The following is a 56,900-nucleotide window of genomic DNA, read 5'->3' on the forward strand; positions in this document are numbered from 1 at the left end:
TCGGGACTAAAGTCCCTCCCACAGTGCACCCAGCCGGTCGGCCGCAAGCCACTGTAGGAGCGGCTTCAGCCGCGACGGGCGGAGCCATCCAGCCTCCGGCTTCGGAAACAGTCGGGACTAAAGTCCCTCCCACAGTGCACCCAGCCGGTCGGCCGCAAGCCACTGTAGGAGCGGCTTCAGCCGCGACGGGCGGAGCCATCCAGCCTCCGGCTTCGGAAACAGTCGGGACTAAAGTCCCTCCCACAGTGCACCCAGCCGGTCGGCCGCAAGCCACTGTAGGAGCGGCTTCAGCCGCGACGAGCGGAGCCATCCAGCCTCCGGCTTCGGAAACAGTCGGGACTGAAGTCCCTCCCACAGTGCACCCAGCCGGTCGCCCGCAAGCCACTGTAGGAGCGGCTTCAGCCGCGACGAGCGAAGTCGGCGTCTGCCCGGTCGAGGAACCGATGGGCTGATGGGCCGAGGCATGCTGAGTCGCTCCCGCAACGGGGGCGACCAACCGCATGAAGACCGCTCAAGCGTCCATCAATTCGGCAATCCCGCACCGCCGCTCTCACAGCGGCCGCTATCCCGCCGATGCTGCGACCGTCAGGGAATCACCCGCTGCGCGCGCAGCCGCGCGAACAGCTCCAGGAACGACGCGCGGCTGTCGTAATAGCCCAGGAAGCCCAGGTCGCGGCTCTTGGTCATGTCGTTGACGCACTCGATCTCGCGGCCGAGGTCGGCATCGGTGTGCCACCACGACGCCAACTGGTCCACGTCCGCCTGCACCAGCCCATGGCGTTCGGCGATCTCGCGCCACTGCGCCGGTGCGGTGTGCTGCAGGCGCGGCTGCAGCGGCATCGGCGCATCCGGATACGGTGCCGCCTCCAGTCCGAAGAACGCGGCGATCTCGCCCCACATCCAGCGCCAGCGGAACACGTCGCCGTTGACCGTGTTGAACGCCTGGTTGCGCGCAGACGGACTGGTCGCGGCCCAGGCCAGTTGGCGGCCGAGCAGGCCGGCGTCGGTGAGATCGGTGAGGCTGTCCCATTGCGCGCGCGAACCGGGAAACACGAACGGTTGCCCGCTGTGCTTGCACAGCGTCGCGTACACCGCCAGGGTCACGCCCATGTTCATCGCATTGCTGCCGTTGGCCTGGCCGATCATGGTGTGCGAGCGGTGCACGCTCCAGCCGAAGCCATGGCGCGCGGCGGCGTCGAACAGCAGGTCCTCCAGCGTGTAGTAGAAATTCTCGCCGGGCTGGCGCGGCTCGCTCTCGCGGAACGGCGTCTCCGCCTTGCCGCTGCCGTAGTGCTCGAACGACCCCAGGTAGTGCTTGGTGCCGGTGACCAGCGCCATGTGCTGCAGCGCTGCGCTGTCCAGGCCCTCGCACAGATGGCGCAGCATCGCGCCGTTGGCGGCGACGTTTTCCTGCTCGGTGTCGCGCCGCGTCCAGGTGCAGAAGAACACGTGGGTGATCGGCAACCCGTGCAGCGCGGCGATGGTCGCGTCGCGGTCGAGCAGATCGGCCGCGACCGGAATCACGCCTTCCTGCGCGACCGGACGGCGCGCCAGCCCATAGACGGTCCAGCCTTCGGCAACGAGAACGTTCGCCAGGTTGTAGCCGGAGATGCCGGTGACCCCGACCACCAGTGCGGTGCCCTTGCGCATGCGCAGAATTCCTTCGCCATAAAAGGCACACGCTAGCCGCAGGCCGATGAACATGCGGCGAAGTCGTCGGTACTTGCGCGTCGCAGTCGCGAGAAGAGACGTGGGGTCTTGCTGCTCCGATGCGGTGCGGACTTCGGTTACGACGATGCGGGACGATACGCAGGCAGGAATGCCTCGATGGCGCTCAGCACGGCGGCATGGCGGCTCTCGGCATCGGGCGGCGGGTCCAGTCCCCACAGCTGCCGTTCCAGCATCCCCGCTTCGCACAGCGACTTGAAGTACAGGCCGGTCTGCCGCGGCGCGGCGCGGCGCAGCAGGCCGCGTTCCATCAGGCTTTCCAGTACGTCGCAGATCGTGAGCAGGGTCTGCTTGGGGCCGTTCTCGTAGAAGATGCGGCTCAGCTGCGGCTGGCGTCCGGCTTCGCCGATGATCAGCCGGTTGAGCGCGACGACATCCGGGCGCATCACCAGCTCCAGGTAGGCCGTGCCCAGATGCAGCAGGCTCTGCTGCAGATCGGTGTCCTGTTTCGACGCCTCGAGCGCGGCGAGGCCGCCGCGGCCGGCTTCCACCACGAACGCTTCGAACAACGCGTCCTTGCTCGCGAAGTAGCCATACAGCGTGACCTTGGAGGCGCCGGCTTCCGCCGCGATCGCCTCCATGGTCACCGCGCCGAAGCCGCGTTCGATGAACAGCTTGCCGGCGGCATTGGCGAAGCTCAGGCGGCGGACTTCGGTTTTCTTGCGCATCGTGCAGCGGGTCTCGTCGATATCCGGAAGGGAAGAAGGCCGTGGCGCGCTTGGCGGCCGGTGCACTCTTCGCCGATAACATAGCCGATAACTGAACGACATCGTAAAGAAATGTTGACGTGACCCTTTCCTGGGCGGATAACTGTACGAATTAGTTCAGTTAAGAAGTGCCCGTGGCCAATCCGATGCTCGTTTCGCGACAGATACCTGGCCTGGGCATGGATGGCCCGATGGCGTGGGCGTTGCGCACGACGCTTGCGGCGTTGCTGGCGCTCGCGATCGCCGCGGGCTTGGGCATCCAACATCCGTGGTGGGCGGCGATGACGGTCTGGCTGGTCGCCCAGCCCACCCGCGGGCTGTTGTTGGAACGCGGCGTGGCACGGTTCGTCGGAACGGCGCTTGGGGCCCTCGTCGGCGCCTTGATCCTGCGCACGCTCGGTGGCGTTCCGGCCCTGTTGCTTGCGGCGATCGCCGTGTGGCTGGCGCTGTGCGCGGGCGTCGGCAGCCTGTTTCGCCATTTCCGCAACTACGGTTTCGTGCTGGCCGGCTATACCGCGGCGATCGTGGCGCTGTTCGGCCTCGGCGATGGCGCGTTCGACGCGGGGCTGGCACTGGACCGCGTGGTCTGCACCGTGCTCGGGATCGTCTGCGTAAGCCTGGTATCGCTGCATGGGGCAGCAGCGGCGCGCGGCGAGCACGTGGCGGTGCGCCTGGAGGCGGTTCTGCAGCGTTGCCTGCGCAGGGTGGAGGCGCAGCTGCGCGGCGCCGCACCGGCGCCGGCCGGGGCCGCCATCGCGCAGATCCAGGCGCTCGATCGGGACATCGAGAGCGACGCGGCCGGTTCGCTGAGCGGGCGTTGCGTCGCGCTGCGGGTGCGGCGCATCGCCGGCCCGTTGCTGGAGCTGATCGCGCTGACGCTGCAGCCACCAGCCACCGTTTCCGAGCTGCCGGCGATGCCGCACAAGGCCGACGATCGGCTCGTCCTGCTTGCCGCGCACGCCGCATCGGCCGGACAGCCGGCGCTGGCCGCGACGCTCGACGAACTGCGACAGGCGCTGCGCGGACCCGCGGCCTCGCTTCCATCTGGCCTGGCATGGGACATCGATGTCGCCGCGATGTCGCGCGCGGCCTTGCGCCCGGTGGTCGCGCTGGCCATCGCCGCCGCGCTGTGGTGGGGCACGGGCTGGCAAATGGGCGCGACGATGGCGATGACCGCCGCGCTGTTCGCCTCGCTTTTTTCCAGCAGCGACCAGGGCAACCAGGCGCTGCTGCAGGTGCTGCTCGGTTCGCTGTCGGGCGCGCTCCTCGGTGCCGGCGCGCGCCTGCTGGCGCTGCCGCATGCCGAGGGCCTGCTGCCGGTGCTGCTGTGCATCGCGCCGTTCCTGCTGCTGGGCGCCTGGCTGATGCAGCGACCGCGCACGGCCAGGATGGCGATCGATCTGACCCTGACCTTCCTGCTCGTGGCCCAGCCCGGCTCGCCGCCGGTGCCGGCCGCGGTGGCGCTGCACCAGGCGGCGGCGATCGTCGCCGGCGTGCTGCTGGCGGTCGCGACCTACTGGCTGATCCTGCCGGCCACGCCGGCGGCACGGCGCCGCCTGCTGCTGCGGCGGATCGCGCGCCTGGCCTCACGCCTGGAGCGGGCGCCCGATGCGGCGGCGGCACTGCGTGCGCATCGCCGCTTGCGCGCCGCGCAGGTCCGGTTGCTGGCCTGCAGCGATCCGCGGCAAGCGACCGCCGACACGCTGCCGTGCCTGGCGTGGGCGCGCCGGCGGATGACCAGCGGGTCGCTCGCCGAAGCCGCCATGCCGCCTTCCACAACCGGCCGCGCCGCAACCGCCGCGCATGCCGAACGCGTGCCCACCTCCACCAAGGACAACCACCGTGAGCGATAGCCGATACCCGAACGACTTCACCGGGCAGTACATCGCCGGCCAGTGGCGCCCCGGCAGCGCCGGCACGCTGCTGCAGGACCGCAATCCCTACGACCAGTCGCTGCTGACCGAGATCGCCAATGCGTCGCGGGCCGACCTGGACGCGGCCTACCGTTCCGCCGCGGCGGTGCAACGCGACTGGGCCCGCGCCCTGCCGCGCGAACGTGCCGCGGTGTTCCTGCGCGCCGCCGAGGTCATCGAGCGCCGCCATGCCGAGATCGTCGATTGGCTCATCGCCGAATCCGGCAGCACCCGGCTGAAGGCCGAGATGGAATGGGGCGCGCTGCGCGCCGACGCGCTGGCCGCCGCGACCATGCCCAGCCGCGTGGCCGGCCGCATCCTGCCGGTGGACATCGCCGGCAAGGAGAGCCGCGTGTACCGCAGCCCGCTCGGCGTGGTCGGCGTGATCAGCCCGTGGAACTGGCCGCTCCACCTGTCCAGCCGTTCCGTCGCCCCGGCGCTGGCGCTGGGCAATGGCGTGGTGCTCAAGCCGGCCGAGGACACGCCGGTGACCGGTGGCCTGCTGCTGGCGCGCATCTACGAGGAGGCAGGGGTGCCGCCGGGCCTGTTCAACGTCGTCGTCGGCCAGGTCGCCGAGATCGGGGATGCCTTCACCCTGCATCCCATCCCGAAATTCATCTCCTTCACCGGCTCCACCCGGGTCGGGCGGCGCATCGGCGAGCTCGCCGTCAGCGGGCCGCGGCTCAAGCGCGTCGGCCTGGAGCTGGGCGGCAACGCGCCGTGCGTGGTGCTGGACGATGCCGACCTGGAGCGGGCGGTGACCGGCGCGATCGTCGGCCGTTTCCTGCACCAGGGCCAGATCTGCATGAGCAGCAACCGCATCATCGTGCAGGCGCCGCTGTACGACCGTTTCGTGGAGGCCTTCGTCGAGCGCGCGCGCGGGCTGAAGGTGGGCGATCCCAATCTGGCGGACACGGTGATCGGCCCGCTGATCAACGCCCGCCAGCTGCAGGCGGCGACCCAGCGCCTGGCCGCCGCGCAGGCCGAGGGGCAGCGCCAGGTGCTGGGCGGCGCGCCGATCGGGCAGGTGCTGCCGCCGCAGGTGTTCGTCGATGTCGCCAACGACTCGGCGCTGGCGCAGACCGAGCAGTTCTGCCCGATCGCGCCGCTGATCCGCGCCGCCGACGAGGAGGACGCGCTGCGCATGGCCAACGCCACCGAGTTCGGCCTGTCCAGCGCGGTGTTCACCGGCGACGCGGCGCGCGGTCTGCGCTTCGCGCAGCGGATCGAGGCCGGCATGACCCACATCAACGACATCAGCCCGAACGACGACGCGTCGGCGATGTTCGGCGGCGAGAAGAACAGCGGCATCGGCCGCTTCAACAGCGACTGGATCATCGACGAGTTCACCACCGACCACTGGATCAGCGTGCAGCACCAAGCGTACGCCGCTCCGTTCTGACCCATCCGCCGGCACTCCCGCTGGCTCACCCCGCGCCAGGCCCTACCCAGCAAAAGGACAACACCATGAGCATGCTGTTTCCGCAAATCCCCGAATTCACCGGGCTGTACAAGCCCAGCCGCGTCGAAGCCGATGTGGTCGACCTGCAGATCGAAGGCGAGGTGCCGGCCGCGATCGACGGCGTCTTCTTCCAGGTCTCGCCCGATTCGCAGTACCCGCCGATGCTGGGCAAGGACATCTTCTTCAACGGCGACGGCCTGGTCAGCGCGTTCCGTTTCGACGCTGGCCGGGTCAGCCTGCGCCGCCGCTATGTGCAGACCGACCGCCTGCTGGCGCAGCGCCGCGAAGGGCGTTCGCTCAACGGCGTCTATCGCAACGTGCACACCAACGATGCGCTGGCCGCCGCCAACAACACCACCGCCAATACCACCGTGCTGTTCCATGGCGGCGTGCTGCTGGCGATGAAGGAAGACGCGCTGCCTTACGCGCTCGATCCGCACACGCTGCAGACGCGCGGGGTCTGGGACTTCGGCGGGCAGATCACCTCGGCCACCTTCACCGCCCATCCCAAGGTCGATCCCGACAACGGCGACCTGCTGTGCTTCGCCTATGAAGCCAAGGGCGACGGCACGCCGGACATCGCCTATTTCGAGCTCGACGCCCAGGGCAAGCTGAAGCAGGAAGTCTGGTTCGAGGCGCCGTACGCGGCGATGATCCACGACTTCGCGGTCACCGAGCACCATGTCGTGTTTCCGCTCATTCCGCTGACCGTGGATGTGCAGCGTATGCGCCAGGGCGGGCAGCATTTCCAGTGGCAACCGGATCTGCCGCAATTGTTCGGCGTGCTGCCGCGCGGCGGCGGTGCCGAGGATGTGCGCTGGTTCACCGGCCCCAAGGACGGTTTCCAGGGCCATACCCTCAACGCCTATGAAGAGGGCGACAAGCTCTATCTGGACATGCCGGTGACGTCGGGCAACGTCTTCTACTTCTTCCCGCAGGCCGATGGGTCGGTGCCGTCGCCGGAGACGCTGCGCTCGCAGCTGATGCGCTGGACGTTCGACCTCAGCGCCCAGGGCGGCGCGATCGAGCCGGTGGCGCTGACCGAATTCCCGTGCGAGTTCCCGCGCTGCGACGAACGCTACAGCGGCAAGCCGTATCGGCATGGTTTCGTGCTGGCGTTCGATCCGACGCTGCCGTTCGATGCCTCGCTCGGCGCGCCGCCGTTCCAGTTCTTCAACCAGCTGGCGCATGTCGATGTGGTGGCCGGCACCAGCGAGGCCTGGTATCCGGGCGATGCGCAATGCTTCCAGGAGCCGGTCTTCGTGCCGCGTTCGGCCGACGCGGCGGAAGGCGACGGCTATGTGCTCGCGCTGCTGAACCACCTGCACGGCGAGGATACCGAGTTGCTGGTGTTCAATTCGCTGCGCATGGCCGATGGCCCGGTGGCGCGCATCAAGGTGCCGTTGCGGATGCGCATGTCGTTGCACGGCAACTGGACGCCGGCCAGGGCGTTGGCGCCAGCGCCGGTCTGATCGCACTGCCGGGCCGGGCGCGGCAGGCGTCGACGCAGGCCGCGTCGACGGGCGTGCCGGGTCCGGGCGAGATTGCGTGCGTGCCCCTGGCACGGTTGCCGTAGCTGCGCTCGCCTGGCGCTGCTGCGTGCCGCCGCAACGACGATCGGGACGCTGGCGCAGATGCGTAGCGACGGCACTGCGGCCATTTGGCGGGGATGTCGAGCGTTCCGGCCTGCCTCGCCGCGGTAGCGATGTCGGTGCGCCTCGCCCACCGCGTTGCGGTCGGGCAGGGGATGCGGCCCAGCCACCGACCGATGCGGCGGCTGAGGCGAATTCCTACGCACTGCCCTGGACTTGGCCGATAGCGGTCGGTCGATCGGCGCGCGACGCTGGCGATGCGGTTTCCGTCGTGCTGGTCGCCACCGGTCGCGAACCGGGCCGTCGCATTTCCATCCGCACGTTAGTGCCCCGCCAAGGAGTGGCGATCGTATGCAGCAATGCCGCATATCCGCGAGTGGCCATGAGCGCGTGGCGCCGGCGTCCGCGCCGACGTCTGCGCCGTGGCACGGCATTGCGGTCGCCCCGTTCGGCATTGCCGTCGCCGCCAGCCTCGCCGCCGGCGTGCTGGCCGCCTTGTGGCTGCCGCGGTTGGCGCCGTGGCCGTTGTCGCTGGCGCTGCTGCTCGGCGGCATCGCGGTCTGCGTCGGCATGCCGCGCTGGCGATGGCTGGGCGCCTTCGCCGTGGGCTGCGGCTGGTTGGGGCTGATCGCCGGCATGGTGCTGGCGCGGCAACTGCCCGCCGACTGGGAGAAGCGCGTGGCGACGTTGCAGGGGCAGGTGGTGGAGCTGCCGCAGGCCGAGGTGCGGCGCACGCGGTTCATGTTCCGGGTGGACGCCGATCCGGCGCAGCCGGCGCCGTTGCGCGGGCGTTTGTTGCAACTGGCCTGGTACGACGACTTCGGTGCGCACGCGCCTGGGCCGCGCACGGCGCTGCATGCCGGCGCGCGCTGGCGTCTGAGCGTGCGCCTGCGCGCGCCGCGCGGGCTCAGCAATCCCGGCGGTTTCGATGCCGAGGCGTATGCGCTGGCGCAGCGGATCAGCGCCAGCGGCTATGTGACCGCGCCGCACGCGGCCGTCGAACTGGCGCCGGGACACGGCATCGATGCCTGGCGCGAGCGCCTGGCGGCGCGGATCGCGGCAGCGGTGCCGAATGCGTCCGCGCGCTATGTGCAGGCACTGGCGCTCGGCGACACGCGCATGCTGGACGACCGCGACTGGCGCATCCTGCGCGCCGCCGGCCTGACCCACTTGATTGCCATCTCGGGCTTCCATGTCGGCCTGGTCGCCGGCGCGTTCGCGTTGCTCGGCGGCGGCCTGTGGCGGCTGTGGCCGCGGCTTGGGCGGCATTGGCCGCGCCGCCAGGCCGCTGCGCTGCTGGCGGTGCTCGGTGCCGGCGGCTACACCGTGCTGTCGGGGATGGCGCTGCCCACCGTGCGCACCGCGTTGATGATCGCGGTGGTCGTGGCGGCGCGGCTGTGGCGGCGCCCGGTACGCGTGGTCGATGCGCTGGCGCTGGCGGCGATCGTCATGCTCGCGTTCGACCCGCTGGCGGTGCTGTCCGCCGGCTTCTGGCTGAGCTTCCTCGGCGTGGCCTGGCTGGCATGGTGCATGCCGGTCGCGGGCAGCGGCTGGCGCGACAAACTGCGCGAATTCCTGTCGGCGCAGGGCGTGGCCACGCTGGGTCTGCTGCCGCTGAGCACGATGCTGTTCGGCCAGGCCTCGGCGGCCGGGCCACTCGCCAACCTGCTGGCGATCCCGTGGTGGAGCCTGGTGGTGGTGCCGCTGGCGCTGCTCGGCAGCGCGTTGGAGGCGGTGCACGCCGGCGCCGGGGTGTGGGCATGGCGCGCGGCGGCGGCGTGCTTCGACCTGAGCTGGCCGCTGTTCACCGCGCTGGGCGAAAGCCGCTTCGCGCTGTGGTGGCTGCCGGAGGCGCGCGACTGGGCGCTGCCGCTGGCGTTGTTCGGTGCGTTCTGGCTGCTGTTGCCGCGCGCGGTGCCGGGCAAGCCGCTGGCGGCGCTGCTGTGGTTGCCGCTGTTCTGGCCGCCGCTGGAGCGGCCGGCGGCGGGCGAAGTGGAACTGGTGATGATCGACGTCGGCCAGGGCCTGTCGGTGCTGGTGCGTACCGCACGGCATCAGGTGCTGTACGACGCCGGCCCGGCGATCAAGGACGGCTACGACGCCGGCGAGCGCGCGGTGGTGCCGACGCTGCACGCGCTCGGCGTGGCGCGCCTGGACCGGGCCGTGATCAGCCATGGCGACAACGACCACGCCGGCGGCTTCGAGGCGGTGCGCGCGGCGCTGCCGGTCGGCCTGGCCGAGGCGCCGGCCGGCGCGCCGGTACGGGTCGACCGGCCGTGCCTGGCCGGAGCGGCGTGGGAATGGGACGGGGTGCGTTTCCGCTTCCTGCATCCGGCGCCCGGCTTTCCCTATCTCGACAACGAGTCCAGCTGCGTGCTGCGGGTGGAAACCGCGCATGGCGCGATGCTGCTGACCGGCGACATCGGCGATGTGATCGAGCGCCGGCTGCTGCGCCAGGCGCCGCAGGACCTGCGCGCCGACGTGGTGCTGGCGCCGCATCACGGCAGCGCGCATTCCTCGCAGGCGGCCTTCGTCGCCGCCACCGGCGCGCGGCTGGTGCTGATCTCGGCCGGCGAGGGCAACCGCTTCGGCCATCCGCGGGCGGCGGTGGTGGCGCGCTGGCAGGCGTCCGGCGCCGAGGTCGCCACCACCCCGCACGGCGGCGCGCTGCGCGTGTGGCTGGGACGCGCCGGCCTGCAGCTGCGCGAACGGCGGCCGTGGCGGGCGCGGCTGTGGGATGCCGCGGAGCGGGCGCGGGCGGCTGCTATCCTATCGGCCAGTGAACGAACGGCCGAACGTGCCGGAGGGTTGCAACGTGTGGGAACTGGTCAAGGCCGGTGGCTGGCCGATGGTGCCGTTGCTGCTGTTGGGCGTGGTCGCGCTGGCGATCGTCCTGGAGCGGTTCTGGAGCCTGCGCCGTAGCGAAGTGCTGCCGCCGGGGCTGGGCCAGGAAGTGCGCAACTGGGCCACGCGCGGCAAGCTCGACCCGACCCACATCGAGTCGCTGCGGCGCAATTCGCCGCTGGGCGAACTGCTCGCCGCCGGGCTGGACGTGCGCAGCCGGCCGCGCGAGATCGTCCGCGAACGCATCGAGGACACCGGCCGCCACGTCGTGCATCGCATGGAGCGGTTCCTGAACGCGTTGGGCACGGTGGCCTCGGCCGGGCCGCTGCTCGGCCTGCTCGGCACCGTGGTCGGCATGATCCAGATGTTCCTGGGCATCCTCGACCACGGCGTCGGCGACGTGAACCAGCTCGCCGGCGGGATCGGCAAGGCGCTGGTGTGCACCGCTACCGGCATGATCATCGCGGTGCCGGCGTTGGTCTTCCACCGCTATTTCAAGAGCCGCATCGCCGGCTACATCATCGAGATGGAGCGCGAAGCCACCGCCCTGAGCGACGTCCTCGACGGCCACGGCCGTGCGGGTGCGGCGACGCCGGCCGCGCCGCGTCCGGCTGCGCGCGGCGGCGCCGCTGCGCCGGCCAAGGGCTGAGCCGGTGCGGATCCGCGACGACCGCGGCCAGGACGAGCCGCATATCGACCTGGTGCCCCTGATCGACGTCATCCTTGTCCTGATCATCTTCTTCGTAGTGACCACCACCTTCGACGCCCGTTCCACGCTGCAACTGCAACTGCCCAACGCCAGCGACCAGCACAACCCGGCGCCGCCGCGTGCGCTGAGCGTGCTGGTCAACGCCGACGGGCACTATTTCATCAACGACCAGGAAGTGCTGCGCACCGACGTGGAGTCGGTCAAGCGCAGCATCGCCCAGGTCGCCGGCGACGACCGCGAGCAGCCGGTGCTGCTGCGCGCCGATGCGCGCACTCCCTACCAGGCCGTGGTCACCGCGCAGGACGCGCTGGGCCAGCTCGGCTTCCGCCGCATCGCCATCGCCACCGCGCCGGAAGTCAAACAGTGAGCGGCAAGATGGCACCGGTCTGGCCGATCTACCGTCGGCTGCTCGGATATACCCGCGCCTATTGGGTGATGCTGGCCGCCGCGCTGGTGGCGATGGTGGTGGAAGCCACCGCCGGCTACTTCTTCACCCGGCTGATGGACCCGTTGGTCAATCGCGGCTTCGTCAATCCGGAGCCGCGCATGGCGGTGCTGCTGCCGCTGGCGATCCTGGGCCTGTTCGTGATGCGCAGCTTCGCCACCTTCGTCGGCGACTACTGCATGGCGCGCACCGGGCGCAGCGTGGTGCGCGACCTGCGCGAGCAGGTGCTGGCCAAGTACCTGCACCTGCCGTCCTCGCACTTCGACGTGGAGGCCACGCCGGTGATGGTCAGCCGGCTGAACTTCGATACCGAGCAGGTCACCCAGGCCGCCGCCGACGCGTTGAAGACCATCGTCGCCGACACCCTGACCATCTTCTACATGCTGGTGGTGATGCTGCAGATGAGCGTCAAGGTCACCCTGGCGCTGCTGGTGGTGGCGCCGTTGATCGGGGTCATCGTCTCCTACGTCGGCAAGCGCTACCGCAAGATCAGCCGCGGCATCCAGGACGGCATGGGCTCGATGGCGCAGAGTGCCGAGCAATCGCTGAGCGCGCAGCAGGAAGTGAAGGTGCACGGCACCCAGTCGCTGGAGATCTCGCGTTACGCGGTGCTGGCCAACCGCATGCTGGGCCTGAACATGAAGGTCGAGACCACCCGCGCGCTGGCCTCGAGCATGGTCCAGTTCCTGGCCGCGGTGGCGCTGGCGGCGATCGTCTGGGTCTCCACCCGCGAGGCGCTGGCCGGGCGCCTGAACCCGGGCCAGTTCATCGCGCTGATGACCTCGATGATGGCGATCATCCCGTCGCTGCGCCGGCTGACCAGCGTGCAGACCTCGATCTCGCGCGGCGTGGCCGCGGCCGAACGTCTGTTCTCGATCCTGGACACGCCGGAGGAACGCGACAGCGGCAGCGTGTCGGTGCAGCGCGTGCGCGGCGAACTGGCGTTCGACAAGGTGATGCTGCGCTACCGCCAGGACAGCGGACTGGCGCTGGACGACATCAGCTTCACCGCCAGGCCGGGCACGGTCACCGCCATCGTCGGCCGCTCCGGCAGCGGCAAGACCAGCCTGGTGCGGCTGGTGCCGCGCTTCTACGAACCCAGCGGCGGCAGCATCACCCTGGACGGGGTGCCGCTGCACGACTACCGCCTGCACGACCTGCGCCGGCAGATCGCCCTGGTCGGGCAGCGGGTGATGCTGTTCGACGACACCATCGCCGCCAACATCGCCTACGGCACGCAGGCCAGCGACGCGCAGATCCGCGCCGCGGCCGAGGCCGCCAATGCCTGGGAGTTCATCGAGCGGCTGCCGCTGCAGCTGCGCACCCCGGTCGGCGAGAACGGCGCGCTGCTGTCCGGCGGCCAGCGCCAGCGCCTGGCGATCGCCCGCGCGATCCTGCGCGACGCGCCGATCCTGATCCTGGACGAAGCCACCGCCGCGCTGGACAACGAATCCGAGCGCCTGGTGCAGGACGCGCTGCACCGGCTGATGCCCGAGCGCACCACGCTGGTCATCGCGCACCGCCTGTCCACCATCGAGCATGCCGACCAGGTGCTGGTGATGGACCACGGCCGCATCGTCGAGCGCGGCACCCACCACGCGCTGCTCGCCCAGGGCGGCCTGTACGCCCACCTGCACAGCATGCAGTTCCGCGAAAGGCAGCCCTGATGAGCGGTCGCGGGCCACACACGCCTGGCTACTGGTATGGCCAGGGCACCCCGCCGCTGTACGCGCAGTTGCTGACACCGCTGTACGCGGCGGCGATCGGCCTGCGCCGCGCGCTGTACCGGCGCGGCTGGCGCAAGCGCTACAGCATCGCGGTGCCGGTGGTCGTGGTCGGCAACCTCACCGCCGGCGGCACCGGCAAGACCCCGCTGACCATCGCCCTGGTGCGCAAGCTGCAGGACGCCGGCTGGACGCCGGGCGTGGCCACCCGCGGCTACGGCCGCAGCCAGGACCAGGTCGCGCGCTGGATCGAACCCGGAACCACGCCGGAACTGGGCGGCGACGAGCCGGTGCTGATCGCGCACAAGACCGGCGCGCCGGTGCGGGTGGACCGCGACCGCGTCGCCGCGGCGCGCGCGCTGCTGCAGGCCGGCTGCGACATCGTGGTCTGCGACGACGGCCTGCAGCACTACCGGCTGCAGCGCGACATCGAGATCGAAGTGGTCGACGGCCACCGCCGCTACGGCAACGGCCGCCTGTTGCCGGCCGGGCCGCTGCGCGAGCCGGTGGCGCGCGGCCGCGAATGCGATTTCCGGGTCATCAACCTGGGCCAGGCCAGCGATGTCGGCGAAGTCCAGGCCGGTTTCGGCGAATGGGCGATGCGCCTGCGCATCGACAGCGCGCAACCGCTGCAGGGCGGCCGCGCGCGCGCCTTGCGCAGCTTCGCCGGGCAGCGCGTGCACGCCGTCGCCGGCATCGCCCATCCGCAGCGCTTCTTCGACATGCTGCGCGCGCACGGCATCGGCGTGGTGCCGCATGCGTTTCCCGACCATCACCGCTACCGCGCCGCCGACCTGTCGTTCGGCAGCGAGTTGCCGGTGCTGATGACCGAGAAGGACGCGGTCAAGTGCGCGGCGCTGGTCAACGACTGGTGCTTCAGCGTGCCGCTGGTGGCAGAGTTGCCGGCCGCGTTCTGGATCGGCCTGCTCGACCGGCTGGACAAGCTGCGCGGGCGCAGCGGCGACACCATCGAATAGCGGCGCTGGCTGCGCTCAGGCGCAGTCAGCGGAGACTGAGAGTGGCGGTGCAGGGCGCCGAGACCCTGTTGCATGCGGCCAGCCCGACGGCCTCGGCTGTCGGGGGGGGGCGCCTGGTTCGGTCGCGAGCACACCTCGATTGGGACCACAGCTCGCTGTGTCGCGGTGCGTCGCAAGGGCTGTCCCGATCGCGCGCAGTAACGGACTGTCCGCAGGTGTGCACGCAGCTAGATCCTTGTCATATTCGCGATCGCTGCCACGCGCAGGCCGCTGACGTGGCGGCCGTGCGCAACTGCTGCCGCATGTTCCGCCTGTAGGCAGGCCTGCTGTTCGTTTCCAGGCCGTGGCCGACTTGATGGCCGCCGACCTCGAACACGCCTCCGCCGCTGAAGCGCCAGCGCTTGGTCGCGTGCCGAGGAGCGGCTTGCAGCGCTCGCCGGCGCCGTTCGGCAAGGCGGACATCGCCGCATCGCGATGTCCGCCGCGCACCCCCGCTCAGAACTTGTAGTTCAGCGACAGCGAGGTATTGCGCGGTGCGCCGTAATAGCCCTGCGCCCAGTACAGGCTGTTGATGTACTTGCGGTCGGTGACGTTGTAGACGTTGAGCGTGGCGCTGAACTGCGGGGTGAAGTCGTAGTGCGCCATCAGCCCGAGCAGCGCATAGCTGTCCTGGCGGGTGAAGATCTCGTTGCCGCTGGTGTCCAGCGCCTGTTGATCGCGGTAGATGTCGCCCTGCCAGGTCAGCGTCGCGCCCAGTTTCAGCGCTTCCCACTGCGGAACCGTGTAGGTGGTGGCGAGCTTGAAGGTACGGCGCGGCACGTAGGTGCGCACGTTGCGGCCCGCGTCGTCCTTGAGGCTCAGCTGGGTATAGCCGGCGTTGAGCTGCCAGTGGTCGCCGAGCCGGCCGGCGAGGTCGAACTCGTAGCCGGTGGAGGTCGCGTCCACCGCCTTGTAGGTCTGCACGTTGCCGATGTACAGGTCGGTTTCGGCGGTGTTGTCCTGCTTGGCGCGGAACAGCGCGAACGAGGCGTTGACCCGCTGCTGCAGCCACTGGCCCTTGATGCCCAGTTCGGCATTGCTGCCGGTGATCGGATCCAGCACCTGCAGGTTGCGGTCCAGTTCGGTCTGCGGATTGAAGATCTCCGCATAGCTGGCGTACAGCGCGTAGTTCGGATCGAAGTTGTACACCGCACCGACGAAGGGGGTGGTCTTGCTGTCGTCGTAGACGTGCTGCACGCCGTAGTTCTGGCCGCGGCTCTCGATCTGCGTGTGGTTGACGCCGGTGATCAGCTTCAGCGCGTCGCTCAGATTCCAGCGCGCGGTGGCGTAGGCGCTGCGGCGGATCATGTCGAATTCGGCGCCGGTCGGCGCGGTGGTGAACGCCGGCAGCGCGATGGCGCCGGTCCAGTCCTCCAGGCTGGGCAGCGCGAACCAGGCGCTGCTGTCGCTGGAATCGGGATAGGTCGAGATCTGCGAGACGTCGATGCCGGCCCATTTCACGCCCACCACCAGTTCGTGTTCGCGTCCGCCCAGAGCGAACGGACCGCTGGCGTAGAGGTCGGCGTACTTCTGGGTCTCGTGGCTGACGTAGCGCGAGGGATAGGAGTACAGCCCCAGCCCGGTGTCGCGGTCGGGCGTGCCGTAGACATAGAACAGGTTGCCGTCCGACTCCAGCTTGCGGTAGTTCAGTGCGGCCTTGAGCTGCCAGCCGCCGCCCAGCGCCTGCTGCAGTTCCACGAACGCGCGCTTGTCGGTGCTGTTCCAGTACGACCAGTCGGCCGAGGTGCTGGTCGAGCGCGCGTAGTGGGTGGCGCTGCCGTCGCTGTAGTACAGCGGCAAGGCGCCCCACATGCCGCCGTGCGGCTCGTTCTTCTGGTAACTGGCGCCGACGCTGAGCAAGGTACTGTCGCTGAGATCGGCCTCGACGATGCCGTAGACGCTGCGCTTCTTCAGCGAGTAGCGGTCCAGATAGCTGTCGCCGTCCTGGCCGGCGGCGACGATGCGCCCGCGCACGCGGCCGCTGCGGTCGAGCTTGCCGGACAGGTCGGCGTCCACGCGCCGCGTGTCCCAGCTGCCGGCGGTGACGCCGACGCTGCCCTGCAGTTCCTCGGTCGGGCGCTTGCGCACGAAGTTGACCGTCGCCGACGGGTTGCCGGTCGAGGACAGCAGGCCGTTGGCGCCGCGCAGCACCTCCACTCGCTCGTACATCGCGGTGTCCAGGTCGCCCTCGGCGCCGCCGTTGGTGAACGGCAGGCCCAGCCCGTCGACCTGGAAATTGATGATGTCGAAGCCGCGCGCGGTGTAGTAGGTGCGGTCGGTCTCGATCTTCTCGACGTTGACGCCGGTGGCCAGCGCCAGCACCGCATTGGCGCTGTCCAGGCCGAAATCGTCCATCTGCTCGCGGCTGATCGTGCTCACCGACTGCGGCGTCTGCAGCGGACTCAACACCAGGCCGGTGCCGGTGGCGCTGGCCGGCGGGGTATAGCCGTCGCTGCGCTGCGCCACCACCTGCAGCTTGTCCAGCAGCTTCGGTGCCGTGTCGCCGGCCGTGGCCGCATCGGCCGTGGCCGCTTCCGTATCGGCCGCGCTGGCGGCCAGCGGCGCGAGCAGGGCGGCAAGCGCCAGGCACAGGGCCTGGCGGCGGACGGGGAGGCGGGCCGGCGCGGCGGCAGACCAGGCGGAACGGGCAGGAAGGTTCATCGGGCGGGATCTATAGAATGGTGGGGGAGGGCGAAATGTCACGCGGCCGGCAGCGGACTGGAAACGGCGTGCAATGGACGCCATCTGGTAGCCGCAGGTCGTCGCCGTTCTGGCGAATACGAACTATTCTCAATAAACGACAGGGAAAGAGCAACGCATGTTTCGGTTTGGTGAATTCCAGCGTTCAGCTATCGCCTCCGGCGCGAGCGCCCCATGAGCGCACCGCACGCGGCGCCGCCGCCCTTCGTCGTCGCCATTCCGGCGCGCTACGCCGCCTCGCGTCTGCCCGGCAAACCGCTGCGCCTGCTCGGCGGCGAGCCGCTGGTGCGGCATGTGGCGCGGCGTGCGCTTGGCGCCGGCGCGCAGCAGGTCTGGGTGGCCGCGGACGACCCGCGCATCGCCGCGGCGGTGGCCGATCTGGAAGGGGTGCACGTCGCGCTGACGTCCGCGGCGCATGCCTCCGGCACCGACCGCCTGGCCGAATGCGCCGACATCGCCGGCTGGGACGACGCCACCCTGGTGGTCAATCTGCAGGGCGACGAACCGTTCGCGCCTGCCGCCGGCATCGTCGCGGTGGCGCAGGCGCTGGCCGACAGCGGCGCGGAGATGGCCACGCTGGGCACGCCGGTCGCCTCGGCCGACAGCCTGTTCGACCCGAACGTGGTCAAGCTGGTGCGCAGCGCGCGGGGCGATGCGCTGTATTTCAGCCGCGCGCCGATCCCGTGGCACCGCGACGCGTTCGCCGCCTCGCGCGAACGGTTGCCGCCGGGTCCGTGGCTGCGCCACATCGGCATTTATGCCTACCGCGCCGGGTTCCTGCGCCGTTTCGCGGCCATGCCGCCGGGCGGGCTGGAACAAGTGGAGGCGCTGGAGCAACTGCGGGTGCTGGAGGCCGGCTTCCGCATCGCGGTGGCGCTGTCGCCTGAGCCGTTCCCGCCCGGGGTGGACACGCCCGAGGACCTGGCCCGCGCCGAGGCGCACCTGCAGGCCCTGGCATGAAGCTGCTGCTGGTGTGCCTTGGCAATATCTGCCGCTCGCCGATGGCCGAAGGCGCGCTGCGCCACCATCTCGAGCGCTCGCCGCTGGCCGGCCAGGTGCAGGTGGATTCGGCCGGGACCGGCGACTGGCACAGCGGCGAGCCGCCGGACCGGCGCGCGATCGCCTGCGCCCGCGGCCATGGCGTGGACATCGCCGGGCTGCGCGCGCGGCAGCTGCGGGCGGCCGACTTCGCCGCCTTCGACTGGATCCTGTGCGCCGACGCGGCCAACCTGCGCGACGTGCGCCAGCGCGCGCCGGCCGCCGCGTTGGAACGGGTGGCGCTGTGGCTGCCGTGGGCCGGGATGGACGGTCGCAGCGAGATCCCCGACCCGTACACCGGCGGCAGCGACCACTTCGAGGACGTCTGGCGCCTGGTGGACGAAGCGGCGGCGCGCAGCGTGGCGCGACTGTCCGCCGACGGCGGCTCCGGCATAATCGGCCGATGAACTCGATCGCCGCCCTGGAACTGCCGCAGCCCGGCACCTGGCTCAATGCCGCGCCGACCACGCTGCGCGAGCAGCAGGGCCGCGCGCTGGTGCTGGCCTTCGTCAACGCCGCCTCGGTGTGGTGCGCGCAGCGCCTGGCCGAACTCAGCCAGTGGCAGGCGCGCAATCCAGGGCGCCTGCAGCTGATCGTGGTGCAGGTGCCGCGCTTCGACAGCGAGCGCGAACCGCAGCGGGCGTTGAAGCTGCTGCGCAGCCAGGGCGTGTCGGCGCCGATCCTGCTCGACGCCGACTGGGCCGCCTGGCAGCGTTTCGACGTGCAGGCCTGGCCGACCCTGGTGCTGCTCGACGCCGGCGGTTACGAGCGCGAGCGCCTGGTCGGGATCGGCGGCGCCGATCTGGAAAAGGCGCTCAACGCGCTGTGCGCCGGGCAGTCGCTGCCGCTGGACGAGGAACTGCGCGATGCGCGCGAGACCCAGCCCGAGCCGCGCCTGCCGCTGCGTTTCCCGGTCGGCCTGGCGGTCGCCGAGGATCGCCTGTACATCGCCGACAGCGGCCACCACCGCATTCTCGAATGCACCACCGGCGGCCGCGTGCTGCGCCAGTTCGGGCTGGGCACCGCCGATTTCATCGACGGCGGCATCGGCGAGGCGGCGTTCCACCGGCCGCGCGGACTGGCGCTGGAACGCGGCGTGCTGTACGTCGCCGATACCGGCAACCACGCGCTGCGCCGGATCAACCTGCTCAGCGGCCACGTCGATACCCTGTGCGGCAACGGTCGCGCCGGCGAACCGGTCGAAGGGCCGGTGCAGCACGCGCAGCAGGCGCCGCTGAACCACCCGCAGGACGTGGTGGTGGCCGACAACCAGGTGCACATCGCGATGGCCGGCGACAACCGCATCTGGAGCTACGAGCTCGGCAACCGCACCCTGCGCTGGCGTGCCGGCGCAGGCGCGCTGGAACTGCGCGACGGCAGCGGCCACCTGGCCGCGTTCGCGCAGCCGTGCAGCCTGGCCGCGGTGCAGCAGGCGCTGTACGTGTGCGATGCGCTGGGCTCGGCGGTGCGTTCGCTGCAGCTGCGCGGCGACCTGGTGCAGACCCTGCTCGGCGGCCAGGGGCCGTGGGATTTCGGCAACGAGGACGGCCCGCGCAGCCGCGCGCGGCTGCAGTTCCCGCAGGCGATCGCGCTGAGTCCGGAATCGCCGCTGCTGTGGATCGCCGACAGCGGCAACGGCAGCCTGCGCAGCCTGCGCCTGGGCGGCGGCGAGCTGTCGACCACCGCCCTGCCGCGGCGCCTGCACGGCCCGGCCGGGCTGGCGGTGAGCGCCGGCACGGTGTGGATCGCCGAGACCGACGCCCACGCCGTGTTGCGCTACGACATCGCCAGCGGCGAACTGAGCGACGTGCCGATCAGCGAATGACCGCATCCGCACTGCCCCCGTTCGACGGCAAGGCCTTCGCCGCCAACCTCAGTACCGCGCCCGGCGTCTACCGCATGTACGCGGCCGACGACACCTTGCTCTACGTCGGCAAGGCCGGCGCGCTGCGCAAGCGCGTGTCCAGCTATTTCAGCGCCTCGCCGAAGAACGCGCGGACCATGGCGATGCTGGCCCAGGTCGCGCGCATGGACGTCACCGTGACCCGCAGCGAAGGCGAGGCGCTGCTGCTGGAAAACCAGCTGATCAAGTCGCTGGCGCCGCGCTACAACGTGTCGTTGCGCGACGACAAGAGCTATCCCTACGTGCTGCTGACCCGCGAGGAATGGCCGCGGATCGCGCTGCACCGCGGCCCGCGCGCGCTGCCCGGACGCTACTTCGGCCCGTATCCCGGCGTCACCGCGGTGCGCGAGACGCTGAACCTGATGCACAAGCTGTTCAAGCTGCGCAGCTGCGAGGACAGCGTGTTCCGCAACCGCTCGCGGCCATGCCTGCAGTACCAGATCGGCCGCTGCAGCGCGCCGTGCGTGGCGCTGGTGCCGGCCGACGAGTACGCCGAATCGGTGCGCCGCGCGACGATGTTCCTGGACGGCCGCAGCGACCAGCTCGGCGAGGAACTTGTGCAGGCGATGCAGGCCGCCAGCGAGCAGCTGGAATTCGAGCGCGCCGCGCGCCTGCGCGACCTGCTCGGCTCGCTGCGCAGCATGCAGAGCCGGCAGTACGTGGACGGCCGCGCCGCCGACCTGGACGTGCTCGCCTGCGCGATGCAGGGCGCCAACGCCTGCGTGCTGCTGCTGGCGTTCCGCGACGGGCGCAATCTCGGCACCCGCGCGTTCTTCCCCAAAACCAACGGCGAGGACAGCGCCGCCGAGGTGCTGTCCGCGTTCGTGTCGCAGTACTACGCCGAGCACGCGCCGCCGCGCGAAGTGTTGCTGGATCGCGAGATCGCCGATGCCGAGCTGATCGAAGCGGCGCTGAGTTCGGCCGCCGAGCGCAAAGTGCAATTGCGCTGGAACGTGCGCGGCGAGCGCGCCGGCTACCTGGAACTGGCCAGCCGCAACGCGCAGGCCACGCTGGCCACCGAACTGACCAGCCGCAACGCGCAGCACGCACGCAGCGAGGCCTTGCGCGAGATGCTGGGGCTGGCCGAGCCGGTCCGGCGCGCGGAGTGCTTCGACATCAGCCACACCATGGGCGAGGCCACCGTGGCCTCGTGCGTGGTGTTCGACGCCAGCGGCCCGGTGCGCAGCCAGTACCGGCGCTACAACATCAGCGGCATCGAGCCGGGCGACGACTACGCGGCGATGCGCCAGGCGATCGAGCGCCGCTTCCGCCGCGCCGCGGAAGGCGAGGGCAAGGGCGATGCGGTGCTGCCCGACGTGCTGTTGATCGACGGCGGCGCCGGCCAGCTGGCGCAGGCCAACGCCGCACTCGCCGACCTGGGCGTGGACGGCATCCTGGTGATCGGCGTGGCCAAGGGCGCCGAGCGCCGCGCCGGCCACGAGACGCTGGTGATGCCGGACGGGCGCGAACTGCGCCCCGGTGCGGCCTCGCCGGCATTGCAGTTCATTCAGCAGGTGCGTGACGAGGCGCACCGTTTCGCGATCACCGGCCACCGCGGGCGGCGCCAGAAAGCGCGCATGACCAGCAAGCTGGAGGACATCCCCGGCATCGGTCCGCGCCGCCGCGCCAGCCTGTTGAAGCATTTCGGCGGACTGGCCGGACTCAAGGCCGCCGGCGAAGCGGAGATCGCGCGCGTGGAAGGCATCAACGACGCGCTCGCTGCACGAATCTACGCTAACCTGCACGGGCTGCCGGTGCCCGATCCGGCAGGCGAGTAGAGCAGCGCAATGAAGTTGACCATCCCCACCTGGCTGACGCTGCTGCGGATCGTGATGATTCCGGTGCTGGTGCTGGTGTTCTACCTTCCCTACACGTGGACGAACTTCGCCTCGGCGGCGATCTTCGGCCTGGCCGCGTTCACCGATTGGCTGGACGGCTGGGTGGCGCGGCGCTACCACCAGTATTCCGCGTTCGGCGCGTTCCTGGATCCGGTGGCCGACAAGCTGATGGTCGCGGTGGCGCTGTTCCTGATCGTGCAGGGCCACCCGACGCCGTGGATGGCGTTCTGGGCGGCGGTGATCGTCGGCCGCGAAATCGCGGTGTCGGCGCTGCGCGAATGGATGGCCGAGATCGGCCAGCGCGCCAAGGTGCGGGTGGCGATGATCGGCAAGGTCAAGACCACCGCGCAGATGGTCGCGCTGCTGTGCCTGCTGTATTCGGTGATGCCCGACGGCTCGCCGCCGGAGAGCGTGTGGATGGGCCTGTTCATCTTCCACATCGGCGACTGGACCCTGGCGATCGCCTCGATCCTGACCCTGCTGTCCGGCATCCAGTACCTGCATGCGGCCTGGCCGAGCCTGCGCGCCGACGAGCGTGCCGCGGTCGCGGACAAGAATGCGAAAAAAATCGAAGGCAATGGTTGACAGCCTGCCGGTTCCCGGTAAAATTCGCGGCCTCAAGCGGGAATAGCTCAGTTGGTAGAGCGCAACCTTGCCAAGGTTGAGGTCGCGAGTTCGAGTCTCGTTTCCCGCTCCAGACGGTTTTGCAGGCATCCAGCGGATACCGGCGAAACGATGAAATCAGGACCTTCGGGTCCTTTTTTCGTTTCTGGCCGATGGCAGCGCAATGCGCTTGCGCGACGATGCTCCGCCCATCGGCACGGTGCTGCGCCTGGCGGGCGCCATCGCGCGAGCGGACGCGCCGTCCGCTACGGCGTCGATGCGGTCGTCGCGTCGATACGCCGCACCGGCAGCGCTTCGCGCAATTGCCGGAAATAGTCCAGGCCACCCCATTGCTGCACATCGCCCAGCACATACAGGCGGCACTTGGCGCGCGTGATCGCCACGTTCAACAGGTTGGGCTTGCCTGCGGCCCAGGCACGCGCGCCTGCACCCTCCGCGCCCGGCGCGGTGCCGAGGACGAAGAACACGATATCCGCTTCCTTTCCCTGGAACGTATGCACGGTGCCGCATTCGATGCCGCTGAAGCCGGCCTGCTTGATGTGGCTCCTGCAGGCCTGGGCGATCTTGCGGAAGGGCGAAATGACGAACACCTTGGCCTGCGTGTCCGGCTCATCCGGCGATCCCGACAGCACGCGTGCCGGCGTCTGCCGCAATTGCTCCAGGCATGCGAGCAGGTGAGCGATTTCGTCGCTGCAGACCGGGTGCTGGATCTGGCTGGATCGCACGTCCAGCCAGGCACTCGCGCCCAGCACGCAGGAGAACGCGATGGGCTGGGGTTGCCCGTGCTTGTCCACCCGGCCTTGCACCATCTGTCCTGCATAGGCGATGTCGTTGGCAACGGAAAACATCGGGTCGTCGCAGCGGCGATGCGTGCGCAACGGCATACCGGTCCACAGGCGTTCCGGCGCATCGGCTGCGGCCGGATCGGATGCCATCGCGACCCATGAGCCGAAGGGCGTGATGCGATCGGCCAGCGTCTGCACGGATTCGTCGACCGGCGACCAGGTGCGGTCGACGCCGTGCCGCTGGCGCAGGTCTTCGGCGAGGCTGAGCGGCACGGTGAAGACGGGTTCGATCTGCAGCGGGTCGCCCACGATCACGGCGCGGCGGCTGCGCCACAGGGCGCCTGCCGCCGACTGCGGCGTGGCCTGGCCGGCTTCGTCCAGCAGCAACCAGCCCAGGCTGTCCTGGCCCATGCCCAGGAACAGGCGGTCGAAGGAGGCGAGGGTGGTGGACACCACCGGCACGGCGAAGAAGAACGCGTCCCACAGTGCGGGGCGTTGTTCGACGGGGAGCTTGTCCCGCAGCGTGCCCATCAACATGCCGTTGACCGCGCGCAGATTGGCGATGAATTTGCCGGCGTTGGCCAGGATGCTCAGCCTGTGCAACTCCATCGCTTGCAGGAAGACCCGCGCACGCAGCTGGTCCAGCTCCGAATAGACCGCCACGCTGGCGCGTTGCAGGTCGGCGGGCTGCAGTTCCCACAGCTTGCGGTCCGGGAAGTGGCGGGCGCCCAGCGCGTAGCCGGCGTCCAGCGCCTGTCTGTGCCGTTGCAGGTCCTGGTCCAACCTGGCGCGCTCGGAGGACAACAACTTCAGGCGCTCGTGCCGATGATCCAGCTCTGCCTGGCGTTGGGCGACCTCCTTGGCTTGCTGCGCAAAGGTCTCGGCGGACTCGGCCAGACGCCTGGCGGGCTCTTCCAGGGCTTGGCGCAATGCCGCCATCCGCTGCGTCTGGCGGCCGAACAAGCCCGATAGGCGATCCTGCAGGTTGGGCGTCGCTGCCGCTTGCCGCTGCGCGAGCAGGGCTTTGTGGGCATCCAGCATCGCGCGTTGATCCGACAGCGCTGCCTGCTGTCGGGAGAGGATCAGTGCGCTCTCGGCGATGTCGCCGGTCACGCGATCGATGTCGGCCTGGAGCGCAGCCAGGTGGCCATGCTCGGCATCCAGCACCTGGGCCGCTCGCTCTGCGCGCAGCAACGCCTCGCGGTGTTGCTCGAACTCGGACAGCAGTTGCAGGAAACCGCGTTTGGCGGTTTGCCATTCTTCCTGATGGCGTCGGTAGTCGGCATCGGCGGCGACCTCGAGCAGCTGCTTCATCGACGGCGGCAGTGCTGCGGCCGGAGTGGCGCCAGCTGATTCCTCGGCTTGCTCTGCGTCGGTTCCGCATCCTCGCCGGGCGCCTCGGCGGTCTCGACCCGCGGCACATAGTCCTCGCGGAAGAACCCCTGGGCGAACGAGCGCCGATTGCCGGCGTTGCCCAGCGCCGCGGCGATCACGCCCCAGCCTTGCAGCGGCCGATCGTTGTCGTCCACGACCTTCTGCGCCTTGAATATCTCTGCCATGACCCCGGCGAAATAATCGACAGGGCCATACTCGTCCGCGATTTTCTTGCGTGCCGGCAACTCCTGGGTGATGTTCTTGACCGCGTTGTTGTTGGTGCTGGCGACCACGATGGAGGTGCCTGCGACCACCGAGGCCTTGAGCGGAAAGAAGCTCTTGCCGGCCACGCCGATCTTGTCCTCGAACAGGGCCGCAGGCCGGTCGAGCGCGGCGATCCGACGGGCGCGTTCGGTGATGATGTCGGCGACCACATCGCACAGCAGGGTGGTCTTGCCGGTGCCGGGAGGTCCATTGACGCCGATGACGCCATCGGCCGTTCCGAGCGTATGCAGCACCTGCGCGACTGCGGCTTGCTGCGCCAGTACCAAGGGGTGCCGCGACGACGCGGGCCAACGTGCGCTGGGCAGATGCGCCGCGCTCACCAGCTTGGCCATTGCGGCATGCTGTACCAGGATGTCGGTACGCTGGCGCTGCTCGAGCGCTGGTCCCAGGTAGGCGCTCAGCGCCGCGCCGAAGGGGCGGCCGTTCTGTGCCTGGGCAATCAGGCGATCGAGGTCGTCCAGGTAGAACGAATTCAGGAAATCGGTGGCGGCCTGCAGGCTGTCGCTCAGGTAGCGGCGTTTGACCCGGCTGCTGCGCACAACCACCCGCCAGTCCAGGGCTGGCTCGTCGGTGTCGTTGCCGAGCAACTGGCGCACCAGCTGCAACTCGGTCTCCAACTCGTCCCAGGTCAGCGACAAGGCCGTCGCGCTCTCGCTCGCCGTGCGCGGAGCGGAGGCATCGTCGATCTCTTCGAGGCGGTGGCAGCGCTGGGCGAACTCGTCGCGCGCACGGCCCAGGCGCGCATTGACGTTCTCCAGCGTGTTGCTTTGCCGCAATGCCTGCACGCCGTGGGCGAAGCTGGCAGCCAGGTAGCTGTCAGGCTTGGGACGACCGTCCTCGTCGACGACGAAGGCGGCCAGCCAACCGTTGCCGGTGACGCGTTGACGCTCGCGCTCGCTCAGGTCGCGACCGGGGAAGAGCGCGCGCAACAGCAGGCGAGAAAGAGCATCGGTATCGGCGACGCCGAGATAGACCACATGGACGTAGCCGTGTTCTGCCGTGGGCCTGAAATCGTGGCGATGCCAGGGCAGCGACTGGCCGTGGCGAAGGGTGGTGATCTTGGTCTGGCCGGTGGCATCCCGGGCCGAAGGCGCGGTGGGGATGTTGAAGACTTCCAGGTCGCGCCAAAAGCCGAGGACGCGAAGGGGTTCGCTGGCCGAATTACTCAAGGTCTCACTCCATTCAAGACACATCGGCGCGTTTCCTGCGCCTGCACGGGTCCTTGCCGGTCCCGCCGATGACAAAAGCAATGCGCTTCGAGCATAGCGCTTCCGAATTCGCCCCACCATGCAGTGGTCCGCAGGATGCCGTGCGCAGCATCGCAGTCTGGAGCGGTGCGGCGCCGGATTGTGGCGTCTATCACGCCGGCTATCGGCATGTGGTGCCGCGTGGGGCGCCGGTCGCATGGATGGTTCGATCCAGACGCGGTGAGTTTCTCCATCGGCGGCGCCTCGGGCGCGGCCTGGCGCCAGCTGCGCGCGAGGCCCGCCGTGTCTACTGGACGCCAGTTGCGCGGGCCGAATCGCCTGTCGCGCGTGCGGCGGCCGGGTGTGCTTGAATCGGAATGCCCGTGCGCGATCGCAGTGTGGTCGGCGTGTGTCCTTCGTTCTTTCTTCGTTCGCATGGCATGGGAACGGTGGCGGTCCGAAGGCGGCGGCCTGTACCGCCATGTGTGGCTGCTCGAGCGCGCGCCGTAGTGATGGCGTGCACGCCGATCCGCGCCTGGGCGAGGGCGGCAAGGGCGTATCCCGGCCAACGTCGCGCTGAACAGCATCGGCGATGCCGCGGCGCAGGCGCAGCTGGTGACCTTGGCTACTGAGGCTGGCGGCGCCGGCCCGCATGCGCGCCGGCTTCGCGACTGGGATGCCTGTTCCGAAGCCGCGCAGTGTCGACCGCGCGTGCCGCGATCTGCGCTAGGTTCGGCCAGGCGGCATTGCATCGCGTGCAGGCGGGTGGAGGAGGCGGCGGCGTTGCAGCCGCAGCGACCGGGCACGAGCAAGACACGACAGACGTTTGCATCGGGACCGGAACGGTCGCGGCGGCAAGCGCATGCGCGGATGCCGGTCGCCCGGCGCACATCCATCTCACCGCTGCAGGAGCCACCATGAACTTCGAGATCGCGACCTGGTACGACACCTGGAACGGCACCGGTGCCGACAATCTTGCGCAGGGCAAGGTGCCGCTCGGCTATGCCAGCCGCTACAACCTGGCCTTCGGCATATTCGTCGAGACCGGCAACGGCTATACCCTGGACCTCAACGCGCAATTCGCCGCGCAGAACCTCGCTCAGATCAAGACGCAGGCGCCCGGCGCGCTGATCTATGCCGGCGTCGGCGACACCGGGTTGGTGGCGACGGTGGCGGACAATCGCGACAACGCCAACCGTTCCACCGCCAACATCGTGGCCTATCTGCAACAGCAGGGCCTCAACGGCATCAGCATCGATTCCGAAGGCGACGGCATGTCCTCGGTGGTGGAGCTGGTGACGCAGCTCAGCCCGAGCTTCAAGGCGGCCGGGCTCGGCATCGCGGTGTCGGTGCCGTGGCCTGCCGGTGGGCCGGTCGCGCTGTACGGCGACGGCGCGGTGGCGGCGTTCAATCAATACGTGGATGCCGCCGAATTGCAGGACTATTCGTCCTCCGGCACGCCGCAGGATGCGCAGGTGTGGATCCAGGCCGGGGTGCGCGCCGACATCCTGATGGGCGGGGTGGCCACCGAGAACGGCAACGTGCAGACCTCGCTCGAAGACACCGCGGCCTGGACCAGCTACGCGTTGCAGAACGGCTTGCGCGGCATGTTCAGCTGGAGGCTCGACAACGACCATGGCCAGGACGGCCAGGAAGAGGACGTGGACCCGACCTTCACCGGCGCCAAGACGATCTACGACACCGTCCATGCGCAGCGCGGCGCCGCGGACCCGGTGCGCTAGCGCGCTTCGGCACGGCGGCAGTGCGCCGCCAGGCCTGGGTGCATGCGTGGCACGCTGCACGCCGCTTGCATCGTCGCGCGCACGATCGGGGCGTCATGCGTCGCTGGATATACTCCAGCGGCGCAGACGAGAGAGAAGACCGAGGACGTGAGTGCCAGCCATGACGCCTACGCGGATCAGATTCGCTACCTGACCGAGCTAGGGCCGCGTGCGTCCGGTACGCCGGCCCACAATGCGCTGATCGACCATGTGGCGACCGCGTTGGCCGAGCTCGGCCTCGACGTGCAGCGCGATCCGCACACATTCGAACGCTGGGAGGTCGACCGGGACGCGCTGGCGCTGCAGGTGGGGGAATGCCGCATCGCGATCGCCTCGGCGTGGCCTTATTCCGGCGAAACTCCGCGCGAAGGCACGACCGCGCCGCTGGCCCTGCTGCGCGGGCGACGCAAGCACTGGCGAGCGGCCGCCGGCAAGATCGCGGTGATCGAAGTGCCGCACATCGCGGTGCCGACGACGCTGTTGGTCGAGGCCTGGGACGGGCCGCTGCCGTTCGACAGGGTCTCCAACCCGATCATCAGTTCCGAACTCGCCGGCACCGATCTGGCCAAGGCGAAGCGCGCGGGGGTGCTCGGCGTGGTCGCGGTCTGGCGCGGCCTGCCCGATGCGGCCGCTGCGGGTCAGTATCTGCCTTTCACCCGCGGCTATCAGGGCCTGCCGGCCGTTTGGGTTGCCGAGAGCCAGCGCGCGCAGCTGCTCGCCGCCGCCGAACGCGGCGCTGTGGCCACGCTGACCGTGAGCGCGAGCAAGACCGCGAACGCGCGCATGGACACGCTCTGGGCCGTGTCGCCGGGAACCGGTCCGCGGGCCAGCGAGTCGGTGCTGGTCGTCACCCACAGCGATGGCGGCAACGCGGTCGAAGAGAACGGCCACATCGGCTTGCTCGCGCTGGCGCGCGACGCGGTCGCCGCGCCCCACCAACGCAGCATCGTGTTCGTCTATACCGCAGGCCATCTGCGCATGCCTGCGGTCACCGCGCATGGCCAAGCCACCACGGCCTGGCTGGATGCCCACCGCGAGCTGTGGGCCGGAACCCCCGGCGGTTACGCCGCGGCCGCCGGCCTGGTCATCGAACACCTCGGCGCAAGGCATTTGCGCATCGATTCGGACACAGGGCGCTACGCGTCCGACGGCTCGCTCGAGCCCGAATTGCTGTACGCCACCACGCCCGAACTCGCCCGACTCACGCGCAGGCTATGGAGTGGCGCCGTCGTCGACGCGGCGACCCCGGTCAAGCCCGGCGCGTTGCTGCACTTCGGCGAAGGGGAACCGCTGTTCGAGCGCAGAATTCCTGCGGTCGCGCTGGTTACCGGTCCGGAGTATCTGCTCGCCGAGTGCGAAGGCGACCTGGTCGATATCGACGCGCTCGCGCGGCAGGTCGACAGCTTCCGCCGCCTGCAGCAGCACCTGGCCGGCAGCGCCGAGCGGGCGTCCTTCGGCAAGGTCGCACTGCCCGGCAAATTGAACAAGGCGCTTGCCGCCATCCGCGTCGCTCTGTTCCTGCTCCGGCGCCGTTGAACGCGCGCCGGCGGCGGAGATACGGAGCGTTCGCGGCGGATGCGGCCTGTCGATGCACGTGACCCTGTAGGAGCGGCTTCAGCCGCGACGGGCGTTACCGGTACGCCCGTCGCAATCGCAGTACCCGACCGCTGCGTCAGGGCAGCGTCGCAGCCTCGCGGAAGCCCGCCCGTCCGCAGGCGGCATCGTAGGCGTAGTCCGTCGCAGCGAGTACGTGGCGGCCGCTGTTGATGTGCGCCGGCGGTGCGTCGAGCGGTCCGCGCCATTGCACACTGTCCGGTGTCGCCGGTGCGGTGCCCCCGACCTTGAAGCCGTAGCTGAAGACCGGATGCCCGGCCGGACCGATGGCGAGCGTCATCTGCGTTCCTTCCGGTACCACCAGCGAGGTGGCCGCAGTGGCGTCGGAGGCGCGGCCGGACGTTGCGCTTGCAGGCTTTGCGGGTGTGGTCAGCTTCTGCTGCAATTTCGCCGGGGCAGGCGGTTGTTTGGTTGGGGTCAGCATCATGTAAGCGATGCCGGTATCCGGCAGCAGCTTGCCGCAGACCTGGTAATCGCTGCCGCTGGCCGGAAAACCGGCGCATGCGTTGGGCGCCTGCCAGTCGGCGCCACCGGCGGCACTCGCCGCGGCGCGCTGCAGCGGAATCAGCGAGAAGCCGCGCAGCGCCTGCGCGCTGACGCCCAGGGTGATACCGGACGCGCTGACGATGTAGCCCGGACTCATGCTGCCGGCACGCATCTGCGTGAGGTTGAGGAACGGATTGCGCGCCGCATCGACGCCGCGGTCGTAGCCCACGCCCATCATGCCGAAGTCGGGAGAGATCGTTTTGCAGTTCTTCAACGTCTGCGTGCCGCCGCTGCTCAGGGCGAGGGTGTTGTTGTAGGCCGCGCAGTTGTCCGGCGCCTGGCTCAGCGTCTTCGCCGACCCGGGCGGCGTTCCCTTCGGAATCGTGGCGACGTCGCAGGTGCATTGCGCCGCCAGGACCTCGATCGCGTCGATGCGTGCCGCGGCGCTTTTGCCGTCGGCCGATACGCCGAGCCGCATCGGCACCTGCACGTATTTGCCGGGGTGGTACTGGCTGTTGCTGGAATAGAAGATGTAGCCGAGCTTGGTCGAGGCGTCCCAGGCCTGCTGGATCGCCGCGCTGAGCGGCACCACCACGCCGGTGGAGCCGGTGTCCACTTCCAGGACCTGGCTGGCGGCAGCGGCGGAGGTCGCCGAGGCCGGCGGCGTGCCGACCTGCACCCGCACCTGGTAGGCGTATTTCGGCATGTTCTGCGAGACCAGCGGCAAGCGCAGGGTCTGCGTCTGCAGCCGGCAGGATTGCGCCTGCGCGGCGCCGGCCGCGGCCAGGCAAACCACTGCGGCGCTGCAGCGTGTCCATCGGTTCATGGCGATCCCTCGTATGGATGTCGCTGCGATGCTAGGGGCATGGCCGGCGCAGGGCGCAGCGACGCATGTTCGTCCAGGCACTTGTCTACCTCGATGGGCGAGGCGCTGTGGTGGAGATTCCAGTCCGCACTCGCGCCGGCGCCGCCGCCGATGCGGCAGCGGTCTTCGCCCGGACAGGCGTCGCCGCGCGCGGCGGATCCGGTGCGGATGGCCCGTCGCGCCGTGGGCCATGCCACGCGAACGCCACCGTCGTATTTTTTTGTCGGAAGACTGGCGCAATGCCCAGGAGGGCTGTAGAATGGCTGGCTCCCAAGCGGGAATAGCTCAGTTGGTAGAGCGCAACCTTGCCAAGGTTGAGGTCGCGAGTTCGAGTCTCGTTTCCCGCTCCAGATTCAGACAGAGCCCCGTCAGCGGGGCTTTGTTTTGTCGGACACCGCTGTTGGCGGTTTCGGCTAGAATTCAGTCCACCGGCCTGGTGGCAGAGTGGTTATGCAGCGGACTGCAAATCCGCGTACGCCGGTTCAATTCCGACCCAGGCCTCCATCTGCACTTCGACGCCCGGTAGATCCACGATCTACCGGGCGTTTGCGTTCGTGGCTGCCCGATCTGGCGGGCGCTCGCCGCGGTGGATCGCCGCCGCGCTTGCCCGGCCCTTTTGCTGCGCGCCTGGAATGCCTGTCGTTCCCGTCGCCGACGGCGTGCCGGTCAGGCAGCCGCGAACAACGCCGCCAGCAACGCGGCCAGCAGCAGGGCGGCGCCGGTCAGCAGCCGCGGCCGCAGCCTGCGTGGCGGCTGGCGCTCGATCGCGTTGGCGCTGGCCCAGCGCAACAGGCCGTGGGCGAAGCCGTGGCTGTCCATGCTGCGGTCGCAGGCGTCCACGCAGGCGCCGCAGGCGGTGCAGGCGTAGTGCGGGCCGTTGCGCAGGTCGATGCGCGCGGGGCAGGCGTCCACGCAGGCGCTGCAGTCCACGCAGTCGCCGAGGTGCGCGTCGGTGAACTTGGGCAGGGTGCCGGCGTAGGTGGCCAGCGCGTCGCCGCGGTGGCCGCCCTGGCCGGCGAGCCGGGCGATGCTGGCGCGCAGCGCATAGTCGCGCGCGGTGCCGGCGTCGAGCAGGCGCCGCCCGCGCTGGGCGACGCTGCCCTGGCCGCAGGCGCGCCCGCCGCGCGGCTCGCCGCGCATCGCGTCGTAGCCGATCAGGGGCGTGTCGCGATCGCACAGCAGCGGCTGCAGCCGCGCGTAGGGGCACAGGTAGCGGCACACCTGGCTGCGCAGGAAGCCGGCATTGCCCCAGGTGGCCAGGGCGTAGAACAGCACCCAGAAGCTTTCCCAGCCGCTCCAGGCGAATGGCCGCAGCCGCGCGACCAGGTCGGCGATCGGTGCGAAGTAGCCCACGAAACTGATCCCGGTCCACAGCGCCAGCGCCGCCCAGACCACATGCCGCGCGGCCGCCGGCCACGCGGCGAAGCGCCGTTCCAGCCAGGCGAATGCATGGCTCCAGACCGATTGCGGGCAGGCGAAGCCGCACCACACCCGTCCGGCCAGGGTGGTCGTCACCATCAATGCGGCGGCCGCGGCGAACAGCGCCAGCAGCAGCCAGCCGACATCGTGCGGCCACAGGGTCAGGCCGAACAGGTCCAGGCGCCGCGCGGGAAGGTCGAAGCGCAGCGCCTGGCGGCCGTCCCAGCGCAGCCACGGCAGCAGGTAGAACGCGGCGAACAGCAGCCACAGGCTGCAGCGGCGCAGGCGCGCGTAGCGGCCGCGCGGCGGTGCCGCGGCATCGGCGGCGCCGTGTGCGGCACTGGCGTCGTGCATGCGCAGGGGAATGCCGCGGGGCATCGGCGTTCCGCTCACGACAGCGACTCGTCGTCGTCTGCAGCGGCATGCGACGCCGGCCGCAGCAGGAACCCGGTCAGCACGCTCGAGCTCAGCGTGGCCAACCAGAACATGAAGAAGCCCAGCGTGTAGCCGAGTTCGCGGCTCAACGGGCGGCCGGGGAAGGTGATGTCGCGCAGCGCCAGCGGATCGACCAGGGCGAAGAACAGCACGCTCATCGCGCCGGCGACCAGGAAGCTGGGCCACAGGATCACGCCCAGCCGCTGCACCAGCGGGCGCGGCGCGGCGGCATCGAGCGGATCGAGCAGGGGGTCGTCGCTGGGCGTCATGACGGGCGGGCTCCATCGCGGAAGGGGAGGTGCGGCATGCGCCTGGGTGGTGCCACGCATGGGCTGGCGCCGCCCGCACGCGGTCGCGCCGCCGCTCCCCGTCGGCGTCGGCGCAGGCGCATGCCGCCCATGCAGACTAGGCAGTGCAGCGCGTGGCGACATTGATCCTGATCAAGGCCGGGCCGCGGCGGCTGCGGATACTGGCGCCATCGAGCAGGAGCACCGACATGCATGACCACATCGCCGCGTTGCCGTTGCCCGGGCCGGACCTGTGCAGCGAAGAGGAAGTGAGCGCGCTGGTGGACGCGTTCTACCGCCGCGTGCGCGCCGACGCCGACCTGGCCGCGGTGTTCGCCGCGCATATCGAGGACTGGGACGCGCACCTGCTGCAGTTGACCGATTTCTGGTCGGCGATGCTGCGCGGCACCCGCCGCTTCCGTGGCGCGCCGATGCCCAAGCACATGGCCATGCGCGAACTCAGCGACGTCCTGTTCCAGCGCTGGCTGGGCCTGTTCCGCGCCACCACCGCCGAACTGGACAATGCGCCGATGCGCCTGTTGGCCGACGACATCGCCGCGCGCATCGCCGACACCTTCTGGCGCCGCCACCAGATGAGCTGGCGGCCGTTCGAGCCGGCGACGCCGTTGTCGCCTGTCGAGTGACGCAGCGGATCGATCCAGCGGATTGATCCAGGTCAAAGCGGCCTGCCGCCGCGCCGCGCATGCTGGCCGCCATGGACATCCTGACCGCCTCCGATCCCGCCGCCACCTGGACCTTCGACGCCGAGCTGCTGCGCCGCTACGACCGTCCCGGCCCGCGCTACACCTCGTATCCGACCGCGCCGCATTTCCAGGCGGGCTTCGGCCCGGCGCAGCTGTTCGCGGCGGTGCAGGCCAGCGATCCGACGCGGCCGCTGTCGCTGTACGTGCACGTGCCGTTCTGCCGCAACCCGTGCTTCTACTGCGGCTGCAACCGGGTCATCACCCGCGACACCGGCAAGGGCCGCGCCTACGTGCAGCGGGTGTTGCGCGAGGCGGCGATGATGGCCGCCTGCCTGGACACCGAGCGCGAGGTGGTGCAGTTGCACCTGGGCGGCGGCACGCCGAATTTCCTGGCGCCGGACCTGCTCGGCGAACTGCTGCAGGGCCTGCGCGGGCTGTTCCGCTTCAGCCAGGCGCCGGACCGCGACATCTCCATCGAACTGGATCCGCGCACGGTGACGCCGCAGGACATCGCCGCGCTGGCGGCGCTGGGGTTCAACCGCGCCAGCCTGGGCATCCAGGATTTCGATCCGCTGGTGCAGCAGGCGATCAATCGCCGCCAGGGCGTGGCCGAGACGCTGGACATCCTGCGCGCCTGTCGCGTGCAGGGCATGCGCTCGGTCAACGTGGACCTGATCTACGGCCTGCCGCGGCAGACCCTGGCCGGCTTCGAGCGCACCCTGGACACGGTGATCGCGGCGCGCCCGGACCGCCTGGCGGTGTACGGCTATGCGCACATGCCGCACCTGTTCAAGGCGCAGCGGCGCATCGCCGATGCGGACCTGCCCGACGCCGAGCACAAGCTCGCGCTGCTCGGATTGGCGGTGCGCAAGCTGTCTGCGGCCGGCTACCAGTACATCGGCATGGACCATTTCGCGTTGCCGCACGAAGACCTGGCGCGCGCGCAGCGCCAGGGCGGGCTGCACCGCAATTTCATGGGCTACACCACGCATGCCGACACCGACCTGCTCGGCCTGGGCGTCAGCGCGATCAGCCGCATCGGCGACAGCTACAGCCAGAACCAGCGCGAGCTGCCGGCCTGGGAAGCGGCGGTGGATGCCGGCGACAGTCCGGTGCTGCGCGGCCTGCGGCTCAGCGCCGACGACGCGCTGCGCGCGGAGCTGATCCAGCAGTTGATGTGCCAGGGCCGCGCCGATGTCGCGGCGCTGGCGCAGCGCCATGGCATCGACTTCGCCAGCTATTTCGACGAGGAGCTGCAGGCGCTGGCGCCGCTGTGCGCCGATGGCCTGGCCGACTACCGCGACGGCACGATCCAGGCCACCGCGCGCGGGCGCCCGCTGCTGCGCCTGATCGCGATGTGCTTCGACCGCTATCTGCGCCAGCCGGCGCAACCGGCGCGCTATTCGCGGGCGATCTGAGCGCCGCGCGGAGTCACCAGGTTCACCGTTGCCGAATGGCATCCCCGGCGCCGTCGTGGCGGCGACGCCGGGGTTCTTTTCGGTTGCCGCGCAGGAGCCTGCTGCCTGCGCCGCGGTTCACAAGCGGGCTGCAATCAGGCACGCTAGCGGCACCAGGCCCGGATGGCGAAACTGGTAGACGCATCGGACTTAAAATCCGCCGGGGGCGACCCCATGCCGGTTCGATTCCGGCTCCGGGCACCAGTGGCGTCGTTGACGCCGGGAATGGGGAATGGAGAGTAGGGAATGGGGAAAGGCGGGTCGGCTTCCGCGCATTTCCCAGACTGCACGCTCGTGATGCCGCAGCTGTAGCGTGCGCCGACATGGCGCATCTTTGCGGGCTGCGCCGATCTGCATGAAGTACAACGTCATTGGGCCGGCGCCGGCTCGGCATCGCCGGAGCGGTCGCTCGTTGCGCCGACGGCAAGCTCCTTATCCAGCCAGCGCGCCACCTGCTGCAGCAGATTGCGTTGCAGATCGCGTTCTTCCGGCCAGTGCGTGCTGCGCGGGTAGGTCACCATCTGCACCGGCGTGCCGTTGGTTTTCAGCGCCTGGTACAGCATCTGCCCTTGCGCCAGCGGCACGCGCTGGTCCTGTTCGCCGTGCAGGATCAGCACCGGCATGCGCACGCGTTCGGCGTAGCGCAGCGGCGAGCGCTCGTCCAGCATGGCGCGTGCGGCCAGGGCGTCGCGTCCGAAATAGCCGGGCAGGAAATCGTGCACGTCGGTGGTCAGCGCCATGCTGTACAGGTCGGTGACGCCGGCGCCGACGATGGCGGTGCGGAAGCGCCGCTGCGGGTCGTGGGTCGCGGCCCACGCCGCCAGGTAGCCGCCGTAGCTCCAGCCGCCGATGGCCACGCGCGCGGGATCGGCGATGCGCTGGGCCACGATCGCGTCCAGGCCGTCGAGCACGTCCTGGTAGTCACCGCCGCCCCAGTCGTTGTTGGCCGCTTCGGTGAAGGCGGCACCCTGGCCTTCGGAACCGCGCGGATTCGGCAGCAGCACGGCGTACCCGTGCGAGGCCAGCAGCTGCGCCCAATCGTGCCAGGAGCCGAGCCAGCCGGACCACCACGCCCATGCCGGCCCGCCGTGGATCTGCAGCAGCGTCGGCAACGGCGTGCCGGCTTTCCATCCTGGCGGCAGCACCAGCACGCCGTCGATGCGGCGTCCGTCGCGCGAGCTGCGCCAGCTCAGTTCGCGCAATGTGCCCAGCGCCCATTGCCGTACCTGCGGATTGCTGTCGGTGAGCGCGTGCGTGCGGCCGTCGCGCAGCAGCCAGATTTCCGCCGGGGCCGTCGGCGTTTCGCCGAGGAAGGCGACACGGCCGTCGCGGGCGAGGGTGAACGCGGCCCAGGCCGCATGCGTGGCGGCCAGCGTGCGCGCCTTGCCGCTATCGGCGTCGACCTGCAGGAATTCGGCGCGCAGCCCGCGCTGGCCTTCGACCACGATGTGCGCATCGTCGCGCCATTGCGCATGCCACAGCGTGCCGTCCCAGTCCGGCGCCAGGCGCACCCGGCGATCGTCGGCCAGGCGGTGCGCGAGCAGGGTCGAGGTCATCTTGCCCCGGCTCAGCGCCGCGTACAGCAGCTGGCTGCCGTCGGGCGACCAGCGCGGCGGCTGCGCGCCCACGTCGGTGGCGACCACGTGCAGCAGGTGGCCGTCGGCGGCATCCACCAGCAGCAGCCGCGAGCGGTTCCAGTAGCCGTTGAAACCGGGGGCGTCGGCCACGCGCAAGGCCAGCTTGGTGCCGTCCGGCGACCAGGCCAGTTGCGAGACCTGCAGGCCGGGCGCGGTCAGCGCGCGCGGCGCGCCGTCGGGCAGGTCGCGGACCCAGACCCGGTCGAATGCGGCGTCGTGGTCCACCTGCTGCGCATCGTCCTTGCGCTGCAGGTGTGCCTTGCGCTCGGCGGACGGCGGATCGGTAGCGATCCAGGCCAGGCGCTTTCCGTCCGCCGACCAGGCGAAGGCGCTGACCGCGCCTGCGGCGGCGGTCAGTTGCTGCGGCGCGCCGCCGCCGCGGGCGATGCGCCAGACCTGCATGCTCGGCGCGTCGGCGTCCGCCGCCGCGTCGCCGGGAGCGCAGGCGGGGCGCGGGTCCTGGGTCTTGCCGCGATCGGACAGGAAGCCGATCCAGGCGCCATCGGGCGACCAGCGCGGAGACGTTTCGCCGGCCGCGGAGCTTCCCGCATCGGTCAAGGCATGCGCCGACGCCGCGCCGGCGGCGGTGTCCACCAGCCACAGCCGCGACAGCGGCGGCTTGCCGTTGTCGCGCGGGGTCTTCAGCACGTAGGCGACCTGGCCGCCATCGGCGGAAATCTGCGGATCGTCCAGATGGCGCAGGTCGACGATGTCGTCGGCGCTGATCGGACGCAAGCCCGCCGCCGGCGTGGCGACGCTCCATGCCGACACCAGCAATGCGGCGCACAACCGCCATGGCAACAACGTTCGGGTCATAGCGGGGAATCTCTTCGAAGAATGCCGCCGTGGGACGCACGGCGGCAGGTGCGCGGCCGGTGGCGGCCGCGCAGGATGGCAAACGCAGGCTGCGGATGCCGGCTCAGAAATCGATCTTGACGTTGGCGGCGTAGGTGCGCGGCGCGCCGATCGCGAACTCGTAATAGCCCCCTTGCCAGTAGTCGCGGTCGAACAGATTCTGCACCTCGGCGCGCAAGGTGACGGGGCGGCCGCCGATCCGGGTCTGGTAACCGGCACCGGCGTTGACCACGGCATAGCCCTTGGCATAGACGGTCGTCTGCTGCGCGGTATTGTTGTAGATCGCGGTGCGCCCGTACCACTTCAGGTCCGAATGCAGCGCCAGGCCGTCGATGCCGGGCACCTGGTAGTCGGCGTCCAGGGTCGCGGTCAGCCTGGCGGTGCCTTCCAGTTGCTTGTCCACCAGCCAGGCGGTGCTGGTCTGCTGGTAGTAGGCGTCGAGCAGCAGCAGCGAGGCGCCCAGGCCCAATCGCGCGGTCGCTTGCACGCGGCCTTCCAGTTCCAGGCCGTCGTAGCGCAGGTTGCCGTCCTGCACGTAGTAGTTGGCCGCGTTGGCGTATTCGGCGCCGCGGTCGATCCGGAACAGCGCCGCCGCGGCCTGCCAGCCCGGCTTTTCGATCTTGTAGCCGAGCTCGTACTGCTTGCTCTGCAGCGGATCCAGCTGCGCGCCGGCATTGGCGAAGCTGTTGCCGACGCTGCTGCCCTGTTCCAGCGACTTCACGTAGCTGGCGTAGATCGTGGAGTCGGCGGCGGGCTTGAACAGCAGCGCCACGGTCGGCGTCCACACCGGCTTCTTGTAGATGTCGGTGACCTCGCCGGTGCCCCAGGCGTGGTTGGTCTGGGTGTAGTCGGTGAAGCGCGCGCCGAGCAGCAGCGACCAGTGCGGCGAGAAGGTCAGGGTGTCGCTGGCGAAGCCGGCCAGTTGCTTGACGTCCGAATAGCGGAACAGCGCCAGGTTGTCGGAACTGGGATTCCAGGCGAAGCGCACCGGCACCGACAGATAGCCCGAGCCGATCACGTCCCAGGAACTCAGGTTGCCGTTGCCCAGGTCCTGCGCCATTTCCTGCCAGGACGCGCCGACCACGACCTTGTGGCCGATCGCGCCGGTGGCGAAGCCGCCTTGCAGCATCGCCTGCGCGTACTTGAAGGTCCACAGGTCCAGGCCGTTGAACACCCAGTCGTCGTAGTAGCCGTCGGCGCCGTCCAGTTCGAAGTATTCCTGGCGCAGCCGGTAATCGTTCTTCAGGTAGCCCAGCGACAGCGTCGCCTTCCAGTCGGGCGAAATCTCCCAGGCCAGGCCGGTGGAGAGCATGCTGAACTTGTCGTGGTTGAGCGTGGCCGGCGAGGAATAGTTGGTGTTGCCGCTGATGCCGTCGGGCAGGTACTTGAGCGGGTAGCTCCAGGGATAGAAGTAGGGCGTGGGCGCATCGATCTGCTTGTCCTGGTACAGCAGGTCCGCGGTCCAGGTCACCGCCGGGGTCAGCTTGCCGACCAGCGACAGCGCGAACGCGTTGCGGTCGACGTGGCCGCCGGAATAGAAGTTGCCGGCTTCGTGCACGGCATTCATGCGATAGCCGAAATCCTTGTCCTGCCCGAGCCAGCCGCCCACATCGACGTGTTCGCTGACGACGCTGTCGGAGCGGTAGCCGACGTCGAGGCTGGCGATGTCGCCGCCGTCGGCAGGCGGCTTCTTGGTGATGTAGTTGACGATGCCGCCGGGCTGGCCGAACCCGTACATGAAGCCGCTGGCGCCCTTGAGCAACTGCACCTGTTCCATCGCCTCCAGCGGCAGGTTGACGCCGAACAGCGCGGTCGGCTGGCCGTTGACCTTCATGCTGTCCTCGAAGCTCAACGGCAGGCCGCGCACGATCAGCCGCGAGGCCCAGCCGTTGTAGTCGCTGCCGGCGCTGCGGCTGACGCTGGCGTCGCGCGAAAACACGTCCATCAGCGATTTGGCCTGGCGCGTTTCCAGTTGCTCCGCGTCCACCGTGCTGACCGAGAACGGCGTGTCCAGGTCGGATGTGTCGCCGAGCGCGCCGTTCTGCACCTGCTGTTTCTGTTTCTTGGCGGTGACCTCGACGCTGTTGAGATCGGTCACCTGGGTGCCGTCATCCTCCGCGGCGAACGCATGCTGCGTCAGCAATGCCAGCGCCAGGGCGACGGAGATCCGGCTGGACACCGCGGCGCGGCGGGGCAGGGCGTGGGAAACGGCACGGACGGGTATGGCGATCATGGCGGTCGAACCTCGCGAAAGTGGCTAGGCGAATGCCTCGACGCCGGGTCCGGCGAGCGTCGGCATACCGGCGCCCACGCACTGACTGCGCCGGTACGGGCGATGACGACGATCCGGCGAGCGGAAGGCAGAAGCGGAGGCCGGGCAGGATGGATCCCGCTCCAGCAGTGCAAGGCGGGCCTGTCCCCGGCCGGAAAGCGCATCCCCACTTTCTCTGCCTTGCTGTGATCCTATGTAGCGCGGCGCCGCGCTTGCGGCAATGCAGCATTTCTAGCGAATCCAATAGCCAGGCTGATAGATCGTGTTCACCGATGCTCCAGGGCCGCCAACGCGCGCTGCTGGGTGCGGCGCATGCTGCCGATCAGCCACTCGGTGAAGCGTGCGGCCGAGCTGCCTTCCCGGGCCGGCAGCAGCGACATCAGCCGGTAATGCGCGCTGGGCACCGGCGGCCGATCCAGCGCCGGCACCAGCAGGCCGGAATCGATCAGCCGCTGGATCCCGACCGAGCGCGCCATCGCCAGGCCGTCGCCGTAGATCGCCGCCTGGTAGGCCAGATAGGCCAGGTTGAAATGGCGTTCGGCGGTGATCCGCCAGCGCGGTTTCTCGGCCACGTGGTCCAGCCACTCGCGCCACTCCGCGCCGGCCAACTCGCCTTCCAGCCAGACCGCGTCGTCGTGCATCAGCAGCACGTCGCGCACCTGCGCCGGCTGCGCGTCCAGGCGTTGCCGCGTCGCCGGCGAGCACACCGGAAAGATCGTCTCGGCGAATTCGGCCAGCTGGCACAGGCCGGCGATCGGCGCATGCGAATAGCCGATCACCACGTCCACGCGCTGCTCTTCCATCCAGTACGCATGCGGCGCCACCATCTCCGCGCGCACATGCAGCTCGATGCCCTGGCATTCGCGGTAGAAGTCCGGCAGGTGCGGCATCAGCCATTCGATCGCCAGCGATGGCGGGCATACCACGACCAGCGCGCCGCCCTGCGAACGGGCGATGCGCGACAGCGCGTCGTTGAGGCCGGCCGACGCGCCGTTGACCGCGCCGAGCAGGGTCATGCCGGCCGGGGTCAGCGCGATCCTGCGCTGGCTGCGGCGGAACAGTTCGGTGCCCAGCCGCGCTTCCAGCCGCAACACGCGCTGGCTGACCGCGCCCTGGGTGACGTTCAGCGCCGCCGCCGCGCCGGTGATGCTGCCATGGCGGGCGGCGGCGCGGAACACCCACAGGTCCGACAGCAGTTGCGCGTCCAGGCGAAAGGCGTCCTGCTCGGCGCAGGACGACAGCACGGCGTCTTTCATTGAAACAGGCCCCCGCTACCGCCGATGAGCCCCCCCCTGATGCGAATCTAGCCTTGCGCCTGGCCGGATGTGTGTCAAGGCGCGCAATACGGCGACGGCCGCCGCCCGATCGGGCGCAGACGCGATGCGTGCCGGGGTGCGCGAAGCGCTTCGCCCAGCCGCCGCTGCCGCCTGCCGGTCGGGTCCGCCGGCCAGGCCCGCGTTGCCGGGCGCTGTCCGCGCGCGGAAAGGAGCACGAAAGACAGCCCGCCTAGGCTCTGCCCGAATTAGCCGGAGAGCCGCCTTGCGCGTCCAGTGGAAAATTCTTTGCGATTTCGACGGTACCGTGTCGCTGCAGGATGTGACCGATACCTTGCTCGAGCGTCTCGGCCAGCCCGGCTGGCGCGCGTTGGAAGACGATTGGGTGGCCGGGCGCATCGGTGCGCGCGAGTGCATGAGCGGCCAGGTGGCGCTGCTCGACGGCGACGTCGACGCGCTGCACCGCGTGCTGGACGAGGTCCGCATCGATCCGGCGTTCGTGCGCTTCGTCGATCTGGCGCGCGACCTGGGCATGCCGCTGAGCATCGTCAGCGACGGCCTGGACTACCCGATCGCGCGGATCCTGGCGCGGCACGGCCTGCATCAGCTGCCGATCATCGCCAACCGCCTGCTGCGCACCGACGCCGGGCAATGGCGCATGGCCTCGCCGCACGCGCAGCCTGGCTGCGCCAGCGGCACCTGCAAGTGCGCGGTCATGGCCCAGCAGGAGCCGGCGCGCGCCACCTTGCTGATCGGCGACGGCCGCTCCGATTTCTGCGTGGCCGGCAAGGCCGATCTGGTCTTCGCCAAGGACGGCCTTTTGCGCCATTGCCGCGCCAGCGGCATCGCCCACCGCGCGATCGGCGGTTTCGACGACGCCATCGCGCTGCTGCACGAGCTCGCCGCGCCTGCCGCCGCCAGCGCCCGCTTCCCACTCCCCGTTCCCCAACGAGCCTGATCCCCATGAATCGGAATGTTCCGCTCCCCACCGCGCTTGCGCCGCTCCACGGCGATCTCGAGACGCTCGATCCGGCCGCGCACGACGGCCTGCAGCCGGCCTCGCCCGATCCGGACGCGCTGCTGCGCACCGGCCCGGCCTACCACGCCGCGCTCGGCGATGCGCAGATGCTGGCCGACGAGGCCGAGTACTGCTCGTTCGGCGACACCGTGCACTACAGCGAGCCGCCGCGGATCTTCGCCCACTGCGACGGCAGCTATCTGTACGACACCGAGGAGGTGCCGTACCTGGACCTGCAGATGTGGTATTCGGCGGTCAATTTCGGCTACGCCAATCCGCGCCTGAACGGCGCGCTGAAGCGGCAGATCGACACGCTGCCGCAGGTGGCCAGCCAGTACCTGCACCCGACCAAGATCGAACTGGCCAAGACCATCGCGGTGGATGCCGAACGCAAGTGGGGCCGCAAGGGCCGCGTGCACTTCAACGTCGGCGGCGCGCAGTCGGTGGAGGATTCGCTGAAGCTGGTGCGCAACGCCACGGGCGGCAAGAGCCTGATGTTCGCCTTCGAGGGCGGCTACCACGGCCGCACCCTGGGCGCCTCGGCGATCACCTCCTCGTACCGCTACCGGCGCCGCTTCGGCCACTTCGACCGCGCCCAGTTCATCGAATTCCCGTACCACTTCCGCGGCCCCAAGGGCATTTCCAAGGAAGAGTACGGCGAGCAGTGCGTGGCCAAGTTCGAGCGCCTGTTCGAGACCGAGTACAACGGCGTGTGGGATCCCAAGGCCGGGCAGTGCGAGTACGCCGCGTTCTACGTCGAGCCGATCCAGGGCACCGGCGGCTACGTGATCCCGCCGCCGAACTTCTTCACCGGCCTGAAGCGGGTGCTGGACAAGTACGGCATCCTGCTGGTGGTGGACGAGATCCAGATGGGCTTCTTCCGCACCGGCAAGCTGTGGGCGATCGAGCATTTCGGGGTGACCCCGGACGTGCTGGTGTTCGGCAAGGCGCTGACCAACGGCCTCAATCCGCTGGCCGGCATCTGGGCGCGCGAGGAATTGATCAACCCGACCGTGTTCCCGCCGGGTTCGACCCATTCCACCTTCGCCTCCAACCCGCTCGGCACCGCGGTGGGCCTGGAAACGATGCGCATGCTGGCCGAGACCGACTACGAGTCGATGGTCATGGCCAAGGGCGCGCATTTCCTCGACGGCCTGCGCGACCTGCAGAAGCGCCATCCGGAAATCGGCGACGTCGACGGCCTGGGCCTGGCGCTGCGCGCGGAGATCTGCCAGGCGGACGGCTTCACCCCGAACCGCAAGCTGCTCGACACGATGGTGGACATGGGCCTGGAAGGCGAGCTGCGCCACAACGGCAAGCGCATCGGCCTGGTGCTGGACGTGGGCGGCTACTACAAGAACGTGATCACCCTGGCGCCGTCGCTGCACATCAGCCACGACGAGATCGATCTGGGCCTGTCGCTGCTGGACCAGTTGCTGACCCGCGCCAAGCGGGTGGCATGAGATGGCGGGAGACAGCGCGTTGGCGCCGCGTTGCCTCCCGTCGTCCGCCGCGGCATCGGCCTCAGCGCGCCTCGCGCAACGCGAGCACCGCGTTGAGGCCGCCGAAGGCGAAGGAATTGCTGAGCACCGTGCGCACCGGTTGCGCGCGGGGTTGGTTGGGCACGTAGTCCAGGTCGCAGTCCGGATCCGGATCCAGGAAGTTCGCGGTCGGCGGCACCGTCTGCTCGCGCAGCGCGCCGATCGCCGCGACCAGTTCCAGCGCGCCGGCGGCGCCGAGCGCATGCCCGTGCACCGCCTTGGTCGAACTCACCGCCAGCGCATCGGCGTGACTGCCGAACACCTCACGGATCGCCTGCGTCTCGCAGCGGTCGTTGGCCAGGGTGCCGGTGCCGTGGGCGTTGATGTAGTCGATCTGCTGCGGCTGCAGGCCCGCATCCTGCAAGGCCAGGCGCATCGCCGCGGCGGCGCCGTCGGCGCTGGGCGCGACGATATCGTGGGCATCGGCGCTCATGCCGAAACCGGCCAATTCGGCCAGCGCCATGGCGCCGCGCGCGGCCGCATGCGCGGCGCTTTCCAGCACGAAGATGCCGGCGCCTTCGCCCAGCACCAGGCCGCTGCGCTGCGCGCAGAACGGCCGACAGGTGTCGTCGCTGACCACGCGCATCGCTTCCCAGGCGCGGATCAGCGGCAGGCTCAGGCAGGCTTCGCTGCCGCCGGTGATGGCCACGTCGGCCAGGCCGTGGCGGATCAGCAGCGCCGCCTGCGCCAGCGCGTGGTTGGCCGAGGCGCAGGCGCTGGAGACGGCGAAGGCCGGGCCGCGCAGGCCGAAGGCGATGCTGATCTGGCTGACCGGGGCGTTGTTCATGCTGCGCACGATGGTCAGCGGATGCAGGCGCTCGGCCTGCTCGCGGTACAGCCGCCGCGACTGTTCGTCGCGGCTCAACTCGGCGCCGACGCCGGTGCCGATCACCACCGCGCCGCGTGCGGCGCCGGTGCCGTCCACGTCCAGGCCGGACTGGGCCACGGCCTCGTAGGCCGCGACCAGCGCCATCTGCGTCATCCGGTCCAACTGGCCGGGCGCGATGCCGCCCAGTTGCGCCGCCTGCGGCGCGAAGCCGGGCAGGGCGGCGGCCAGGCGCATCTTCAGGGTGGCCTGCGGATCGGGCGAGGCCAGCGCGGCGATGCCGCTACGGCCCTCGCACATGCCGCGCCACAGGGCATCGGCACCCAGGCCGAGCGCGCTGACCGCGCCCATCCCGGTGACGACGACGCGGTGTCCCTGCGCCGAGCGGTCCATGCCGGCTCAGTGCGCCGGCGCCAGCGCAGCGGCGGCCTTGGCGGCCAGCGCCTGGTGCACCGCTTCGGCCAGCTTGCCCAGCGAGCCGTCGTCCAGGTTCGGATCGCGCTGCGGGAAGGTGATGTCGAAGTGCTCCTCGATGTCGAACAGGATTTCGATCGCCTCGAGCGAATCCACGCCCAGGTCCTGCAGTTTGGTGTCGGCGGTCAGGCCGGCGGGATCGATCTCGCCATGCTTGGCGACGATGCTGTGGATCTGTGTCTCGATAGACGGGGTCATGGCAGTCCTCCGCGAAATGAATGGCCACCGCGCGGCGCGTGCCGCCGGTGGAAGGCATGCCACAGCCCACGGCGGCGGCATCCATCCTCCACGCTAGCCGGTCAATCTTGCAGATGCCTTTCGTAAGCCAACTCGAACCGCGGGCGCTGCAGCAGCAGTTCCTCGCGCATCCCCCGCAGGATTTCCAGGCGCAGACCCTGGAGCATGGCGTGCCCGCGTTCGACGCCGTGTTCGACCTGCTCACCACCGCCGATCCGGCGTTGCGCGCGCGCGTGGCCGGCTGGCCGCTGCAGCGGCTGTGGCGGCGCTGGCTGCGGCCGCGCACCAGCTTCGTCGGCAGTACCGTCAGCGAATACGCCTGGCTGCCGCGCGCGGCCGACCCGGCGCAGTTGCCCGGCCAGTGGCGAACGCAGCTGGGGCGCAAGCGCCCGCTGCTGATCGTCAAGGACATCCCGCAGCACTCGCCGCTGCTCGATGCCACCGACAATGCCTGGGCGCACGTGTTCCTGGAGGCCTGCGAACGCAGCGGCTACGTGCTGCTGCGCGGGCAGGCGCTGGCCTGGGTGCCGATCGATTTCGCCTCCACCGACGAATACCTGGCGCGCCTGTCGCGCGGCCGCCGCCGCAACATCCGCCGCAAGCTGCGCTCGCGCGCCGACCTGGAGATCGAGGTACTGCCGACCGGCGCCGCCTTCGCCGACCCGGCGCTGCGCGCGCACTGCTACGCGCTGTACCTGCAGGTCTATGCGCAGAGCGAGGTGCATTTCGACCTGCTGACCGAAGCGTTCTTCGACGCGCTGCTGACCGATGCCGATTCCGGCGGCCTGGTGTTCACCTACCGCCACCAGGGCCGGCTGATCGGCTGGAACCTGTGCTACGTGCACGACGGGCGGCTGCTGGACAAGTACATCGGCCTGCACTATCCGGACGCGCGCGAACACAACCTGTACGCGCTGAGCTGGATGCACAACCTGGACTACGCCTGCCGCCATGGCCTGCGCGCCTATGTCGCCGGCTGGACCGATCCGGAAGTGAAGGCGCAACTCGGCGCCAGCTTCACCTACACCTGGCATGCGGTGTACCTGCGCAATCCGCTGCTGCGCATCGCGCTGCGGCGGCTGCGGCCGCTGTTCGAAGCCGACGATGTCGGCACTCCAGACCCTGACGCCGACGCGGCGGAATGACATGAGCGCACCGGTACTGCTGGATCTGGACGACTCGCTCGGCACGGTGCCGGGCGCGTTGCGCCTGCCGCTGCACGAGTGGTGCGACGGGCTGCGCTTCGCCTGTTCGCTGCGCCGGCTGCGGCGCTTCGGCGTCGCGCTCGACGGCGTGCTGCCGGCGCGGCATGGCACCGTGCTGCTGGGCAGCGGCGATTTCCACCACCTGAGCCTGCCGCTGATCGTGCGCCAGGCGCAGCGCGCGCAGGCGCCGCTGCGGGTGGTGGTGTTCGACAATCATCCGGACAACATGCGCTTCCCGTTCGCGGTGCATTGCGGCTCGTGGGTATGGCGGGTCGCGGCGTTGCCGCAGGTGGCGCGGGTGGAAGTGGTCGGCATCACCTCGGGCGATGTCGGCGCCGCGCACGCCTGGGAAAACCACCTGCGCCCGCTGTACCGCGGCAAGCTGCGCTACTGGTGCAGCGGCGTGGACGTGGGCTGGGCGCGGCGCCTGGGCCTTGGCCGCGCGGTGCGCGGCTTCGGCTCGAGCATGGAGATGATCGACGCCTTCCTGCAGCAGCTGCGCAGCACGCCGATGCCGACCTACCTGTCGCTGGACAAGGACGTGCTGGATCCGCAGGACGCGCGCACCAACTGGGACCAGGGCGAACTGCGGGTGCCGCACCTGCTCACCGCCATCGCCTATCTGCACGGACAACTGCTCGGCAGCGACATCACCGGCGAGGTGTCGCAAGCGCGCTATCCGCAATGGTGGAAGCGGCGCCTGGCGGCGCTGGATGCGCAGCCGCCGCCGTCGCCGCAGGCGCTGCCGGCATGGCAGGCGCAGCAGCACGAGGTGAACTTGCGGCTGCTGGACGCGCTGGCCGAGGCCGGGCTGCGTCGATAGCGCATGCCCGTGCAGGAGCGGCTTCAGCCGCGACCCGCGTTACCGATGGATCCTGTCGCGGCTGAAGCCGCTCCTACAGGATTGTGCAGGGTGCGATGGTGTTGCGGGATCAGCCCAGCCGCTCGGCACACACCTGCCGCAGCACCGTGACGATCGCCTCGAAACCCTCTTCGTCCAGCCAGGGGCTGTTGCTGATGCTCAGGCAGCGCGCGGCGAAGTCGCGCGCGTTGGGCATCGGTGCGGGATCGACGATGTCGCGCAGATAGGCGTAGTCGGGCAGGGCGTGCACGAACAGCAGGCCGACGCCGAGTCCGCGCGGCCACAGCTGCGCCAGCGCGCGTTCGCGCGCGGCCGCGTCCGGCAGCAGCACCAGCAGCGCCGGCCAGCTGCCTTGCGCGCCGGCGCTGTCGGCGACGACGCGCAGCCCGGGCAGAGAGGCCAGGCGGGCGCTGCGGCGCCGGCCCTGGTCGCGCGCCTGCGCCAGGAACGCCGGCCAGCGCGCGCTGGCGCGCACGCCGACCGCTTCGCGCCAGGCGCCGACCGCGTGTTGTGGGATCGCCGCATCGAAATGGTCGCCGGCCGCGGCCACGCGGTCGCCGCGACGCAAGGCGCGACGCAGCGGCGCGCCGTAGGCCCAGCGCAAGGCGTGCGGCCGGTACAGCGCGGCGTAGCCGAGCAACTGCAGGCTGCGCTGCAGTTCCCAGCGCCAGTCGCGCTGGCCCAGGCGCGCCGCCATCGCGGCCAGGCTGCGCCGCAATGACGCGTGCGGCGACATCAGCAGGCCGCCTTCGTACAGGGTCGGGCCCTTGCCCACCGCCAGGCTGCAGAAGCCGATGTCGCCGCCCAGGCCGGCCGGCCGGCCGTCGGCGTGCACGCCGCCCAGCGCCTGCGCGGCGTCTTCGATCAGCATCGCGCCGCAGGCCGCGGCGGCCTGGCGCAGCGGTTCCAGGTCGGTCAGGCGCCCGCCCAGGTGGGTGGCGACGATCGCCAGGGTGTCGCTGCCGCAGCGCTGCGCGAGCTGCGCCGGGTCGGGTTCGATCGCATCGGGCAGCAGATCGCACAGCACCAGCTGCAGGCCGCAGTGGGCCACCGCCAGCGCCACCAGCGGACAGGTGTAGGCGGCCACCAGCACCTGCCGGCGGCGGCTGCCGGCGGCCAGGGTGCGCAGCGCGACGACCAGCGCGGCGGTGCCCGAGCAGGTGAGCACGGCATCGGGGAAGCCGAGCTGCGCGGCCAGCCGCTGCGGCGTGCGCGCCGGCCACAGGTCGCGCCAGCGCAGCGGCAGGCCGGCGGTGGGCGGAACCTCAGTGCGCATCGGCCGGCGCGGCGCGCTCGCCGAGCGCGAGGCAGACGATGCCGGCCACGATCAGCGCCGCGCCGAGCGCCTGCAATGCGCCGATCGGTTCGCCGAACCACCACGCCGACAGCAGCAGCACGCTGACCACCTCCAGGTGCGAGGCGGCGAACGCCGGGCCGATCGGCGCGTGTTCGAGCAGTTTCATCCAGGTGAAGAACGCGCCGACATAGCCCAGCAGTGCGGCGTACAGCCAGGGACTGGCTAGCAGGCGCAGCACCCAGGCCCACTCGGCCTGTGGCGGGAACGCATGCGCGCCGCCGAGCTTGAAGCCGAACTGGGCCAGGGTGTCGAAGCCCAGCAGCAGGGCGAAGCCCACGGCGTAGCGGTGCAGCGGCGGGCGGCTCATGTGCCCAGCCCGACCACGGCCACGCCGGCGCTGACCAGGCAGATCCCGGCTACCTGCATGCGTCCCAGCCGCTCGCCGAACAGCCAGCGCCCGGCGAGCATGATCGCCACGATGTTGATCGAGCCGAGCAGCACGCCACGGCCCAGCGGCACCAGCGACAGGAACGCGGTCCAGGCCAGGAATTCGAACGCGTAGCAGGCCATGCCCAGCCACAGCCACGGTTGCCGCGCCATGCGCCGCCAGCGTGCCGCGCCGCTCGCCAGCGGATCGCTGGCGACGTGCTTGAAGGCCAGCTGGCCGACCGTGTCCAGCGCCACCGTCGCCAGCCACACGCCGACCACGGGCGCCTGCAGCGCCATCAGGCGGCCTGGCGCGGCGCGCCGGCCTGGGCGGCGAAGAACTGCGCCAGCCGCGCGCCGAGCACGCGGCGTTCGCGGTCCAGGGTGATCATGTGGTAGCTGTCGTGCAGCAACAGCAGTTCCACCGGCCCGGACACGCCGGCGACCACCAGCTGCGCATTGCGCAGATGCGCGATGTCGTCCTCGGCCGCATGCGCGACCAGGCACGGCGCGGTCACCTTGGCCAGGTTGCGGCGCACCCGCCGCGACAGCAGGTGCATCTCGGCCAGCGCGTGCCACGGATTGCCGGGCAGGCCGGCGGCGCTGCTGTCGCCGCCGAGCATCGCGCCGCTGATCTGCGCGCGGATGCGCTCGTCGCGCAGGCCGTACGGCGGTTCTTCCAGGAACATGCGGCGGCGGCCGATGCCCAGGCGCTTGAACCACGGCAGCAGGAACGCCAGCCGCGCGCGCCGCGGGATGTTCCAGCCGTCGTAGCGGAAGGTGGCGCCGAGCACGCCGACGCCGTCGACCCACTCCGGCCGCTCTTCGGCCAGTTGCAACGCCAGCAGCGCGCCCATCGACAGGCCGGCCACGAACAGCTTGTCCACCTGCGGGCGCATCTGCGCCGCGGCCTGCTCGACGCTGGCGCTCCAGTCGCGCCAGCCGGTGGCGATCAGGTCGTCCTCGTTGCCGCAATGTCCGGCCAGCTGCACGCCATGCACGCTGAAGCCTTCGCGGTGCAGGCTCTTGCCGAGCAGGCGCATCTCGCTGGGCGTGCCGGTCAGGCCGTGGAGCAGCAGCACGCCGTGGCGGCCGCCCTGGAAGTGGAATTCGGCGGATTGGATCATGGCGGCACGGCGTCGGCAGCGAAGGAACGCGCGCAGCGTGGCGGACAGGCGTTTCAGCAGCCTTTCGTCAGCGTTGCGCGGCGGCCGGGTTGCGGAAGCGCACCAGCACGCGCTGGCCCAGGCGTAGCGCCGACGGCTGCCGGAACGCCAGCACGCAGGCCACGCTGCGGTCGTTGCCGGCGCTGGCGCCATCGGCGTCGTCGTGCAGCTGCGCCGGGCCGAACGCCGGCGCCAGCCAGCGCACCACCGCGGTGCCCAGTGCGGTCTGGCGGCCGTCGTCGCTGATCACCTCGGCCTGCATGCCGGGGCTCACCGCGCCGGCGTAGCTTTCGTTCAATTCGGCGCGGACCAGGCGCGGCGCGTCCGGCAGCAGGGTCAGCAGCGGCGTGGCGCCGCCGTCGCTGCGCGCGCCGACCGCGGCGGCCAGTTGCAGCACGCGGCCGTCGGCCGGCGCGGACAGGCGGTACTGGTCGCGCTGCAGTTGCGCCTGATGCACCTGTTCGGCAGCCAGCGCGGCGTCGCTGCGCGCGGCCTGCAGCGCGTCGGCCAGGGTCTGGCTGGCGTCGCCGGCATCGTCGGCGCTCTGGCCGTCGCCGGCGCCGATCCGCGCCGCTTCGGCCAGCCGCCGCTGGCGCTGCTGCGCGTGCGCCAGCCGCTGCTGCAGCTGGCTCACGTGCGCGCTGGCCGCCTGCGCGCGGGTCTGCGCGATGTCCAGGTCCAGCGCCGCGGCGCGGTCGTCGGCCTGGATCAGCAGCGTGCCGCGGCGCACCGCGTCGCCTTCGTGCACCGCCACCCGCTGCAGGGTCGCGGCGACCGGCAGGCTCAGCCGCAGCAGGCCGCCTTCCACGTCGATGCGCCCGCGCGCCACCGCCAGGTAGGCCGGCGCCGCGCTGGGCACGGGCGCCGCCTGCGGCGGCGCGCAGGCGGCCAGCAGCAGGCCCAGCAGGGGAGCGGCGAGGAACGCTTTCATGGTGCGGACATCCGGGACGAAGAGGGGGGCGGGGGCGGCGGCGCCAGGCGGCGGTCGTCGAGGATGCGGCCGTCTTCCATCGACAGCACGCGGTCGGCATGGCGGATCAGCCGCGGATCGTGGCTGACGCACAGCACCATGGTGTTGTGGCTGCGGGCGATGCGGTGCAGCAGGTCGATCACGATCTGGCCGTTGCCGGCGTCCAGCGCGCTGGTCGGTTCGTCGGCGAACAGCAGCGCCGGGTGCTTGGCCAGTGCGCGCGCGATCGCCACGCGCTGCTTCTCGCCGCCGGACAGCTCGGCCGGGCGCAGCTGCTGGCGATGGGCGATGCCGACCTCGGCCAGCGCCGCTTCGGCGCGTGCGCGCACCTCGGCGGCGGCCAGGCCCATGTACTGCAGCGGCAGCCGCACCTGGTCCAGCGCGCTCAGCGCCGGGAACAGGTTGAAGCCCTGGAAGATGAAGCCGGTATGGCGCAGGCGGAAGCGCTCCAGCGCGGTCGCGTCGAGCGCGCCGAGGTTCTCGCCCAGCGCCTGCACCCGGCCGCTGTCGGCGCGCTGCAGGCCGCTGAGGATCGACAGCAGGGTGCTCTTGCCGCAGCCCGACGGTCCGGAGATCAGGGTCAGTTCGCCGGGCCACACCTGCAGGCTCACGTCGCGCAGTACCTCGGTGCGCAGCTTGCCGGAGACGAAGCTCTTGCACAGGGCGCTGCCGTGCAGCGTGGCGGCGTGCGGCAGCAGCGCGGCGTCGGCGGGGGCGGCGGCCTGGTTCATCGCAGCAGCAGCGCCGGGTCGGCGCGGCGCAGTCCGCGCAGCGCGGCCAGCGCCGAAAGCACGGTCAGCAGCATCACCGCGACCACGCACGCGGCCCAGCCGTTGCCATCGAAGGCCACCGGCACGTCGTGCGCACGCGCCAGCGCCACCAGCGCGGCGCCGAGCGCGCTGGCGCCGAGCAGGCCGAGCGCGCCGACCCAGGCCGCCTGCTCCAGCACCACCCAGCGCAGCGCGCGCATGCTCACGCCCAGCGCGTTGAGCGTGGCGTACTCGCGCGCCGCGCCGAGCACCGTGGCCAGCAGGGTCTGGCTGGTGATCGCCACGCCGACCAGCAGCACGATGCCGCCGAGGAACAGCACGCCGGAGCCGGCGCCGGTGTCGAACATCCAGAACAGGATGCTGCGCCGGGCGAACTGCGCCGCGCTCCAGGCCTCGATGCGCGCCGGCGCGGCGTTGCCGGCGAGGCTGCGCGCCACCGCCGCAGCGTCGCTGCCGGGCCGCAGCCGCGCGACCATGTAGGTCGGCCAGTCCGGGTGCATGGCATCGGTATTCAGGGCGCGCGCGGTTTCCAGCGAGGCCAGCACGTTGACCCCGCCCAGTGCGCGCAGGCCGCGGCCGACCCCGATCACCCGCACCCGGTGGCCGTTGATGCGCGCGCTGCGGCCTATGCCGACGCCGAGCTTGTCCAGTTCGGCGCGGTCCACCACCACCGTGTCCGGTTCGCGCAGCGCCGCGCGCAGGGCGGGGCTCAGCAGCCGCGCGAACATCAGCCCGTCGGCGCGGGTGTCGATGCCGGAGACGTAGATCGACACCGCGCCGGTGTCGTCGGGGCCGCGCCAGTCGCCGTCGAACCAGACGAACGGCTCGACCTGGACCACGCGCGGGTCCAGGTACAGCGCCGTAGCCGCATCCGGATCGATCGGGCGGCCCTGGTCCACGCTCTGCGTGCCCGGATAGCCCAGCCACAGGTCGGCGTCGGAGCCGGACACGTAGACGCTGGCGCTGCCGAAGATGCCCAGCACCAGCGCGGTCTGCAGCAGCAGCAACAGGCTGGCGAAACCGACCGAGACCACCACCGGCAGGAAGCGGCGCCATTCGTGGCGCAGGGTCTGGCGGGCCAGCGCGACCATCAGGGCGTTGCGCCTGCGCTGCCCGCGTCGCCGACGGTAGCGGTGGCAGTGGCGCTGGCCTGCGTTTGCGCGCTGCCCAGCGCGGTCTGCAGCGCGATGTAGTCGAGGTCGCGCTGGCGCTGCGCCTCGAGCAGCTCCAGCGCGGTCTGGTCGCGCGCGGCCTGCTGGGTGGCCACGTCCAGATCGCTGCCCAGGCCCAGCCTGCGCCGCGCCTGCGCCGCGTCGGCGGCCTGCTGCAGCGCCTGCAGCGCCTGCTGCTGCGCCAGCACGCGCTGGCGCTGCTGTTCCAGCGCGGTCAGCGCGTTCTGCACTTCGGCCACCGCATCCAGCACGCATTGGCGGTAGGCCAGCGTCGCCGCCTGCAGCAGCTCGCCGCGGGCCTGCGCCGTGGCCTGGCGCAGGCCCCAGTCGAACAGCGGGATGTCGATCAGCGGCCCCAGCGAGGCGATCTCGTGCGGGGTGGCGGTGCGGCGGTGCGAGAGCAGGTTGGTGGACCAGTGGATGGCGCCGCCCAGGCCGATGCTGGGGTAGCGGTCGGCGCGGGCGATGCCCAGTTCGCCGGCCGCGCGCAGCACCTCGGCCTCGCGCGCGGCGATGTCCGGGCGCCGCCGCAGCAGGTCCGCGGGCACCGCGTCGATCGCGCCGATCTGCAGGCCCGACGCCGTCGCGCCCGGTGCGGCGGCTGCCGCGTCGGCGGCGCTCCACGCCGGGTCCGGTGCGCTGCGCGCCAGCAGCACCGCCAGCCGTTGCGCGGCGGCGGCGCTGGCGGTGCGCGGTTCGCCCAGCGCGGCTTGCGCCTGCAGTTGCGCGGCCTGCGCCTGGGCGGCGGCGGCCGGCGGCGCAAGGCGCAGCGCGACCAGGGAGGCGCTCAGCGTCGCCTGCCGCTGGCGGGCGTCGGCGATGCGTTGCAGCAGTTGTTCGGCCTGTTGCGCGTGGCGCAGTTCGATCCAGTTGCGCGCCACGTCGGCGACGGTGGCGGTGCGGACCTGCTCCAGGCTGGCCTGCGCGGCCTGCAGGTCGCCGCGGCTCATGCGGCGGGTGGCTTCGCCGCGCCCGAACAGCGGCAGTTCCCATTCCGCGTCGAAGCCGGCGACCAGGAACGAGGCGCTGGCGTCGGGGTCGATCGGTTCTTCGGTGCGCGCATGCAGTTGCGGCTTGAACTTGGCCGTGGCGACGCCGTCCATGCGCCGCGCCGCGCGCAGCCTGGCCAGGGCCTGGGCCACGTCGAGATCGTCGCGCAGCGCCTGCGTGACCAGCGCATCGAGTTGCGGGTCGTGGAAGTCCTGCCACCACGCGCTGCCGGGCGGTCGTGGAGTGGCCGCGGCCGGCAGCGATGTCCACTGCGACGGCAGCGGCTGCGTCAGCTCCGGCAGCGGGGTGCTGACGCAGCCGGCCAGCGCCGCGGCGCTCAGCACGGCAAGGCCGGCCAGCCGGAATGCGCGGCGCCGGCTCATGCGGGCGTCGCCGCGCTGGCCGGCAGGTCCAGCTCCACGCGCAGGCCGCCCAGCGCCGAGCGCTGGTAGCGCAGGGCGGCGTGGTGGCGTGCGGCGATGCTGGCGACGATCGCCAGGCCCAGGCCGGTGCCGCCTTCGGGTGCATCCGGGGCACGGAAGAAGCGTTCGCCCAGGCGCGGCAGCAAGGCCTCGTCCACGCCCGGGCCGGCGTCGTCGACCGCCAGCTGCAGGTGTCGCGACTGCCGGCGCAGGCTCACCGTGACCATGCCGCCGGCGGCATGCCTGAAGGCGTTGTCGAGCAGGTTGTCGAGCAGTTCGCGCAGCGACCAGGCGTCGGCGGCGACCCAGGCCGGCCCGTTGTCGGCATCGTCGTCGTCGTAGCCCAGATCGACTCCGGCGTGCAGCGCGTCGGGAATGCGCTCGGCCAGCGCCTGCGGCAGCCACGCGGCCAGGTCCAGCGGCAGCAGCGGGCGGATGCTCTCGCGTGGCGCCTGGGCGCGGGTCAGCGCCAGCAATTGGGTGGAGCTGCGGATCGCGCGGTCGGTCAGCTGGCGGATGTGCTGCAGCGCCTGCGCGGTGTCCTGCGGGCGGGTGCTGGCCTGGGCGCGCTGCACGTGCATGCTCAGTCCGGCAAGCGGCGTGCGCAATTGGTGCGCGGCGTCGGCGACGAAGCGCTCCTGCAAGGCCATCAGCTGCTTGAGCCGGCCCAGCAGGCCGTCGATGGCCTGGGTCAGCGGCAGCACCTCGATCGGGATGTCGGGGCCGGACACCGGGCTGAGGTCGCGCTGGCTGTCGTCGAGCCGGCGCACCGCCGGTTGCAGCAGGCGCAGGCCCACGCGCACCCCATGCCAGACCAGCGCCAGCAGCGAGCAGGTCAGCAGCAGTTCGGTCGGCAGCATCAGCATCAGGATCTCGCGCGCGCGGCGGTGGCGGTCGTCCAGGGTCTCGGCCACCGAGATCGTCAGCCGGTCGTTGGCCTCCCAGGCCGACGGCACGATCAGGCTGGCCACGCGCACCGGGGTGCCGTCGGCCATGCGTTCGTCGCGCAGCACCACCCGGCCGAGCGCGGCCGGCGCGGCGTGCGCCGGGATCGGTTGCGCGCTGTTGCTGATCACGCCGTGGTCGCGGCTGCGCACCTCGAAGAACACCCGGCCGTCGCTGCTGTATTCGAGCAGGCGCCGCGCCTGCAGCGGCAGCGGCAGGCGCGCGCCGGCGTCGTTGACCGCCTTGGCCAGGCCCAGCGTGTCCTCCTTCAGGTCCATGTCGTGGACGTGGTTGGAGTACTTGAGCATCAGCAGGTAGAACAGCGCCGAGACCACCAGCATCAGCAGCAGGGTCGGGATCAGCAGGAACGCCAGCAGGCGCCGGCGCAGGCTGGGATGGGCGGGGACTGCGCCCGCCGTCGCGGCTGCCACGGCCGCGCTCACGACGCGTGCGGGTCGTGGGCGGTGTCGGCGTCGGCGTCCGCGGTGCGGGATTCTTCCAGCAGGTAGCCCAGGCCGCGGATGGTGCGGATGCCGACCCCGGAACCGTGCAGCTTGCGGCGCAGGCGGTGCATGGAGATGTCCAGGCCGTTGTCGGTGATCTCGTGCTGCCAGTCGCACAGCGCGTCGGTGAGCTGGCCGCGGCTGACCACGCGCCCGCTGCGCATCAGCAGCGTTTCCAGCAGCGCGAACTCGCGCGCGGTCAGTTCCAGCGGCTCGTCCTGCAGCCATACCCGGCGCCCGGCCAGGTTGATCCGCAGCTGGCCCAGGGCCAGCTCGGGGATGCCGCCGCTGCTGCGCCGGCGCAGCAGGGCGCGGGTGCGGGCCAGGAACTCGGACAGTTCGAACGGCTTGATCAGGTAGTCGTCGGCGCCCTGGTCGAGGGCGCGGATGCGGTCCTCCACGCCGTCGCGCGCGGTCACCACCAGCACCGCGACCTCGTCGCGGCGTTCGCGCACGCGCTGCAGCACCTGCAGGCCGTCGCGCCGCGGCAGGCCCAGGTCCAGCACCAGCAGGTGGTAGGACTCGGCGCTGAGCGCGCGCTCGGCGGCGGCGCCGTCGTTGACGTGGTCCACCACGTGCCCGCACTCGGCGAGCGAGTCGCGCAACGCAACGGCAATGGACGTATCGTCTTCGGCAACCAGGATGCGCATGGCGCGAGATGCTTGCAACGCGGATGTTGGAAAACCGTCGTAATCGGCGGTGGCGAGGCGATTACGATGGGATCCGTTTATGTAGCGACGGTGACCGTTGCGCGGCAACTGCGGCGCGGCCGGCGCCGAGCCGGTGCGGCCAGCGGGCGGCCCGGCCACGGCCGTGGTCCTCCTGCGGCGGCGCCTGCCGTTGCGCAAGCCGCCGCGCGTCGATGCGCGCACGCGTTGAAACCGGGCCCACAAGCGCGCAAGCTCCCGATCTGCTTCGCGGCCATGGGATTGGCAATGCGCGGGATGCTTTTCTGTCTGTTTGCAGGTGCGGCGGCGTGTCCCTCCGCGGCGGTCGCGCAGGCGACCACACGGCAATGCGGGGCAGTGGAGGAGGCGGGGCCGGCGTGCCTGCTGGCGCGCAAGCCGCTGCCGGCGTTGCCTGCCGGGGCGGTGTTCTGGCATCTCGATCGCTTTG

The 56,900-nt window shown here is 70.7% G+C and carries 46 protein-coding genes and 4 tRNA genes (1 of these 50 running past the window's edge); 27 read left to right on the top strand and 23 right to left on the bottom strand.

Annotation, left to right across the window (positions count from 1 at the left end):
- Positions 1-585 precede the first annotated feature (585 nt).
- Positions 586-1,650 (bottom strand): SDR family oxidoreductase, encoded by a 1,065-nt coding sequence (locus tag H9658_RS18125; RefSeq protein ID WP_191826445.1) that lies wholly within the window; start codon positions 1,648-1,650, stop codon positions 586-588.
- 137 nt (positions 1,651-1,787) lie between these two features.
- Entirely contained in the window at positions 1,788-2,396 is a 609-nt protein-coding gene (locus H9658_RS18130) for a TetR/AcrR family transcriptional regulator (protein ID WP_191826446.1), read from the bottom strand.
- A gap of 185 nt (positions 2,397-2,581) precedes the next feature.
- Here H9658_RS18130 and H9658_RS18135 point away from each other — a divergent pair, with 185 nt between their 5' ends.
- From H9658_RS18135 to lpxK, 8 genes are all read left to right on the top strand, one after another.
- Positions 2,582-4,288, top strand: coding sequence for an FUSC family protein (locus H9658_RS18135; protein ID WP_225210091.1), 1,707 nt, complete (start codon positions 2,582-2,584; stop codon positions 4,286-4,288).
- Positions 4,278-5,750, top strand: a complete 1,473-nt coding sequence (locus H9658_RS18140; protein ID WP_318241426.1) for an aldehyde dehydrogenase family protein — start codon at positions 4,278-4,280, stop codon at positions 5,748-5,750. Before H9658_RS18135 ends, H9658_RS18140 begins: the two co-directional genes overlap by 11 nt.
- A gap of 65 nt (positions 5,751-5,815) precedes the next feature.
- Positions 5,816-7,282 carry a carotenoid oxygenase family protein gene (locus tag H9658_RS18145; RefSeq protein ID WP_191826449.1) on the top strand — a complete coding sequence of 489 codons (1,467 nt, stop codon included), beginning with the start codon at positions 5,816-5,818 and terminating at the stop codon, positions 7,280-7,282.
- Positions 7,283-7,753: 471 nt separating this feature from the next.
- Positions 7,754-10,324: a DNA internalization-related competence protein ComEC/Rec2 gene (locus tag H9658_RS18150; RefSeq protein WP_225210092.1), complete on the top strand. Its 2,571-nt coding sequence runs from the start codon at positions 7,754-7,756 to the stop codon at positions 10,322-10,324.
- Positions 10,218-10,895, top strand: coding sequence for a MotA/TolQ/ExbB proton channel family protein (locus H9658_RS18155; RefSeq protein ID WP_179564036.1), 678 nt, complete (start codon positions 10,218-10,220; stop codon positions 10,893-10,895). The genes H9658_RS18150 and H9658_RS18155 overlap by 107 nt, the downstream gene beginning before the upstream one ends.
- A gap of 4 nt (positions 10,896-10,899) precedes the next feature.
- Positions 10,900-11,322 carry an ExbD/TolR family protein gene (locus H9658_RS18160; RefSeq protein ID WP_179564038.1) on the top strand — a complete coding sequence of 141 codons (423 nt, stop codon included), beginning with the start codon at positions 10,900-10,902 and terminating at the stop codon, positions 11,320-11,322.
- Between the two features lie 8 nt (positions 11,323-11,330).
- On the top strand, positions 11,331-13,067 hold the full coding sequence (gene msbA / locus H9658_RS18165; RefSeq protein WP_191826510.1) for a lipid A export permease/ATP-binding protein MsbA: 1,737 nt from the start codon (positions 11,331-11,333) through the stop codon (positions 13,065-13,067).
- Positions 13,067-14,101, top strand: coding sequence for a tetraacyldisaccharide 4'-kinase (gene lpxK, locus H9658_RS18170; RefSeq protein ID WP_191826450.1), 1,035 nt, complete (start codon positions 13,067-13,069; stop codon positions 14,099-14,101). Before msbA ends, lpxK begins: the two co-directional genes overlap by 1 nt.
- A 495-nt stretch (positions 14,102-14,596) precedes the next feature.
- On the opposite strand, the gene H9658_RS18175 is transcribed toward lpxK, so the two are convergent.
- A complete protein-coding gene (locus tag H9658_RS18175) occupies positions 14,597-16,801 on the bottom strand; it encodes a TonB-dependent siderophore receptor (protein ID WP_225210093.1) in 2,205 nt (734 codons plus the stop codon).
- A 213-nt stretch (positions 16,802-17,014) separates the two neighbouring features.
- Between H9658_RS18175 and kdsB the strand changes: the two genes are divergently transcribed.
- The 6 genes from kdsB to H9658_RS18205 all read left to right on the top strand — a co-directional run bounded on the left by kdsB (position 17,015) and on the right by H9658_RS18205 (position 22,316).
- A complete protein-coding gene (gene kdsB, locus H9658_RS18180; RefSeq protein WP_191826451.1) occupies positions 17,015-17,800 on the top strand; it encodes a 3-deoxy-manno-octulosonate cytidylyltransferase in 786 nt (261 codons plus the stop codon).
- The gene (locus H9658_RS18185) at positions 17,797-18,285 is read left to right on the top strand and encodes a low molecular weight protein-tyrosine-phosphatase (RefSeq protein ID WP_191826452.1); all 489 of its coding nucleotides are present in this window, start codon (positions 17,797-17,799) and stop codon (positions 18,283-18,285) included. The genes kdsB and H9658_RS18185 overlap by 4 nt, the downstream gene beginning before the upstream one ends.
- On the top strand, positions 18,282-19,703 hold the full coding sequence (locus H9658_RS18190) for a hypothetical protein (protein ID WP_179564043.1): 1,422 nt from the start codon (positions 18,282-18,284) through the stop codon (positions 19,701-19,703). Before H9658_RS18185 ends, H9658_RS18190 begins: the two co-directional genes overlap by 4 nt.
- On the top strand, positions 19,700-21,559 hold the full coding sequence (uvrC, locus tag H9658_RS18195; protein ID WP_191826453.1) for an excinuclease ABC subunit UvrC: 1,860 nt from the start codon (positions 19,700-19,702) through the stop codon (positions 21,557-21,559). The genes H9658_RS18190 and uvrC overlap by 4 nt, the downstream gene beginning before the upstream one ends.
- A 9-nt stretch (positions 21,560-21,568) precedes the next feature.
- Positions 21,569-22,204 (top strand): CDP-diacylglycerol--glycerol-3-phosphate 3-phosphatidyltransferase, encoded by a 636-nt coding sequence (gene pgsA, locus H9658_RS18200; RefSeq protein ID WP_003472804.1) that lies wholly within the window; start codon positions 21,569-21,571, stop codon positions 22,202-22,204.
- Positions 22,205-22,240: 36 nt separating this feature from the next.
- A tRNA-Gly gene (locus H9658_RS18205) sits at positions 22,241-22,316 on the top strand.
- A gap of 172 nt (positions 22,317-22,488) precedes the next feature.
- Here the strand turns inward: H9658_RS18205 and H9658_RS23045 are convergent.
- Complete coding sequence (locus H9658_RS23045) at positions 22,489-24,195, bottom strand: DEAD/DEAH box helicase (RefSeq protein WP_318241428.1); 1,707 nt, start codon at positions 24,193-24,195, stop codon at positions 22,489-22,491.
- Between H9658_RS23045 and H9658_RS23050 the strand changes: the two genes are divergently transcribed.
- The gene (locus H9658_RS23050) at positions 24,172-24,381 is read left to right on the top strand and encodes a hypothetical protein (protein ID WP_225210094.1); all 210 of its coding nucleotides are present in this window, start codon (positions 24,172-24,174) and stop codon (positions 24,379-24,381) included. The two genes, H9658_RS23045 and H9658_RS23050, sit on opposite strands and share 24 nt — an antisense overlap.
- On the opposite strand, the gene H9658_RS23055 is transcribed toward H9658_RS23050, so the two are convergent.
- Positions 24,339-25,856, bottom strand: coding sequence for a DEAD/DEAH box helicase family protein (locus tag H9658_RS23055; protein ID WP_225210095.1), 1,518 nt, complete (start codon positions 25,854-25,856; stop codon positions 24,339-24,341). The two genes, H9658_RS23050 and H9658_RS23055, sit on opposite strands and share 43 nt — an antisense overlap.
- A gap of 935 nt (positions 25,857-26,791) precedes the next feature.
- Here H9658_RS23055 and H9658_RS18215 point away from each other — a divergent pair.
- Positions 26,792-27,616: a glycoside hydrolase family 18 protein gene (locus H9658_RS18215; protein ID WP_191826454.1), complete on the top strand. Its 825-nt coding sequence runs from the start codon at positions 26,792-26,794 to the stop codon at positions 27,614-27,616.
- A gap of 42 nt (positions 27,617-27,658) precedes the next feature.
- Entirely contained in the window at positions 27,659-29,191 is a 1,533-nt protein-coding gene (locus H9658_RS18220) for a hypothetical protein (RefSeq protein WP_191826455.1), read from the top strand.
- A 136-nt stretch (positions 29,192-29,327) separates the two neighbouring features.
- Here H9658_RS18220 and H9658_RS18225 read toward each other — a convergent pair whose 3' ends face one another.
- Positions 29,328-30,581 (bottom strand): hypothetical protein, encoded by a 1,254-nt coding sequence (locus H9658_RS18225; protein ID WP_191826456.1) that lies wholly within the window; start codon positions 30,579-30,581, stop codon positions 29,328-29,330.
- 313 nt (positions 30,582-30,894) lie between these two features.
- Here H9658_RS18225 and H9658_RS18230 point away from each other — a divergent pair.
- Positions 30,895-30,970: transfer RNA gene (locus H9658_RS18230), tRNA-Gly, on the top strand.
- Between the two features lie 80 nt (positions 30,971-31,050).
- Positions 31,051-31,124 (top strand) — tRNA-Cys (locus tag H9658_RS18235).
- 162 nt (positions 31,125-31,286) lie between these two features.
- Here the strand turns inward: H9658_RS18235 and H9658_RS18240 are convergent.
- Together H9658_RS18240 and H9658_RS18245 are read right to left on the bottom strand one after the other, a co-directional pair.
- Positions 31,287-32,417, bottom strand: coding sequence for a 4Fe-4S dicluster domain-containing protein (locus tag H9658_RS18240; protein WP_225210096.1), 1,131 nt, complete (start codon positions 32,415-32,417; stop codon positions 31,287-31,289).
- An 11-nt stretch (positions 32,418-32,428) separates the two neighbouring features.
- Entirely contained in the window at positions 32,429-32,743 is a 315-nt protein-coding gene (locus H9658_RS18245; RefSeq protein ID WP_191826457.1) for a hypothetical protein, read from the bottom strand.
- A gap of 227 nt (positions 32,744-32,970) precedes the next feature.
- On the opposite strand from H9658_RS18245, the gene H9658_RS18250 reads away from it, so the two are divergent.
- The 3 genes from H9658_RS18250 to H9658_RS18260 all read left to right on the top strand — a co-directional run bounded on the left by H9658_RS18250 (position 32,971) and on the right by H9658_RS18260 (position 35,126).
- Positions 32,971-33,405 carry a group III truncated hemoglobin gene (locus H9658_RS18250; RefSeq protein WP_191826458.1) on the top strand — a complete coding sequence of 145 codons (435 nt, stop codon included), beginning with the start codon at positions 32,971-32,973 and terminating at the stop codon, positions 33,403-33,405.
- Positions 33,406-33,476: 71 nt separating this feature from the next.
- The gene (gene hemN / locus H9658_RS18255) at positions 33,477-34,883 is read left to right on the top strand and encodes an oxygen-independent coproporphyrinogen III oxidase (protein WP_191826459.1); all 1,407 of its coding nucleotides are present in this window, start codon (positions 33,477-33,479) and stop codon (positions 34,881-34,883) included.
- A gap of 156 nt (positions 34,884-35,039) precedes the next feature.
- Positions 35,040-35,126: transfer RNA gene (locus tag H9658_RS18260), tRNA-Leu, on the top strand.
- 164 nt (positions 35,127-35,290) lie between these two features.
- Here the strand turns inward: H9658_RS18260 and H9658_RS18265 are convergent.
- The 3 genes from H9658_RS18265 to H9658_RS18275 all read right to left on the bottom strand — a co-directional run bounded on the left by H9658_RS18265 (position 35,291) and on the right by H9658_RS18275 (position 40,942).
- Positions 35,291-37,375, bottom strand: coding sequence for a S9 family peptidase (locus tag H9658_RS18265; protein WP_191826460.1), 2,085 nt, complete (start codon positions 37,373-37,375; stop codon positions 35,291-35,293).
- A 103-nt stretch (positions 37,376-37,478) separates the two neighbouring features.
- Entirely contained in the window at positions 37,479-39,647 is a 2,169-nt protein-coding gene (locus H9658_RS18270; protein ID WP_191826461.1) for a TonB-dependent siderophore receptor, read from the bottom strand.
- A gap of 305 nt (positions 39,648-39,952) precedes the next feature.
- A complete protein-coding gene (locus tag H9658_RS18275; RefSeq protein ID WP_191826462.1) occupies positions 39,953-40,942 on the bottom strand; it encodes a LysR family transcriptional regulator in 990 nt (329 codons plus the stop codon).
- A gap of 283 nt (positions 40,943-41,225) precedes the next feature.
- Here H9658_RS18275 and H9658_RS18280 point away from each other — a divergent pair, with 283 nt between their 5' ends.
- A complete protein-coding gene (locus H9658_RS18280; protein WP_179564071.1) occupies positions 41,226-41,918 on the top strand; it encodes an MtnX-like HAD-IB family phosphatase in 693 nt (230 codons plus the stop codon).
- Positions 41,919-42,085: 167 nt separating this feature from the next.
- A complete protein-coding gene (locus H9658_RS18285) occupies positions 42,086-43,441 on the top strand; it encodes an aspartate aminotransferase family protein (RefSeq protein WP_206228713.1) in 1,356 nt (451 codons plus the stop codon).
- A gap of 61 nt (positions 43,442-43,502) precedes the next feature.
- On the opposite strand, the gene H9658_RS18290 is transcribed toward H9658_RS18285, so the two are convergent.
- Positions 43,503-44,738, bottom strand: coding sequence for a beta-ketoacyl-[acyl-carrier-protein] synthase family protein (locus H9658_RS18290; protein WP_191826463.1), 1,236 nt, complete (start codon positions 44,736-44,738; stop codon positions 43,503-43,505).
- A gap of 6 nt (positions 44,739-44,744) precedes the next feature.
- Positions 44,745-45,017 carry an acyl carrier protein gene (locus H9658_RS18295; RefSeq protein WP_191826464.1) on the bottom strand — a complete coding sequence of 91 codons (273 nt, stop codon included), beginning with the start codon at positions 45,015-45,017 and terminating at the stop codon, positions 44,745-44,747.
- A gap of 113 nt (positions 45,018-45,130) precedes the next feature.
- Between H9658_RS18295 and H9658_RS18300 the strand changes: the two genes are divergently transcribed.
- Together H9658_RS18300 and H9658_RS18305 are read left to right on the top strand one after the other, a co-directional pair.
- Positions 45,131-46,201, top strand: a complete 1,071-nt coding sequence (locus H9658_RS18300; protein ID WP_191826465.1) for a GNAT family N-acetyltransferase — start codon at positions 45,131-45,133, stop codon at positions 46,199-46,201.
- Position 46,202: 1 nt separating this feature from the next.
- Positions 46,203-47,084, top strand: coding sequence for an arginase family protein (locus H9658_RS18305; protein WP_191826466.1), 882 nt, complete (start codon positions 46,203-46,205; stop codon positions 47,082-47,084).
- Positions 47,085-47,193: 109 nt separating this feature from the next.
- Here the strand turns inward: H9658_RS18305 and H9658_RS18310 are convergent, their stop codons facing one another.
- The 10 genes from H9658_RS18310 to H9658_RS18355 form a co-directional block, all read right to left on the bottom strand.
- The gene (locus H9658_RS18310; RefSeq protein ID WP_191826467.1) at positions 47,194-48,399 is read right to left on the bottom strand and encodes a DegT/DnrJ/EryC1/StrS family aminotransferase; all 1,206 of its coding nucleotides are present in this window, start codon (positions 48,397-48,399) and stop codon (positions 47,194-47,196) included.
- Entirely contained in the window at positions 48,389-48,787 is a 399-nt protein-coding gene (locus H9658_RS18315; protein ID WP_179564085.1) for a DMT family transporter, read from the bottom strand. The genes H9658_RS18310 and H9658_RS18315 overlap by 11 nt, the downstream gene beginning before the upstream one ends.
- Complete coding sequence (locus H9658_RS18320) at positions 48,784-49,146, bottom strand: EamA family transporter (RefSeq protein ID WP_009593961.1); 363 nt, start codon at positions 49,144-49,146, stop codon at positions 48,784-48,786. The genes H9658_RS18315 and H9658_RS18320 overlap by 4 nt, the downstream gene beginning before the upstream one ends.
- A complete protein-coding gene (locus H9658_RS18325) occupies positions 49,146-49,973 on the bottom strand; it encodes an alpha/beta hydrolase (RefSeq protein ID WP_191826468.1) in 828 nt (275 codons plus the stop codon). Before H9658_RS18325 ends, H9658_RS18320 begins: the two co-directional genes overlap by 1 nt.
- A 67-nt stretch (positions 49,974-50,040) precedes the next feature.
- Positions 50,041-50,943, bottom strand: a complete 903-nt coding sequence (locus H9658_RS18330) for an efflux RND transporter periplasmic adaptor subunit (protein WP_191826469.1) — start codon at positions 50,941-50,943, stop codon at positions 50,041-50,043.
- Positions 50,940-51,713, bottom strand: coding sequence for an ABC transporter ATP-binding protein (locus H9658_RS18335; protein ID WP_191826470.1), 774 nt, complete (start codon positions 51,711-51,713; stop codon positions 50,940-50,942). Before H9658_RS18335 ends, H9658_RS18330 begins: the two co-directional genes overlap by 4 nt.
- Entirely contained in the window at positions 51,710-52,843 is a 1,134-nt protein-coding gene (locus tag H9658_RS18340; protein ID WP_191826471.1) for an ABC transporter permease, read from the bottom strand. Before H9658_RS18340 ends, H9658_RS18335 begins: the two co-directional genes overlap by 4 nt.
- A complete protein-coding gene (locus H9658_RS18345; RefSeq protein WP_191826472.1) occupies positions 52,843-54,297 on the bottom strand; it encodes an efflux transporter outer membrane subunit in 1,455 nt (484 codons plus the stop codon). The genes H9658_RS18340 and H9658_RS18345 overlap by 1 nt, the downstream gene beginning before the upstream one ends.
- Complete coding sequence (locus H9658_RS18350) at positions 54,294-55,712, bottom strand: sensor histidine kinase (RefSeq protein WP_191826473.1); 1,419 nt, start codon at positions 55,710-55,712, stop codon at positions 54,294-54,296. Before H9658_RS18350 ends, H9658_RS18345 begins: the two co-directional genes overlap by 4 nt.
- 8 nt (positions 55,713-55,720) lie before the next feature.
- On the bottom strand, positions 55,721-56,434 hold the full coding sequence (locus H9658_RS18355) for a response regulator (RefSeq protein WP_179564099.1): 714 nt from the start codon (positions 56,432-56,434) through the stop codon (positions 55,721-55,723).
- Between the two features lie 285 nt (positions 56,435-56,719).
- On the opposite strand from H9658_RS18355, the gene H9658_RS18360 reads away from it, so the two are divergent.
- A protein-coding gene (locus tag H9658_RS18360; protein ID WP_191826474.1) for a hypothetical protein crosses the window boundary here: on the top strand, positions 56,720-56,900 show its beginning. Its footprint extends 485 nt past the window's final position; the window shows 181 of its 666 coding nt (coding positions 1-181); its start codon is at positions 56,720-56,722; its stop codon lies off the right edge, out of view.

This window comes from Xanthomonas bonasiae (assembly GCF_014836395.1).
In the GTDB taxonomy this organism is placed as follows: Bacteria; Pseudomonadota; Gammaproteobacteria; order Xanthomonadales; family Xanthomonadaceae; genus Xanthomonas_A; species Xanthomonas_A bonasiae.

What these genes read in the sequence shown, in the direction of transcription:
- H9658_RS18355 (WP_179564099.1), bottom strand. Translation starts at nt 56,434, where the DNA reads ATGCGCATCCTGGTTGCCGAAGACGATACGTCCATTGCCGTTGCGTTG.
- uvrC (WP_191826453.1), top strand. Translation starts at nt 19,700, where the DNA reads ATGACCGCATCCGCACTGCCCCCGTTCGACGGCAAGGCCTTCGCCGCC.
- pgsA (WP_003472804.1), top strand. Translation starts at nt 21,569, where the DNA reads ATGAAGTTGACCATCCCCACCTGGCTGACGCTGCTGCGGATCGTGATG.
- H9658_RS18215 (WP_191826454.1), top strand. Translation starts at nt 26,792, where the DNA reads ATGAACTTCGAGATCGCGACCTGGTACGACACCTGGAACGGCACCGGT.
- H9658_RS18190 (WP_179564043.1), top strand. Translation starts at nt 18,282, where the DNA reads ATGAACTCGATCGCCGCCCTGGAACTGCCGCAGCCCGGCACCTGGCTC.
- msbA (WP_191826510.1), top strand. Translation starts at nt 11,331, where the DNA reads ATGGCACCGGTCTGGCCGATCTACCGTCGGCTGCTCGGATATACCCGC.
- H9658_RS18315 (WP_179564085.1), bottom strand. Translation starts at nt 48,787, where the DNA reads ATGAGCCGCCCGCCGCTGCACCGCTACGCCGTGGGCTTCGCCCTGCTG.
- hemN (WP_191826459.1), top strand. Translation starts at nt 33,477, where the DNA reads ATGGACATCCTGACCGCCTCCGATCCCGCCGCCACCTGGACCTTCGAC.
- H9658_RS18240 (WP_225210096.1), bottom strand. Translation starts at nt 32,417, where the DNA reads ATGCCCCGCGGCATTCCCCTGCGCATGCACGACGCCAGTGCCGCACAC.
- H9658_RS18285 (WP_206228713.1), top strand. Translation starts at nt 42,086, where the DNA reads ATGCTGGCCGACGAGGCCGAGTACTGCTCGTTCGGCGACACCGTGCAC.
- H9658_RS18345 (WP_191826472.1), bottom strand. Translation starts at nt 54,297, where the DNA reads ATGAGCCGGCGCCGCGCATTCCGGCTGGCCGGCCTTGCCGTGCTGAGC.
- H9658_RS18295 (WP_191826464.1), bottom strand. Translation starts at nt 45,017, where the DNA reads ATGACCCCGTCTATCGAGACACAGATCCACAGCATCGTCGCCAAGCAT.
- H9658_RS18270 (WP_191826461.1), bottom strand. Translation starts at nt 39,647, where the DNA reads ATGATCGCCATACCCGTCCGTGCCGTTTCCCACGCCCTGCCCCGCCGC.
- H9658_RS18310 (WP_191826467.1), bottom strand. Translation starts at nt 48,399, where the DNA reads ATGCGCACTGAGGTTCCGCCCACCGCCGGCCTGCCGCTGCGCTGGCGC.
- H9658_RS18335 (WP_191826470.1), bottom strand. Translation starts at nt 51,713, where the DNA reads ATGAACCAGGCCGCCGCCCCCGCCGACGCCGCGCTGCTGCCGCACGCC.
- H9658_RS18150 (WP_225210092.1), top strand. Translation starts at nt 7,754, where the DNA reads ATGCAGCAATGCCGCATATCCGCGAGTGGCCATGAGCGCGTGGCGCCG.
- H9658_RS18325 (WP_191826468.1), bottom strand. Translation starts at nt 49,973, where the DNA reads ATGATCCAATCCGCCGAATTCCACTTCCAGGGCGGCCGCCACGGCGTG.
- H9658_RS18300 (WP_191826465.1), top strand. Translation starts at nt 45,131, where the DNA reads ATGCCTTTCGTAAGCCAACTCGAACCGCGGGCGCTGCAGCAGCAGTTC.
- H9658_RS18225 (WP_191826456.1), bottom strand. Translation starts at nt 30,581, where the DNA reads ATGAACCGATGGACACGCTGCAGCGCCGCAGTGGTTTGCCTGGCCGCG.
- H9658_RS18250 (WP_191826458.1), top strand. Translation starts at nt 32,971, where the DNA reads ATGCATGACCACATCGCCGCGTTGCCGTTGCCCGGGCCGGACCTGTGC.
- H9658_RS18145 (WP_191826449.1), top strand. Translation starts at nt 5,816, where the DNA reads ATGAGCATGCTGTTTCCGCAAATCCCCGAATTCACCGGGCTGTACAAG.
- H9658_RS18185 (WP_191826452.1), top strand. Translation starts at nt 17,797, where the DNA reads ATGAAGCTGCTGCTGGTGTGCCTTGGCAATATCTGCCGCTCGCCGATG.
- H9658_RS18290 (WP_191826463.1), bottom strand. Translation starts at nt 44,738, where the DNA reads ATGGACCGCTCGGCGCAGGGACACCGCGTCGTCGTCACCGGGATGGGC.
- H9658_RS18175 (WP_225210093.1), bottom strand. Translation starts at nt 16,801, where the DNA reads ATGAACCTTCCTGCCCGTTCCGCCTGGTCTGCCGCCGCGCCGGCCCGC.
- H9658_RS18330 (WP_191826469.1), bottom strand. Translation starts at nt 50,943, where the DNA reads ATGAAAGCGTTCCTCGCCGCTCCCCTGCTGGGCCTGCTGCTGGCCGCC.
- H9658_RS18340 (WP_191826471.1), bottom strand. Translation starts at nt 52,843, where the DNA reads ATGGTCGCGCTGGCCCGCCAGACCCTGCGCCACGAATGGCGCCGCTTC.
- H9658_RS18220 (WP_191826455.1), top strand. Translation starts at nt 27,659, where the DNA reads ATGCGTGGCACGCTGCACGCCGCTTGCATCGTCGCGCGCACGATCGGG.
- H9658_RS18275 (WP_191826462.1), bottom strand. Translation starts at nt 40,942, where the DNA reads ATGAAAGACGCCGTGCTGTCGTCCTGCGCCGAGCAGGACGCCTTTCGC.
- H9658_RS18125 (WP_191826445.1), bottom strand. Translation starts at nt 1,650, where the DNA reads ATGCGCAAGGGCACCGCACTGGTGGTCGGGGTCACCGGCATCTCCGGC.
- kdsB (WP_191826451.1), top strand. Translation starts at nt 17,015, where the DNA reads ATGAGCGCACCGCACGCGGCGCCGCCGCCCTTCGTCGTCGCCATTCCG.
- H9658_RS18320 (WP_009593961.1), bottom strand. Translation starts at nt 49,146, where the DNA reads ATGGCGCTGCAGGCGCCCGTGGTCGGCGTGTGGCTGGCGACGGTGGCG.
- lpxK (WP_191826450.1), top strand. Translation starts at nt 13,067, where the DNA reads ATGAGCGGTCGCGGGCCACACACGCCTGGCTACTGGTATGGCCAGGGC.
- H9658_RS18265 (WP_191826460.1), bottom strand. Translation starts at nt 37,375, where the DNA reads ATGACCCGAACGTTGTTGCCATGGCGGTTGTGCGCCGCATTGCTGGTG.
- H9658_RS18245 (WP_191826457.1), bottom strand. Translation starts at nt 32,743, where the DNA reads ATGACGCCCAGCGACGACCCCCTGCTCGATCCGCTCGATGCCGCCGCG.
- H9658_RS18135 (WP_225210091.1), top strand. Translation starts at nt 2,582, where the DNA reads ATGCTCGTTTCGCGACAGATACCTGGCCTGGGCATGGATGGCCCGATG.
- H9658_RS18305 (WP_191826466.1), top strand. Translation starts at nt 46,203, where the DNA reads ATGAGCGCACCGGTACTGCTGGATCTGGACGACTCGCTCGGCACGGTG.
- H9658_RS18130 (WP_191826446.1), bottom strand. Translation starts at nt 2,396, where the DNA reads ATGCGCAAGAAAACCGAAGTCCGCCGCCTGAGCTTCGCCAATGCCGCC.